The sequence below is a fragment of the Aliidiomarina sp. genome (assembly GCF_022565475.1).
Lineage (GTDB): Bacteria > Pseudomonadota > Gammaproteobacteria > Enterobacterales > Alteromonadaceae > Aliidiomarina.
The window spans coordinates 1-57,671 of the sequence record NZ_JAIUMR010000013.1 but is presented as its reverse complement, the minus strand read 5'-3'; the positions used below and the strand labels follow the sequence as shown (position 1 = coordinate 57,671).

The 57,671-nt window shown below is 49.4% G+C and carries 55 protein-coding genes and 1 rRNA gene (1 of these 56 running past the window's edge); 33 read left to right on the top strand and 23 right to left on the bottom strand.

From position 1 onward, the window contains the following. The 6 genes from metK to ruvX all read left to right on the top strand — a co-directional run. Window positions 1–805, top strand: partial view of a methionine adenosyltransferase gene (gene metK, locus LAT77_RS11005; RefSeq protein ID WP_290564613.1) — the 3' portion only. The gene continues 338 nt to the left of window position 1, outside the view; 805 of the gene's 1,143 nt are visible here — the last part of the coding sequence; its start codon lies beyond the left edge, outside the window; its stop codon occupies window positions 803–805. 151 nt (window positions 806–956) lie between these two features. Then, window positions 957–1,409, top strand: a complete 453-nt coding sequence (locus LAT77_RS11000; protein WP_290564612.1) for a hypothetical protein — start codon at window positions 957–959, stop codon at window positions 1,407–1,409. A gap of 125 nt (window positions 1,410–1,534) precedes the next feature. Further along, window positions 1,535–2,263: a 16S rRNA (uracil(1498)-N(3))-methyltransferase gene (locus LAT77_RS10995; RefSeq protein ID WP_290564611.1), complete on the top strand. Its 729-nt coding sequence runs from the start codon at window positions 1,535–1,537 to the stop codon at window positions 2,261–2,263. Window positions 2,264–2,272: 9 nt separating this feature from the next. Next, complete coding sequence (gene gshB / locus LAT77_RS10990; protein WP_290564610.1) at window positions 2,273–3,232, top strand: glutathione synthase; 960 nt, start codon at window positions 2,273–2,275, stop codon at window positions 3,230–3,232. A gap of 11 nt (window positions 3,233–3,243) precedes the next feature. Beyond that, window positions 3,244–3,828 carry a YqgE/AlgH family protein gene (locus LAT77_RS10985; RefSeq protein ID WP_290564609.1) on the top strand — a complete coding sequence of 195 codons (585 nt, stop codon included), beginning with the start codon at window positions 3,244–3,246 and terminating at the stop codon, window positions 3,826–3,828. Then, a complete protein-coding gene (gene ruvX / locus LAT77_RS10980; protein WP_290564608.1) occupies window positions 3,829–4,245 on the top strand; it encodes a Holliday junction resolvase RuvX in 417 nt (138 codons plus the stop codon). 4 nt (window positions 4,246–4,249) lie between these two features. Here the strand turns inward: ruvX and LAT77_RS10975 are convergent, their stop codons facing one another. Together LAT77_RS10975 and LAT77_RS10970 are read right to left on the bottom strand one after the other, a co-directional pair. Further along, window positions 4,250–5,647, bottom strand: a complete 1,398-nt coding sequence (locus LAT77_RS10975; RefSeq protein ID WP_290564607.1) for a PhoH family protein — start codon at window positions 5,645–5,647, stop codon at window positions 4,250–4,252. A gap of 206 nt (window positions 5,648–5,853) precedes the next feature. After that, complete coding sequence (locus LAT77_RS10970; RefSeq protein ID WP_290564606.1) at window positions 5,854–6,249, bottom strand: MerR family transcriptional regulator; 396 nt, start codon at window positions 6,247–6,249, stop codon at window positions 5,854–5,856. A gap of 127 nt (window positions 6,250–6,376) precedes the next feature. On the opposite strand from LAT77_RS10970, the gene LAT77_RS10965 reads away from it, so the two are divergent. Continuing rightward, window positions 6,377–8,362 carry a TonB-dependent siderophore receptor gene (locus tag LAT77_RS10965; protein ID WP_290564605.1) on the top strand — a complete coding sequence of 662 codons (1,986 nt, stop codon included), beginning with the start codon at window positions 6,377–6,379 and terminating at the stop codon, window positions 8,360–8,362. A 149-nt stretch (window positions 8,363–8,511) separates the two neighbouring features. Further along, complete coding sequence (locus LAT77_RS10960; RefSeq protein ID WP_290564604.1) at window positions 8,512–9,174, top strand: pseudouridine synthase; 663 nt, start codon at window positions 8,512–8,514, stop codon at window positions 9,172–9,174. On the opposite strand, the gene murU is transcribed toward LAT77_RS10960, so the two are convergent. Beyond that, complete coding sequence (murU, locus tag LAT77_RS10955) at window positions 9,171–9,872, bottom strand: N-acetylmuramate alpha-1-phosphate uridylyltransferase MurU (RefSeq protein ID WP_367118152.1); 702 nt, start codon at window positions 9,870–9,872, stop codon at window positions 9,171–9,173. The two genes, LAT77_RS10960 and murU, sit on opposite strands and share 4 nt — an antisense overlap. Before the next feature lie 35 nt (window positions 9,873–9,907). Continuing rightward, window positions 9,908–10,966, bottom strand: coding sequence for a phosphotransferase (locus tag LAT77_RS10950; RefSeq protein ID WP_290564602.1), 1,059 nt, complete (start codon window positions 10,964–10,966; stop codon window positions 9,908–9,910). A gap of 122 nt (window positions 10,967–11,088) precedes the next feature. Here LAT77_RS10950 and LAT77_RS10945 point away from each other — a divergent pair, with 122 nt between their 5' ends. The 6 genes from LAT77_RS10945 to LAT77_RS10920 are packed head-to-tail and all read left to right on the top strand — an operon-like array spanning window position 11,089 to window position 17,788. After that, a complete protein-coding gene (locus LAT77_RS10945) occupies window positions 11,089–13,470 on the top strand; it encodes an LPS assembly protein LptD (protein ID WP_290564601.1) in 2,382 nt (793 codons plus the stop codon). Window positions 13,471–13,480: 10 nt separating this feature from the next. After that, window positions 13,481–14,764, top strand: a complete 1,284-nt coding sequence (gene surA / locus LAT77_RS10940) for a peptidylprolyl isomerase SurA (RefSeq protein ID WP_290564600.1) — start codon at window positions 13,481–13,483, stop codon at window positions 14,762–14,764. A 6-nt stretch (window positions 14,765–14,770) separates the two neighbouring features. Next, a complete protein-coding gene (gene pdxA, locus LAT77_RS10935; protein ID WP_290564599.1) occupies window positions 14,771–15,787 on the top strand; it encodes a 4-hydroxythreonine-4-phosphate dehydrogenase PdxA in 1,017 nt (338 codons plus the stop codon). Continuing rightward, window positions 15,784–16,596 (top strand): 16S rRNA (adenine(1518)-N(6)/adenine(1519)-N(6))-dimethyltransferase RsmA, encoded by an 813-nt coding sequence (gene rsmA, locus LAT77_RS10930; RefSeq protein WP_290564598.1) that lies wholly within the window; start codon window positions 15,784–15,786, stop codon window positions 16,594–16,596. The genes pdxA and rsmA overlap by 4 nt, the downstream gene beginning before the upstream one ends. Continuing rightward, window positions 16,593–16,967, top strand: a complete 375-nt coding sequence (apaG, locus tag LAT77_RS10925) for a Co2+/Mg2+ efflux protein ApaG (protein ID WP_290564597.1) — start codon at window positions 16,593–16,595, stop codon at window positions 16,965–16,967. Before rsmA ends, apaG begins: the two co-directional genes overlap by 4 nt. 8 nt (window positions 16,968–16,975) lie before the next feature. Then, on the top strand, window positions 16,976–17,788 hold the full coding sequence (locus LAT77_RS10920; protein ID WP_290564596.1) for a symmetrical bis(5'-nucleosyl)-tetraphosphatase: 813 nt from the start codon (window positions 16,976–16,978) through the stop codon (window positions 17,786–17,788). 20 nt (window positions 17,789–17,808) lie between these two features. Here LAT77_RS10920 and tyrS read toward each other — a convergent pair whose 3' ends face one another. Continuing rightward, window positions 17,809–19,008 (bottom strand): tyrosine--tRNA ligase, encoded by a 1,200-nt coding sequence (gene tyrS / locus LAT77_RS10915; protein ID WP_290564595.1) that lies wholly within the window; start codon window positions 19,006–19,008, stop codon window positions 17,809–17,811. A gap of 158 nt (window positions 19,009–19,166) precedes the next feature. On the opposite strand from tyrS, the gene LAT77_RS10910 reads away from it, so the two are divergent. Both LAT77_RS10910 and LAT77_RS10905 read left to right on the top strand, forming a co-directional pair. Further along, window positions 19,167–20,471, top strand: coding sequence for a peptidoglycan DD-metalloendopeptidase family protein (locus tag LAT77_RS10910; protein WP_290564594.1), 1,305 nt, complete (start codon window positions 19,167–19,169; stop codon window positions 20,469–20,471). A gap of 12 nt (window positions 20,472–20,483) precedes the next feature. Next, on the top strand, window positions 20,484–21,617 hold the full coding sequence (locus tag LAT77_RS10905; protein WP_290564627.1) for an anhydro-N-acetylmuramic acid kinase: 1,134 nt from the start codon (window positions 20,484–20,486) through the stop codon (window positions 21,615–21,617). Between the two features lie 13 nt (window positions 21,618–21,630). On the opposite strand, the gene pepQ is transcribed toward LAT77_RS10905, so the two are convergent. The 4 genes from pepQ to LAT77_RS10885 form a co-directional block, all read right to left on the bottom strand. Continuing rightward, complete coding sequence (pepQ, locus tag LAT77_RS10900; protein WP_290564593.1) at window positions 21,631–22,932, bottom strand: Xaa-Pro dipeptidase; 1,302 nt, start codon at window positions 22,930–22,932, stop codon at window positions 21,631–21,633. Between the two features lie 99 nt (window positions 22,933–23,031). Next, window positions 23,032–23,436 carry a DUF3718 domain-containing protein gene (locus LAT77_RS10895; protein ID WP_290564592.1) on the bottom strand — a complete coding sequence of 135 codons (405 nt, stop codon included), beginning with the start codon at window positions 23,434–23,436 and terminating at the stop codon, window positions 23,032–23,034. A 293-nt stretch (window positions 23,437–23,729) separates the two neighbouring features. Next, window positions 23,730–24,077, bottom strand: a complete 348-nt coding sequence (gene erpA, locus LAT77_RS10890) for an iron-sulfur cluster insertion protein ErpA (RefSeq protein ID WP_290564591.1) — start codon at window positions 24,075–24,077, stop codon at window positions 23,730–23,732. A gap of 69 nt (window positions 24,078–24,146) precedes the next feature. Beyond that, a complete protein-coding gene (locus tag LAT77_RS10885; RefSeq protein ID WP_290564590.1) occupies window positions 24,147–24,860 on the bottom strand; it encodes a DUF6776 family protein in 714 nt (237 codons plus the stop codon). A gap of 86 nt (window positions 24,861–24,946) precedes the next feature. On the opposite strand from LAT77_RS10885, the gene hemJ reads away from it, so the two are divergent. The 4 genes from hemJ to LAT77_RS10865 all read left to right on the top strand — a co-directional run bounded on the left by hemJ (window position 24,947) and on the right by LAT77_RS10865 (window position 29,577). Then, on the top strand, window positions 24,947–25,384 hold the full coding sequence (hemJ, locus tag LAT77_RS10880) for a protoporphyrinogen oxidase HemJ (RefSeq protein WP_290564589.1): 438 nt from the start codon (window positions 24,947–24,949) through the stop codon (window positions 25,382–25,384). A 72-nt stretch (window positions 25,385–25,456) separates the two neighbouring features. After that, the gene (locus tag LAT77_RS10875) at window positions 25,457–26,470 is read left to right on the top strand and encodes an aspartate carbamoyltransferase (protein WP_290564626.1); all 1,014 of its coding nucleotides are present in this window, start codon (window positions 25,457–25,459) and stop codon (window positions 26,468–26,470) included. Window positions 26,471–26,484: 14 nt separating this feature from the next. Then, window positions 26,485–27,768 carry a glutamate-1-semialdehyde 2,1-aminomutase gene (gene hemL / locus LAT77_RS10870; protein ID WP_290564588.1) on the top strand — a complete coding sequence of 428 codons (1,284 nt, stop codon included), beginning with the start codon at window positions 26,485–26,487 and terminating at the stop codon, window positions 27,766–27,768. Between the two features lie 114 nt (window positions 27,769–27,882). Beyond that, on the top strand, window positions 27,883–29,577 hold the full coding sequence (locus LAT77_RS10865) for an NAD-dependent malic enzyme (protein ID WP_290564587.1): 1,695 nt from the start codon (window positions 27,883–27,885) through the stop codon (window positions 29,575–29,577). 70 nt (window positions 29,578–29,647) lie between these two features. Here LAT77_RS10865 and mrcB read toward each other — a convergent pair whose 3' ends face one another. Genes mrcB through pepB form a run of 3 tightly spaced genes read right to left on the bottom strand, consistent with a single transcriptional unit; the run spans window position 29,648 to window position 35,751 of the window. Beyond that, the gene (mrcB, locus tag LAT77_RS10860) at window positions 29,648–31,939 is read right to left on the bottom strand and encodes a penicillin-binding protein 1B (protein ID WP_290564586.1); all 2,292 of its coding nucleotides are present in this window, start codon (window positions 31,937–31,939) and stop codon (window positions 29,648–29,650) included. A 10-nt stretch (window positions 31,940–31,949) separates the two neighbouring features. Further along, a complete protein-coding gene (gene hrpB / locus LAT77_RS10855; protein ID WP_290564585.1) occupies window positions 31,950–34,448 on the bottom strand; it encodes an ATP-dependent helicase HrpB in 2,499 nt (832 codons plus the stop codon). Between the two features lie 13 nt (window positions 34,449–34,461). Continuing rightward, window positions 34,462–35,751, bottom strand: a complete 1,290-nt coding sequence (gene pepB, locus LAT77_RS10850; protein WP_290564584.1) for an aminopeptidase PepB — start codon at window positions 35,749–35,751, stop codon at window positions 34,462–34,464. A 72-nt stretch (window positions 35,752–35,823) separates the two neighbouring features. Between pepB and sfsA the strand changes: the two genes are divergently transcribed. From sfsA to panC, 7 genes are all read left to right on the top strand, one after another. Further along, on the top strand, window positions 35,824–36,534 hold the full coding sequence (gene sfsA, locus LAT77_RS10845; protein ID WP_290564583.1) for a DNA/RNA nuclease SfsA: 711 nt from the start codon (window positions 35,824–35,826) through the stop codon (window positions 36,532–36,534). A 190-nt stretch (window positions 36,535–36,724) separates the two neighbouring features. Next, the gene (gene dksA / locus LAT77_RS10840; RefSeq protein WP_126792541.1) at window positions 36,725–37,180 is read left to right on the top strand and encodes an RNA polymerase-binding protein DksA; all 456 of its coding nucleotides are present in this window, start codon (window positions 36,725–36,727) and stop codon (window positions 37,178–37,180) included. Between the two features lie 6 nt (window positions 37,181–37,186). Continuing rightward, complete coding sequence (gene gluQRS / locus LAT77_RS10835; protein WP_290564582.1) at window positions 37,187–38,065, top strand: tRNA glutamyl-Q(34) synthetase GluQRS; 879 nt, start codon at window positions 37,187–37,189, stop codon at window positions 38,063–38,065. 263 nt (window positions 38,066–38,328) lie between these two features. Continuing rightward, window positions 38,329–39,636, top strand: a complete 1,308-nt coding sequence (gene pcnB, locus LAT77_RS10830) for a polynucleotide adenylyltransferase PcnB (protein WP_290564625.1) — start codon at window positions 38,329–38,331, stop codon at window positions 39,634–39,636. A 5-nt stretch (window positions 39,637–39,641) separates the two neighbouring features. Then, the gene (gene folK, locus LAT77_RS10825) at window positions 39,642–40,124 is read left to right on the top strand and encodes a 2-amino-4-hydroxy-6-hydroxymethyldihydropteridine diphosphokinase (RefSeq protein WP_290564581.1); all 483 of its coding nucleotides are present in this window, start codon (window positions 39,642–39,644) and stop codon (window positions 40,122–40,124) included. Between the two features lie 67 nt (window positions 40,125–40,191). Beyond that, window positions 40,192–40,989, top strand: a complete 798-nt coding sequence (panB, locus tag LAT77_RS10820; RefSeq protein ID WP_290564580.1) for a 3-methyl-2-oxobutanoate hydroxymethyltransferase — start codon at window positions 40,192–40,194, stop codon at window positions 40,987–40,989. 40 nt (window positions 40,990–41,029) lie between these two features. Next, window positions 41,030–41,878 carry a pantoate--beta-alanine ligase gene (panC, locus tag LAT77_RS10815; RefSeq protein WP_290564579.1) on the top strand — a complete coding sequence of 283 codons (849 nt, stop codon included), beginning with the start codon at window positions 41,030–41,032 and terminating at the stop codon, window positions 41,876–41,878. Here the strand turns inward: panC and panP are convergent. The 6 genes from panP to mpl are packed head-to-tail and all read right to left on the bottom strand — an operon-like array spanning window position 41,875 to window position 48,119. Beyond that, window positions 41,875–43,536: a pyridoxal-dependent aspartate 1-decarboxylase PanP gene (gene panP / locus LAT77_RS10810; protein ID WP_290564578.1), complete on the bottom strand. Its 1,662-nt coding sequence runs from the start codon at window positions 43,534–43,536 to the stop codon at window positions 41,875–41,877. The two genes, panC and panP, sit on opposite strands and share 4 nt — an antisense overlap. A 21-nt stretch (window positions 43,537–43,557) precedes the next feature. Further along, on the bottom strand, window positions 43,558–44,310 hold the full coding sequence (locus LAT77_RS10805; protein ID WP_290564577.1) for an SAM-dependent methyltransferase: 753 nt from the start codon (window positions 44,308–44,310) through the stop codon (window positions 43,558–43,560). A 3-nt stretch (window positions 44,311–44,313) separates the two neighbouring features. After that, complete coding sequence (locus LAT77_RS10800) at window positions 44,314–45,087, bottom strand: ABC transporter permease (RefSeq protein ID WP_290564576.1); 774 nt, start codon at window positions 45,085–45,087, stop codon at window positions 44,314–44,316. 1 nt (window position 45,088) lies between these two features. Continuing rightward, complete coding sequence (locus LAT77_RS10795; RefSeq protein ID WP_290564575.1) at window positions 45,089–46,021, bottom strand: ABC transporter ATP-binding protein; 933 nt, start codon at window positions 46,019–46,021, stop codon at window positions 45,089–45,091. An 18-nt stretch (window positions 46,022–46,039) separates the two neighbouring features. Continuing rightward, on the bottom strand, window positions 46,040–46,678 hold the full coding sequence (locus LAT77_RS10790) for a flavin prenyltransferase UbiX (protein ID WP_290564574.1): 639 nt from the start codon (window positions 46,676–46,678) through the stop codon (window positions 46,040–46,042). Window positions 46,679–46,721: 43 nt separating this feature from the next. Continuing rightward, window positions 46,722–48,119, bottom strand: a complete 1,398-nt coding sequence (gene mpl, locus LAT77_RS10785) for a UDP-N-acetylmuramate:L-alanyl-gamma-D-glutamyl-meso-diaminopimelate ligase (RefSeq protein ID WP_290564573.1) — start codon at window positions 48,117–48,119, stop codon at window positions 46,722–46,724. A gap of 176 nt (window positions 48,120–48,295) precedes the next feature. Here mpl and LAT77_RS10780 point away from each other — a divergent pair, with 176 nt between their 5' ends. From LAT77_RS10780 to LAT77_RS10760, 5 genes are all read left to right on the top strand, one after another. Continuing rightward, the gene (locus LAT77_RS10780; RefSeq protein ID WP_290564572.1) at window positions 48,296–49,297 is read left to right on the top strand and encodes a class 1 fructose-bisphosphatase; all 1,002 of its coding nucleotides are present in this window, start codon (window positions 48,296–48,298) and stop codon (window positions 49,295–49,297) included. Window positions 49,298–49,479: 182 nt separating this feature from the next. Next, window positions 49,480–50,013: an inorganic diphosphatase gene (ppa, locus tag LAT77_RS10775; RefSeq protein ID WP_290564571.1), complete on the top strand. Its 534-nt coding sequence runs from the start codon at window positions 49,480–49,482 to the stop codon at window positions 50,011–50,013. 8 nt (window positions 50,014–50,021) lie between these two features. Then, window positions 50,022–50,726, top strand: coding sequence for an ABC transporter ATP-binding protein (locus tag LAT77_RS10770; RefSeq protein WP_290564570.1), 705 nt, complete (start codon window positions 50,022–50,024; stop codon window positions 50,724–50,726). Further along, window positions 50,723–52,102: an FtsX-like permease family protein gene (locus LAT77_RS10765; RefSeq protein ID WP_290564569.1), complete on the top strand. Its 1,380-nt coding sequence runs from the start codon at window positions 50,723–50,725 to the stop codon at window positions 52,100–52,102. Before LAT77_RS10770 ends, LAT77_RS10765 begins: the two co-directional genes overlap by 4 nt. 1 nt (window position 52,103) lies before the next feature. Next, on the top strand, window positions 52,104–52,586 hold the full coding sequence (locus tag LAT77_RS10760; RefSeq protein WP_290564568.1) for a DUF3299 domain-containing protein: 483 nt from the start codon (window positions 52,104–52,106) through the stop codon (window positions 52,584–52,586). Window positions 52,587–52,660: 74 nt separating this feature from the next. On the opposite strand, the gene LAT77_RS10755 is transcribed toward LAT77_RS10760, so the two are convergent. The 4 genes from LAT77_RS10755 to LAT77_RS10740 form a co-directional block, all read right to left on the bottom strand. Beyond that, complete coding sequence (locus LAT77_RS10755; RefSeq protein ID WP_290564567.1) at window positions 52,661–53,368, bottom strand: TIGR04219 family outer membrane beta-barrel protein; 708 nt, start codon at window positions 53,366–53,368, stop codon at window positions 52,661–52,663. A 27-nt stretch (window positions 53,369–53,395) separates the two neighbouring features. Continuing rightward, window positions 53,396–53,860, bottom strand: coding sequence for a copper chaperone PCu(A)C (locus tag LAT77_RS10750; RefSeq protein ID WP_290564566.1), 465 nt, complete (start codon window positions 53,858–53,860; stop codon window positions 53,396–53,398). A 56-nt stretch (window positions 53,861–53,916) separates the two neighbouring features. Beyond that, entirely contained in the window at window positions 53,917–54,210 is a 294-nt protein-coding gene (locus tag LAT77_RS10745; protein WP_290564565.1) for a hypothetical protein, read from the bottom strand. Between the two features lie 195 nt (window positions 54,211–54,405). Beyond that, window positions 54,406–56,808, bottom strand: a complete 2,403-nt coding sequence (locus LAT77_RS10740; RefSeq protein WP_290564564.1) for a TonB-dependent receptor — start codon at window positions 56,806–56,808, stop codon at window positions 54,406–54,408. Window positions 56,809–57,045: 237 nt separating this feature from the next. On the opposite strand from LAT77_RS10740, the gene LAT77_RS10735 reads away from it, so the two are divergent. Then, a complete protein-coding gene (locus tag LAT77_RS10735; protein WP_290564563.1) occupies window positions 57,046–57,495 on the top strand; it encodes a nucleoside deaminase in 450 nt (149 codons plus the stop codon). A gap of 72 nt (window positions 57,496–57,567) precedes the next feature. On the opposite strand, the gene rrf is transcribed toward LAT77_RS10735, so the two are convergent. Then, window positions 57,568–57,671 (bottom strand): 5S ribosomal RNA (gene rrf, locus LAT77_RS10730); the annotation flags it as partial.

The window sequence follows — 57,671 nt, the reverse complement described above, 5'->3', positions numbered from 1 at the left end:
AGATCAAGGCGCCGGTGACCAGGGCTTAATGTTCGGCTACGCAACCAATGAAACCGCTGAGTTTATGCCAGCTCCGATTATGTTTTCGCATCGCTTAGTACAAAAACAAGCGGAAGTGCGTAAAGCGGGTCTTGATTGGCTGCGTCCTGACGCAAAAAGCCAGCTCACGTTTATTTATGACAATGGCAAGCCAGTTGGTATCGATGCCATCGTGCTGTCTACCCAACATGCTCCGGAAGTCAGCTTGCAAGAATTACGTGACGGCGTGCTTGAGCACATCATTCAGCCGGTATTACCGGCTGAGTGGCTGACCAAAGAAACCAAAATCCATATCAACCCAACCGGTCGTTTTGTTATCGGTGGACCAATGGGTGACTGTGGTTTAACGGGTCGTAAGATTATCGTCGATACCTACGGCGGAATGGCTCGTCACGGCGGTGGTGCGTTTTCGGGCAAGGATCCATCGAAAGTTGACCGCAGTGCCGCTTATGCAGCGCGTTATGTTGCCAAGAACTTGGTTGCCGCTGGTTTAGCTGACCGCTTGGAACTGCAAGTTTCGTACGCAATCGGTGTTGCCGAGCCAACCTCAATTAGTATCGAAACCTTCGGCACCAGCAAGTACGACGAAGAAACCTTGATTCGCTTAGTGCGTGAACACTTTGATCTGCGTCCGTTTGGTATTTTGAAGATGCTCGACCTTGAGCGTCCTATTTACCTACCAACCGCGGCTTACGGTCACTTCGGTCGTGAGGAGTTCCCATGGGAGCGCACGGACAAGGTCGATGCAATTCTAGCGTCACTCTAACTGCCAGTTTAACCCCGAATAGAAGCCGCCAGAGCACTGCTCTCGCGGCTTTTTTCTTGTCGCGGTAACATTGCCAACATGGCGAATCTGAACTAAGCTGAAATCAACAAAAATAACGATTTGTCAGTAAGTTAAACTCACGAGGCAGGCTATGAGCGACGATAAAAATATGATTCCCGGTATTAGCGTGAAGCAACGACTTGGCCCAGCACTGATTCAAGCGCTGATTTTAGTCATTTTGCGCTTATTCACGATTCCATTGCGCATTTGGTTAGGAGCAATGGCTCGACTTGCAGAACTTCACGAAGAAACCCGCAACGAGTCGGACTCGACAAAGACCACTGAATTCCCAGTACTCGATTGGTTTCGCCGCGCGTGGGACGGCGTCATTCTGTTGTGGTGGGTCGGCGGTGGCATAGCCGTTATCTTTGGCTTTCTCGGTGGTATTTTCATTTATGGCTTTATGGAGTCATTAGGTACAGCGTTAATGTCCACAGTCGTACTTTATTTCTCGGTCATTTTCATTTCACTCATGAAAGAATCAATGATCCTGTTGCTTTCTATCGCGACTAACGTTGAGAGCATTCGCCGCAAGCGCAGCTGAGTACTTGGGCGACTCAACGTCGCGATTAACCCCAGATTCCTTGCCGCATATTCGCCTGAGCGGTAACATGGCGTTATAACGAATGTTTTCACCAACGTGGTGGTATTCAAGCGGCAAGGATCTGTATGCGAATTCCTCGGTTTTTTCAGTCTCAAACCTTTAGCCTCAATGGCCTGTTTCAATTGAGCGATGAAGTTGCTCATCACGCTAGCCGCGTCTTGCGCTTGCCGGTTGGTGCGACGATCGAGCTATTCAATGGCGACAATCATACGTACACTGCCGAAATCATCTCCGTCGGTAAAAAAAGTGTCGAAGTGAAGGTCACCGCTATCCTCGAAGCTTCGGTGGAGTCCGACTTAAAAATCCATCTTGCTCAAGGCATCAGCAAAGGCGACCGCATGGACTTTGTTCTGCAAAAGTCTGTTGAACTTGGCGTGCACGCCATTACTCCGTTGTTTACCGAGCGTTGTAATGTAAAACTCAGTGGTGAACGTTTAGAAAAAAAACAGGAACAATGGCAGAAAATCGTCATCTCGGCCTGCGAACAATCAGGGCGAAACTTTGTTCCGAAAGTACTCCCAGCGATGAAGCTTTCCGACTGGCTTGCTGCTGAGCGTAACGGTATCACCGTCACCCTCGACCCGCACGTCACCACACCATTTTCAGGCTTAGCGGAAGCGAATGAATATCATCTACTGATTGGCCCCGAGGGCGGTTTTTCGGAGCAAGAGGTGTTAGCCACTGCCGCGGCAGGTTGCCACCCGGTTCAGCTTGGACCGCGGATATTACGTACCGAAACTGCAGCACTTGCAGCCATAACTGCGTTACAATGCCATTTTGGCGATTTAGGTTAGGAGTCATTCATGATCCGTGTTGCTATTGTCATGGACCCCATTGCGTCCATTACCACCTACAAAGACACAAGTTTCCGTATCGCATTGGAAGCCCAAGCCCGTGGATATGAATTGTTGTACCTCGAGCTTGCCGACATGTTTATCGAACAAGGCACCGCCAAAGCACGGGTACGTCCCTTACAAGTTTGGGATCGAAGCGACAACTATTACCAGCTCGGAGCCGACGAAATCGTCAACATGGGCGATCTTGACGTGATTTTCATGCGCAAAGATCCGCCTTTCGATATCGAGTTTGTTTACGCCACTCATATACTCGACTTGGCTGCGCGCGACGGTGCATTGGTAGTCAATCGTCCGCAAAGCTTGCGTGATTGCAGCGAAAAATTATTCACCGCGTGGTTCCCTGACTTGATCCCGGCGACACTTGTCTCGCGCAGCGCGAAACAAATTCGCGAGTTCCACCAACAGCACAAAGACATTATCGTGAAGCCGCTCGACGGCATGGGCGGCGCTTCGATATTTCGCGTCGATGAACAAGGCAGCAACCTAGGCGTTATAATTGAAACCCTGACCAACCATGGCAAGCGCTTCGCTATGGTACAAGAGTACTTGCCCGCGATTAAAGATGGCGATAAACGCATCTTAATTATCAACGGCGAACCAGTGCCGTATTCGCTAGCTCGCATCCCGTCCGCAGGTGAAACCCGCGGCAACTTGGCAGCGGGTGGCAGTGGCCGCCCACAACCACTAAGTAACAGTGATCTTGCGCTCGCGAACAAGATTGGGCCGGTTTTAAAAGAGAAAGGACTGTACTTGGTGGGTTTAGATGTCATTGGTGACCGTATCACTGAAATCAATGTCACCAGCCCGACCTGTATGCGCGAAATTGAAAATGCATACCAAATTAATATAGCGGGTCAATTATTCGACGCCGTCATTGCTGATTTGCCGTCAGCATCACGTTCTTAAAAGGAGGGGGAATGTCCGATACCCCAGAGAAGACAGAGTTTCAAAGCTTACAGAATCACTTTCTAATTGCTATGCCGGGTTTAAACGATCCGTTTTTTCATCATACCGTGACCTATGTCTGCGAACACAATGAAGAAGGTGCGATGGGGCTTGTGATCAACCAGCCGATCGGTTTGACCGTCGCCAGTTTACTCGAGCAAATCGATGTCGAGGTGACCACAACGCGGACATTGGAAGACTTACATGTACTGACCGGCGGTCCGGTCGCGACCGACCGCGGATTTGTATTGCATCCTCCACAAGAAGGTTGGCGTAGCAGTTTACAACTTAGTAATGAGATAATGATCACCACATCGCGCGATATTCTCGAAGCCTTGGGTTCTGATCGTGCGCCCCGGCACTTCCTGCTCACATTAGGGTATGCCGGCTGGGAAGCAGGCCAGTTAGAAGAAGAAATTGCCGATAATTCTTGGTTAACTATTCCGGCAGACGCGGATTTACTCTTCCACACACCGACTGGTCAACGCTGGGAAAAAGCCGCAGAGCGTTTAGGGTTCGATATTAGCCAGTTATCGAGTGAAGCAGGACATGCCTAGGTGAGCATTCTTGGTTTTGATTATGGCACAAAGAGTATCGGCGTTGCCGTGGGTACCGCGCTCACGGGTACTGCGTCACCACTGCCCGCGTTGAAAGCAAATGAAGGCGTACCACAGTGGGATCACGTCGAAAAACTCATTCAAGAGTGGCAACCAGAACTCTGCGTGATCGGTTTACCACTGAATATGGACGGCACCGAGCAGCCGCTGACTGCTCGTGCGAAAAAATTTGCCAACCGACTTCATGGTCGATTTGGTGTGCAGATTTTCCTCCAAGACGAGCGCTTAACGACGGTCAGTGTCCGTGAAGAGCTGTTTGCCCGAGGTGGCTTCCGGGAACTACAAAAAGGCCGCGTCGATAGTGCCGCGGCCTGTGTGATTTTAGAGGATTACTTTGCCCATCACGCGGCTGTTTAACGCGTTATAGATTCTCTTCCGCATACTGCGCCAAACTCGAACGCACCACGCCGTTGAGGTTCATCGTCGAACTGCCGTAGTAATTTTTAAAGCGCTCTACAATAAAGGTTAAGCCTGAGGTAACGGCCGTTAAGTAGTAACTGTCGATTTGAGCCAAGTTACCCGAACAGATAATTTTCGTGCCAGCACCGCACCGCGTAATAATCGTTTTTAACTGGCTTGCGGTTAAGTTCTGCGCCTCGTCGAGAATGACCACAGCGTTTTGAATACTCCGACCACGCATAAAATTCAGCGATTTAAACTGAATATTCGCTTTCTTCATCGTGAACTCTAAACTCGCATCCATGTGCTCGTCGTGCTTGTGCAAAACTTCCAGTGAATCGGTAATCGCAGCCAGCCAAGGCGCCATTTTCTCCTCTTCCGTACCCGGCAAAAAGCCGATAGATTCGGCAATTTCCGGCGTATTGCGGGTGACGATAATTTTCTCGTACATGCCCTTTTCCACCACCTGTTCAAGGGCTGTGGCAAGCGCGAGTAAGGTTTTCCCGCATCCGGCCGGACCGGTCAAAATGACTAAGTCTTGGCTAGGATCCAGCAAAGCATGCATGCCCATCGCTTGATAGATATTCTTGGGGCTAATCCCCCACGCGCGAATCCCCATCAAGCGCTCGCGGCCTAAATCCAGAATTTTCACATGACTGTCGGTGAAGCTTTCGACCCGGGCACAAAAATGTTCGGTTTCGTCGATCAAGTATTCATTTGGATAAACCGTTGGAAACAAATCGCGGGCAATAAAATGATAGATATCACGGCCGTCTTGTTCTGTTTTGACGTCGCCAACACTATCCCAAAAATTCCCTTCGAATTGGTAAAAACCCTTAGCGAGCAGGCGGATATCATCGATTAATTGGTCGGTACGATAATCTTCAACGCACTTCACCCCCGCACCTTTGGCTTTCAAGCGCATGTTAATGTCTTTCGTAACTAATACCACTTTCGCCGGTGCTTTGTCTTTTTGTAGTTGCAATGCCGTTTGAATAATCCGATGGTCATTTTCGTTCAGCGCCAGCGCCGACTCTGCCTGACGTAACTGAAAGTCAGGAAAAATCGATAAGTGGCCCACGGCTTGGTGTTCACCGGAAATTCGGGTCAGCGGCACGCCGTCGATAATTTGTTCGGGAGTTGCGTCATGCAGTGCTTCTTCGAGCGAACGAATCGCCACTCGAGCATCGCGGCTTACGTCCTTTTGGCGGTCTTTAATGTGGTCGAGCTCTTCTAGGACGACCATGGGAATGACAACGTTATGTTCTTGAAAGTTTAAAAAGGCAAGCGGTTCGTGTAAGAGGATGTTGGTGTCGAGAATATAGAACTTGGGGTCTTCATTCTGAATCGATTCAGGCATAGCCCACCTCTGATTTTTTGTTGTTGTCTTTTGAGCATAGCGCAAGAAAATGACGCTGTGATGAATTCCACAAAAAAAAATTCAAAAGGTAGTGATTTCTGGCGAGATTTCCCCGAAGGGAATTGCTGTTGTTGTTTCCGGCTGCATCATTAGGTGCATAACCTAGTGGGCTTCCATTTCAGCTTCTAACGCCCGCTTTGCCCACGTTAAACCGATATGATTTTGAGTTTATTCAAAATGCTGCAATCCTGTATTTGCTCGCTGCTACAGGAAGTAGCCAGTGTTGACAATGTTTGTTCAAGTTCTGCAAGTTCTTTTTGGGTTTCGCGCACTTTTCGTAACTGCCCCGCTATCAGCTCATCCACCATGCCGCATGAAGCCTTGGGGTGTCGCTGTGCTTCTACTAAGCACTTAATGTCACTTAGGGACATGTTCAATTCTTTACATCGGCGAATGAAGATTAGCGTCTCCACAGCTTCAGTGCTGTAATTCCGGTATCCATTAGGGTCGCGGCTTGGCGACGATAGTAAACCGATACTTTCGTAATATCGAATTGTTTTCGGTGCAATCTGGCTTGCGTATGATAGTTCGCTAATTTTCATGTTGACCTTCCTGTTACTGGAACCTTTAGTATAGGCGTTACTACAACGAAGGCTCCAACGTATCGCGTTGAAATTTTCATAGCTAGATACTCTGCTAGAACAGGTTTCTTTATTAAAAGGTGTTCCAATGTTGGCATTCCGTTCCGCATTCATAGTGTCTTTATCAATACCGTTCCTCCTTATTAACCAAGCAAGCGCATCTGACAAAGAACACGACGATGAACACGAGCATGAGCACGACCATATTGAGCGCGTGGTTGTTCAGGCTACACGGTCAGGACGTATCGCCGATGAACAACCGATTCGAGTTGAACTGATTAACCGCGAAGATATCGAAGAAAAAGCAGCAATGCGGCCGGGTAATATCTCGATGTTGGTCGCGGAAACCGGAGGCGTTCGCGTGCAAACAACCTCGCCCGCGCTCGGAAGTGCAAACATAAGGCTGCAAGGGCTCTTTGGTCGTTACACACAGCTACTTGCCGATGGCCTACCGCTTTATGGTAACCAAGCCGGTTCTATTGGTCTATTGCAAATTCCACCAACAGACTTAGCTCGCGTAGAAATTATTAAAGGCTCGGCGTCATCGCTGTACGGTGGCTCTGCCATGGGTGGTGTTATTAATTTAATCTCGAGAAAACCGGACGATAAGGCAAGTGGTGAAGTGTTGGTTAATGCCACCACACGACATGGACAAGATATTACGAGCTACTTTGAAACACCACTTAGCGTTAATGCGCAGGGCTCAATAACCGCAGGTGTCCATCACCAAAGTCGCACTGATATCAGTAACGACGGTTGGATTGATTTACCGGGCTATGAGCGCTATACCGCGCGGCCACGACTATACTGGCAGGGAGATCGGGGGCAAACACTATATACCACAGTAGGTATCATGTCGGAAAATCGCACGGGTGGTACCATGCCTGGCGGAACGGTTGCTGATGGAAGTGCATTTCAACAAACCCAAGATTCAGAACGTTTAGATGCGGGTATGATCTTTACCATGCCTGTATTCGATACATTAGCATTGAACTCACGCGCTTCCGCGATGCAGCGAAAGCACGAGCACACCTACGGTAGCTTGGTAGAAAATGATGAACATGAAAGCTATCTGCTTGAATCAAGCCTTGCGGGTTATACCGATAATAGTGATTGGGTAATTGGGGTCGCGTATCAGAACGATCGCTTTAATTCAGCTACATACCCGAGTTTCAACTATAACTATCAAGTGCCCGGTGTCTTCTCGCAAATTGATTACATGTTCAGCCCGTTAATAACTGCCTCACTAAGTACGCGTTTCGACGACCACAGCGAATTCGGTTCTCAATTTAGCCCGAGGTTATCATTATTGTATCGCCTTGGTGAGCTAACCATTCGCGGTTCAGTCGGCAAAGGTTATTTTGCACCGACACCCTTTGTCGACGAAATTGAAGCAGCTGGATTAGCGAGACTAGAACCGATTCAAGACATTAGCGCTGAAACAGCAGACACAGCTTCTATCGATTTTACCTACACCTATGAAAGTATCGAAACGAGTCTCACCCTATTTGCCGCAAATATTGATAATGTAGTGAGCTTAGCCGCGTTCGATTCAAATGCCGACGGCATCAACGATAGAGTACGTTTAGTTAACAGTGCGGAGGAAAGTCGAATACGCGGCTCTGAGTTTTTACTCAGGTATTACTGGAACGATTTAAAGTTAACAGCGAGTTACCTCTACCTTGATTCTTCAGAATCTTCACCTGTGGGCATCAGAAAGCGTTCAATTGCTTTGACACCAATGCACTCAGCCGGGTTTGTTGCAATGTGGGAACAACATGGCAAATTCAGAGCCGGATTTGAGGCATATTACACTGGCACGCAGCGCCTCAACGATAATCCATATATTAATGAATCAAAACCTTATTGGCATCTCGGCTTCCTCGCAGAAGTTACTAGGGGCCGATTCAGTTGGTTCATTAACCTTGAAAATCTCCTCGACGTAAAGCAAAGCGATGAGCATCCTTTATTGTTACCGAGCAGAGCTCCCAGCGGTTTATGGACAACCGATATCTGGTCACGTAATGACGGATTCATCGTCAACGGCGGTGTAAGAATTAAATTTGGTACATAAGATCGATCCGCACTGGCTTTCTTTTTAAGCGTTTGATTGGTGATGTGAAGCCGATAACAAATGCGAATTTTTTTAAGCGAAAGAGCAAGCTGATCCCGTTTTATTTCTGATAAACTACATCATCGTTACGAAACTCTTATTAGGCTTTTATGTTTGTTTATAACCCGCCGCAAACCCCTTGGTTATCGATTGTGTATCGTGACGAACACCTTGTTGTTTTGAATAAGCCAGCAGGTCTACTCACCGTTCCTGGCAAAGCACCGGAACACAAAGACAGCTTGGAAAAACGCGTGCAAGCGGTATTGCCGACGTCTTTAATTGTACACCGCCTAGATATGGCGACATCTGGCTTAATTATTATGGCGCTAGATAAGTTTAGTCAGGGGCAATTAGGGCGTCAGTTTCAAGAGCGGCAAGTGAAGAAGCGTTATCGAGCGCGTCTGCATGGTCAGTTAGAGTCCGTTGCGGGCACCGTGGAATTGCCGTTGCGCTGTGATTGGCCGAACCGGCCGAAGCAAATGGTCTGTTATGAACACGGTAAATCGGCATTGACCGAGTATCAGCGTGTTAAACTAGGTGACAATTGCACTGAGGTTTTGCTATTCCCAGTAACCGGTCGTTCGCACCAATTACGAGTGCACATGCAACAACTCGGGCATGCGATCATTGGCGATCGTCTCTACGGCTGTGAGGATTGCAAACAGCAGCCGCGCCTATTGCTACACGCCGAATGGATCGCCTTTCGTCACCCGCGTACAGGTGCGGCACTCGAATTCGAATTACCTGCCAACTTTAGGTTATCGGGGGATTAGTCTTGCGGCGCACGTTGCATTAATTGCGCATTCAGCATTTCCAAACGCTCCGGGGTACCGACGTCGGTCCATTGACCCGGATGGTATTCTGCCGAAATCAAACCTTGCTCGAGTGCTGGCGCGAACACGTCGCGCAGGGCTAGACGCTCACCCGTGGCATGTAGCCATGGTGCAAATAACTCTGCGCTAAGAACACTGATACCACTAAAGGTCAGCCCGGTTTCGGCCTCTGAGCGACACACCAATAGTCCTTGTTCTGTTAACTTAAAATCACCGAGCGGATGATGCTCGGGATTATCAACAAGCACTAAATGAGCAAGCAATTCTGGTTGTTGAGTCAGTGCACACTGCTCCAGCTTGGCGAGATCATAGTCGCACCAAACATCGCCGTTGATCACATAGAAGGGTCCATCACTTAACCAAGGTAAGGCCTTCAGCACCCCACCTGCGGTCTCTAATCCGCCCGCAGGTTCATGACTCCAATGCACCTGCACACCCCATTGACTGCCAGTACCGATTGCCGCGACTAATGCGTGACTCAACCAAGCTGTGTTGATCACAATCTCGCTGACACCGAGTTTCGCTAGCTTTTCGATGTGCCATACAATCAAGGCTTTATTCGCCACTTGCAGCAACGGCTTGGGCGTGTGATCGGTAAGCGGCCGCATCCGCTCGCCACGCCCAGCGGCAAGGATCATGGCCTTTTTCGGTTGGCGACTATGATATTCCGCCACTATGACACTCCAATCGAGTCACGTTGTTGAGCTTTTTCAGCTAATGCCGGTTGCACCCGCTCTTGCAGCCATTGACAGTAATCGTGCAGTTCCGGATATTGCCGCGAAACCGTCACCAAGTATTCAACCGTGCGTGGAATATCATGTAAATATCCTGCCTTGCCATCTCGGTGATAGAGACGCGCAAAAATACCACTTGCTTTGGTATGTCGTTGCAGACCCATCCAGTCAAACCAGCGTTGCCACTGCGAAAAGTCAACATCAGTCAGCAGACCGGCTGCGGTGAAACGTTGATAAGCGTAGTGCAGTTGCTCTTGAACAAAATCGTCCGGCCAGACCACATAACAATCACGCAAAAGCGACACTAGGTCGTACGTAATTGCGCCTTGTACTGCATCTTGAAAATCGATCACCCCTAACTCACCAGCTTCCGCTGCTCCATCGAGTAGCATCAAATTGCGTGAATGATAATCACGATGAACACCCACTTGCGGTTGCACACGCGCATTGTCAATTAAAAGCTGATTTACCCGTTGCCATAATTTTGATTCTGCTGGCGATAATTCCATGCCAAGGTGCGTCTTTAACAGCCAGTCATGAAAAAGGCTATTCTCGCGCGTGAGCAGTGCGACGTCGTAATCGGGCACGCTTCCTTCTGTATGTTCGGTCACCTGCATAATTTGTGGTAGCAGATCAATCGCGGCGCGATAGCGCGACGACGCAACCGTCTTATTCAAACCGCTCGCAAACAAGGTATCGCCAAAATCTTCCAAAAGCATCACGCCCAAGGATTCGTCAAACGCTAACACCTCTGGTGTTCGCACTCCGCGCTGCTGATACGCATGGGCTAACGCAATGAATGGTTGTAACGACTCAGGGGGTGGCGCATCGACCAAGACCATCGTTTGTCGCGCGCCCGCACTACTGACAACAACCCGAAAATAGCGCCTAAAACTGGCATCGCCGGCCAATGACTCAACGTCAAACGTGGATTGTGGCAACAAGCGTTGAAGCTGTTGTTGCAGCCAAGGCTGGAGAAATTGCAGTCGTTGATCCACGGAAACCTCATAAAATTCTGATTTTTTAACCTGACTGGGCATATTAGCAAATAGCCCCGAAAACGAAATTGCTTTATCATAACGCTTACCATGTCGAATCAAACAAGAATAGTTAACTTTTCATGAGTGAACAGCAGGAATTCATGCTGAAGTCGCGTCGTAGCCTATCAAAGAAATATGCTGCGCGTTTTCTTGTGCCTAGTGTCGTAATCACCAATTTGTTACTTTCACCATCGGTATTGGCACAGCAAACAAGTCCGCGCCCCGTGCTTGCCGTCAACGACGCACCCCCCATGCATCTGCGCAGCTGTGCGATTAACCCTGCATGGCTCGACGATATTCCCTCGCTCGCGTCGCTCCAGCGCGATGGCGACATTGATGATGAGGATTTACTGGTACTTTCCGAATACAGCCAACTCGACGCCAACCGTTTTGCTCGGTTTCGCGGTCATGTTGTGGTTTTGCAGGGGCATCAGCGACTGGTGACCCGCAATGCAACCTTTGACAATGTCACCGGGGTTTTACAAGCGGATGGTGGACTGTTATTCAGTGATGACTACATTGCCGTTCGTGCGGCTGACATTCAGGCGGATAGTTTGGGTCAAAGCGCATCGATTATTGATAGTGAGTACTTGCTTATTCCGCGCTCTGCTCATGGTCGAGCGGGTCAGATTGATTTAGCCATGGCTGAAGGACAGCGTCAGGTCGTGCTCCACGATGGTACCTTTACGACCTGTCCAGGTGATCGCCCTGCTTGGCAAATTGCCGCGCGCAATATTGAAATGAACGAGAATGAAAGCTGGGGCACCGCCCATCATGCTCAATTTCGCTTGTTTAACGTACCCGTGCTGTATATTCCTCGGTTTAGCTTCCCACTCACGGACGAGCGTAAATCCGGCCTGCTTTACCCGACGATTCGGAGCTCTGCTCGCAACGGTGTGGAACTGGAAGTACCTTACTATTTTAATCTAGCGCCAAACTACGACGTTACTCTGACGCCTCGGCTGATGACCGATCGCGGTGTTATGGGTATGGTCGAAACACGCTATTTAACTGAGCAGCATCGCGGCGTCGTTGAAGTCAACTACCTCCACAGTGATCGGCGCAGCAGCCTCGACAATAGTCGCTCGCTCTGGCGTGTGGAACAAAATTCACGTCTCTCGGAGCGTTGGTCAGGTTACGTCGACTTTGCCCAAGTGAGTGACACAGCTTATATCAACGATTTCGGCAGTACCTTTGTCAATCGTGCCGATCCGCATTTATACCGGCGCGGCCAATTTGACTACCACAGCGGTCAGTCGCACTTGCAGATCCAATTTGAAGACTTCCAAATGTTAGGGCCATATCAGGCGCCTTATCGAACACTCCCGCGCGTTTCAGGCTGGCATCAAGAGAGCCTTGCCAATCATCTCGATTTACGTGTTTTTTCGGAAGTGACCCAGTTTCGCAATCCTCTCGATGCCAATGACTCTGCGACCCGTGTCCATGTCGAACCAACACTTCGCTATCAACTTGTGCGCCCAGCGTGGGACTGGCAAGCAGATGTGAGCTATTTAGTCACACATTACAACCAAAGCGGACGAGACGATCGGGATTCATCTGTCACACGACATTTGCCGCAGTTGCGTTGGCATGGTCGTATTCACCTCGAACGACCATTTGCCAATAGCAACGGCTTTCAAACGTTAACGCCGCAGCTGCAATATTTGTATGTGCCGCATCGAGAGCAATCGCGAATTGGCATTTATGATACAATTTTAATGCAAGACGATTACAACAGTCTGTTCCGTCCGCGTCGCTTTACCGGCCTCGATCGGATTGCCGATGCCCATCAAGTAACGGTGGGAGCAACCACGAGTTTCTATAACAATACTGCTGATGAGTTAATGCGTTTGAGTCTAGGCCAAATTCTTTATTTAGACGAAAGTCAGACGCAGCTATTTGACGAAACCAGTCGAATTACGGCAAGTAACTCCGAAGTAGCGGCAGAGCTTGATTTGCGGGTTTCACAACGTTGGTTTGCAAGCTCAGCAATTCAATACGATACCGACTTGAGTCTGGTCCGCAAAAGCCGTGTTGCACTCGAATATCGCAAAGATGAAAGTAACTTGATACAGTTGAACCATCGTCGGGTTCGCGGACTCGTGGGCACCACGGAAGAAGTTGAACAAGTGGGGATTGTCACCTCATGGCGGATCCATCAAGACTGGGCATTAGCGAGTCATTGGTATCAAGATTTGCGAACAAATCGAACTATGGACGCATTATTTGGTCTGCAATATGACAGTTGCTGCTGGTCCATACAAGTAAGCGCTTATCGGCGTGTAAACCGCAACTATGATTTAAATTTCGGTGAGGGGCCTTTACCACTTGCCGACTTTGACAATGGCGTCAGTTTGCAATTTTCGCTAACTGGTTTAAGTAATCGCGCTGGCGCTGGCATTATGAATTTATTACAACAGGGTATCTTTGGATATCGTCGACCATTTTATTTAAGTAATTAACGGAAGTTTTATGAGAAAAATAACAGCCTTGGTTTTCGGTGTCGTTGCCATGCTGGCGAGTGCCGCCGCAACCGCAGAAACGTTGCTGGACCGCGTCGCCATTATTGTTGACGAGCAAGTCGTACTGGAAAGTGAGTTAGAGAGCCTGATTGCTTCGGCGCGTCGCGAGATTCAGCAGAACAACACACCGATGCCGTCAGAGACCGCTTTGCGTACTCAGGCTTCAGAACGTTTGATTCTGCAAAAACTGCAAATGCAAATGGCTGAACGAATGGGTATTCAAATTAACGATGCATATCTTGACCAAGCCATTGCCGGTATCGCTGCGGAAAATAACGTTCCGGTCGACGCCATGCGTCAACAAATCGAAATGAGTGGCGCGTCATGGGCTGAGTACCGTGAAGAGATTCGTAATCAAATTCTGATGAGTGAAGTACAAGGTGCCGCCATTCAGCGTCGTATCTATATTAGTCCGCAAGAAGTTGACTTAGTAACCGACCTGATTAAACAACAAGGCACCCAGAGCACTGAGTATCGCGTTGCTCACATTCTAATTGGCATGCAAGACGAGCAAGGTAACGACGACGAAGCGGGTGCTCGCTCACGTGCCGACCGCGTAGTCGAGCTTGCCCAGCAAGGTGACGACTTTGCCCAGTTGGCCATTACCAGTTCAAGCGCGGCGAACGCACTTGAAGGGGGCGATATGGGTTGGAGCTCATTAAACGCAATGCCAACCTTATTCGCGAACGCGCTGCAAGGTACGACGACCGGTGATATCGTAGGCCCACTGCGCAGTGGCATTGGCTTCCATGTTCTCAAAGTGACCGACATGCGCGGTGTTGAGCAAGCGACAATGGAAGAAGTTCGCGCCCGTCATATTCTTATTCGCCCGTCAGTGATTCTTTCTGATAATCGTGCCCAACAAATGCTCAACCAATTCCGCGAGCAAATTTTGGCCGGTGAGAAGTCATTTGGCGAGTTAGCTGCCGAGAATTCAGCCGACACCGGCTCTGCACAGCGTAATGGTGAGCTGGAATGGGCTGTTCCTGATGTTTATGTACCAGAATTTCGTGACCGTGTTCGTCGCTTACCAGTAAATGAAATTTCTGAGCCGTTCCGTACCACGCATGGCTGGCATATTGTTGAGGTCCTTGAACGTCGTCAACAAGACATCACCGAACAACGCTTTGTCGAACAAGCGCAACAATTACTCTATCGTCGTAAATTTGCCGAAGAGCTCGACGTCTGGTTGCAAGAAATCCGCGCCAATGCGTTTGTTGAGTTTCGTGATTAAACACCGATGACCTTACGCATTGCCGTAACACCGGGAGAGCCGGCCGGGATTGGACCCGATTTGTTGCTCCAGATTGCTCAGCAGGATTGGCCTGCTGAGCTTGTCGTTTGTGCCAGTAAAACATTATTACTGGAACGAGCCGAACAACTGGGTCTGACCATTCAATGTCGTGACTATGATGCAAATCAGGCGCCACAGCCTCATCAAGCAGGTGTGGTAACCGTCTGCGACGTCCCCTTAGCCTGCCCCGTTACTCCTGGTCAACTGGACGAACGCAATGGTGCTTATGTCGTTGAAACTCTGCATCGCGCCAGCGTCGGTAACCTTTCTGGCGAATTTTCCGCGATTGTCACTGGGCCGGTACATAAAGGGATTATCAATCAGTCCGGTGTTGCTTTCAGTGGCCACACTGAATATTTCGCTCAACAAGCGAATCGCAAAGACGTGGTCATGATGTTAGCCACAGAAGGGCTGCGCGTCGCTTTGGTCACCACCCATATTCCGCTCGCGTATGTTTCAAAAGCGATCACCGCCGAGCGATTAAGCCAAGTGATTCATATTTTACATACGGACTTAGTGGAAAAGTTTGCCATCGCTCAGCCTCGTATTTTGGTCTGTGGCTTAAATCCTCACGCCGGTGAAGGCGGGCATTTGGGCTTCGAAGAAATCGACGTCATAGCACCGACCTTAGCGGCATTGCGCAAAGAGTTTGGCTATAACCTGTCGGAACCTCTGCCCGCTGATACCATTTTCCAGCCTAAATACCTTGAAAATGCGGATGTGGTGTTGGCCATGTATCACGATCAGGGGCTGCCCGTGTTAAAATACAAGGGCTTCGGTGCGGCGGTGAACATTACCCTAGGTTTGCCTTTCGTGCGTACATCGGTTGATCACGGTACCGCCCTTGACCTCGCTGGCAGCGGCCAAGGTGACACCGGCAGCTTTCGAATTGCATTGACACAAGCGATACAGATGGCCAATAAACATCAGCTCCAGAAACAAAGGATACCTGCTGACACATGAGTAAAGCACTCGACGGTCACCGCGCTCGCAAGCGCTTTGGTCAGAACTTTTTACAGGACGAAATGGTCATCGACGCTATCGTCGACGCGATCGCCCCAGAACCTGGCCAACCTATTCTAGAAATTGGGCCGGGGTTAGCCGCCTTGACTCGTCCGGTTGTCCAGCGCAGTGGCCATCTTCATGTGGTCGAGTTAGACCGTGACTTAGCCTCGCGACTCGAGAAGTCACCTGAGTTTGCCGGAAAATTAACGGTCCATCGCGCCGATGCGTTGAAGTTTAACTTTGCGGATTTAGCGAAGGAGCTCGGCACACCGTTACGCGTCTTTGGTAACTTACCGTACAATATTTCAACACCACTAATCTTCCACTTGCTGAGTCAAGTGAACACCATCAGCGACATGCATTTCATGTTACAAAAAGAAGTGATTGAGCGCATGGCCGCAGCACCGGGAAGTAAAGCGTTTGGGCGCCTGACCGTCATGATTCAACAGGCGTGCGAAGTGGTTCCCGTGCTTGAGGTTCCACCAGAAGCGTTTGACCCGGCACCGAAGGTCGACTCTGCTGTGGTCCGGCTGCTCCCTTATTCTGAATCGCCATGGCCGGTACTCGATCGAGCGACACTTAATCACGTCTGCCATATGGCCTTTCATCAACGCCGGAAAACTCTGCGCAACAACATGAAAAAGTTAATGAGTGCGGATGAATTAGAAACACTAGGTATCGATCCGGCAGCGCGTCCTGAAACTCTATCCGTCGCTGACTTTGTAGCGATGGCGAACTGGATTACAGAGCATAACCGAACTATATGAAGTCATATTCCATTGATGTCACTATCGCCACTGAATATTTGCCCGACCAATCTGAGCCGGAGCAGAATCAGTTTGTCTTTGCCTATACCATTACCATTGCCAATCATGGTGAAGAAACGGTGCAGTTGGTCAGCCGCAAATGGGAGATTACTGACGCGGACGGCAAAACCACAGAAGTTATTGGTGACGGTGTCGTTGGTAAACAACCGAAAATTGATCCCGGCAAACGATTCACGTACACCAGTGGTACGGTTTTAAAGACGCCCGTTGGGCACATGCAAGGCAGCTATGGCATGGTTGATCAAGACGGTCAACGTTGGAGCTTACCGATTCCCATGTTCACCTTAGCGAAGCCAAATATTCTCCATTAGGAGCAAACATGGCGCGATATATAGTCGGTGACATCCACGGTTGTTTACAACCTTTGCAAGCACTCCTTCAACGCGTCGATTTTGATCCCAAGGCCGACGAACTTTGGGCTGTGGGCGATCTTATCGGCCGTGGTCCGCAAGCCCAAGCAACCCTCGAGTTTTTGGCTGAGTTAGGCTCATCATTTCGCTGCGTTTTAGGCAATCACGACCTCCATGCCCTCGCGGTATTCACCGAGGTCAAACGCATCAATGCAAAAGATAATACTGCGGATATCGTGCATTCCCGCGATCGCGATTTTTGGGTGGATTGGCTACGTAAACAGCCACTTTTGGTCGCCGACGGCAGCCAAGCCATCGCCATGGTTCATGCAGGCATTCATCCCGATTGGCGCATCGATGACGCTGCCGCCTATGCCAGCGAAGTCGAACTGTATTTACGCAGTCGCCAGTTTGTGACTTTATTGGAACACATGTACGGTAACGAAACTCAGCAATGGCACGACGACCTTAGCGGCATCGATCGACTACGTTTCTTTATTAATGTATTTACGCGAATGCGCTATCTAACAGCCGACTATGGTGTCGAACTGACCTGTAAAGCACCACCCGCTCAAGCTTTGGATATGGGGCTCAGACCTTGGTTTGAACAGCTCAAGATTGCACCGTGGCAGCTTGCTTTTGGCCATTGGGCAAGCCTCGAGGGCAAAGCGAACCATGACAGTGTGCTCGCGTTAGATACCGGTTGCGTGTGGGGCGAGCAGTTAACCCTTTGGGATTGTGAGCGAAAAACACGTGTCAGCGTGCCGGGGTGGCAACGCTGACTGCGTTCGTTACAATCAGCTTAACTGAGTATAATACGGGCAAATTTGCGTTTACCGACCTGATACACAGCGGTACCTGTTGCACAAACCATACGGGCATCGTCGACACGCTCACCGTCAATACGCACGGCCTTCTGTTTCACCATGCGCATGGCTTCCGAGGTTGATGCAACCAAGCCAGCTTCCTTCAACACATTAGCTAAACCACGTTGTTCCTCACCTAACTGCAACGTTAGCTCTGGCATATCGTCTGGAATTGCATTCTTCTGAAAGCGTTGAATGAAGTCAAGCTCCGCCGCATCTGCATCGGCAGCACTGTGAAAACGAGCAATCAACTCTTTGGCTAACTGCACTTTCGCGTCGCGCGGATTTGCACCGGCCGCCACTTCGGCTTTCAATGCTGTCAACTCTTCGGTTGGGCGGAAGCTTAATAGGTCGAAGTACTTCCACATCAATTCATCAGAAACCGACATCAGCTTACCGAACATGTCGTTCGGTGCGTCGGTAATGCCGACATAGTTACCCAACGATTTCGACATCTTTTGCACACCATCGAGGCCTTCGAGTAACGGCACGGTAATCACGGTCTGCGGGCGTTGCCCTTCTTCTTTTTGTAGTTCACGACCCATCAACAAGTTAAAACGTTGGTCGGTTCCACCCATTTCTACATCGGCTCGCAACTCAACCGAGTCCCAGCCTTGCACAAGCGGATAGATAAATTCATGAATCGCGATCGGCTGACCACCTTGATAGCGCTTTTTAAAGTCATCACGTTCGAGCATCCGCGCAACCGTTTGCCGCGACGCCAATTTAATCATGCCTGCAGCGCCTAAATTATTCATCCATTCGCTGTTGAAGCGAACTTCAGTTTTGGCTGGGTCAAGAATTTTGAAGACTTGTTCTTTATAGGTTTCAGCATTGGCGAGCACATCCTCGCGACTCAACGGTTTTCGCGTGACATTTTTGCCGGTTGGGTCACCAATCATGCCGGTAAAATCACCGATGAGAAAAACAACCTTGTGACCGAGATCCTGGAAAATCCGCAGTTTGTTGATCAGCACAGTGTGACCCAAATGTAAATCAGGTGCGGTCGGATCAAAGCCAGCTTTAATGACCAGCTGCCTACCTTCTTTTAATTTGTCGATAAGCTCTTGTTCGACAAGAACTTCTTCCACCCCTCGAGTGATTAGCTCGAATGCTTCTTGAACAGATGTGGTCATTTTTACTCCAAGCGCTGAAACTTTTTTGCGTTTCTGCATTCTACTTGATTCGTAGGATGCTTTTAAGCGTTGAGTAAAGGTTTGTGCGGAAAAATGTGCAAGCTGGGAAAAAATGCTAAGATAATGTGGTAAATGCAGTTCAGGGGTTCAAAATTAAAATGGTCAAGCCGGTTACACAACTATTAGAAAAATTACCGAGGCGTCACCAGTTTATTATTCTTTGCGTCGGGATTCTTCTCCTCGTTCTGATGGTGTGGCCGTCGGAAAAGGCCAGCGCATCTCGCGATATGGCGATTGCAGAACCGCTTGAGCCGGGCGTTCGCTACAGCCTTGACTTGCATCTTGGCGAGTCGGCATTACCCGAAGATGACGAGCAAGGTTTAGTGTGGGTTGACTATGAAGTTCGCTCAGGCGACAGCATGGCCATTATCTTCCAACGTCTGGGTTTTTCCGCGCGTCAGCTCCACCAATTAACCCAAACCTCAGGGGCGACTAATCTTCGTCGCATCCACCCCGGACAAACCTTACGTTTCGCACGTTCAGAGGACCATGAGCTGATCGCGCTACACTACCGACTCAATGAATTAGAAACGCTAGTGATTGAGCGTAACGATGACGGTCAATACGAAAGCTCCATTGAAACCCAAACGACCGACATTCGCCTCGCCTTTGCCCATGCTGAGATCACCAGCAATTTCTGGAATGCGGGCGTCCAAGCTGGTCTGACTCAAGGTCAAATTATGAGCCTTGCCGAGTTATTCGGTTGGGATGTGGATTTCGCTCTCGATATTCGCCGCGGTGATCAATTTAGCGTGCTGTTTGAACAACGATTTGTTGACGGACATTATGTTGGTACTGGGCAAATTGTTGCCGCCGAATTTGTTAACCAAGGCGAGCGATTCACAGCAGTTCTGCATGAAAATGGCAGTTACTACACAGAAGCCGGTCGCAGCCTGCGTAAATCCTTCTTGCGCGCTCCGGTTGCATTCAACCGAGTCAGCTCTGAATTCAACCCACGTCGCTTACATCCGGTCACCGGTCGTGTCGCGCCGCACCGCGGGATTGATTACGCCGCCCCAGTTGGAACGCCGGTTATGGCCTCCGGTGATGGTCGCGTTGTTGAGAGTGCCTATAACAACTTGAACGGACACTATATTTTCATTCAACACGGCGAGCGTTACATGACCAAGTACTTGCACCTTCATCGTCGCTCGGTGCAAAAAGGTGACCGTGTTCGTCAAGGCCAAGTCATTGGCCAAGTCGGTGCAACCGGGCGAGTCACCGGCCCACATTTACATTATGAATTCCTTGTTGACGGTACCCACCGTAATCCACGAACGGTGAACTTACCCGAAGCACCATCGTTACCAAGAGAAGAAATGCCGGTCTTTAACCTGCTCGTCGAAGAACGTATGGCGATGATAGAAGGGCGTAAACGCTTCTACCTCGCTTATGCTGAATAAAGCCGTGTGACGATGAAACAGGACGAGCTCTATCTTGGCATTCTTTCTGGCACGAGCCTAGATGCTCTCGATATCGTCCTCGTCGCCATCAACACCGATGGTGATGTGCATCATCGTGCAGCAATCAATTGGCCGCTGCCGCTGCCACTGCGGAAGCTCTGCCAGCAACTGTGCACCCCCGGAACCAATGAACTGGTGCGTTACGGTACTGCAGATCGTCTATTTGCGCAGACGGCTGCTGAGGGTGTACTGCATCTACTGAAACAAGAACAAATCAGTACCGACGCGGTCACTGCTATTGGTAGTCATGGCCAGACCGTGCGCCATCATCCAGATTTATCGCCCGGTTTTACCTTGCAACTCGGCTGCCCGCATACACTTGCGGCATTAACCGGAATTGATGTGATTGCTCAGTTCCGCCAGAAGGATATTGCCCTCGGTGGTCAAGGCGCCCCTCTCGCGCCAGCCTTCCACGAAACCGTGTTTCGTTCACCGCAAAGCAATCGAGTCATTGTTAATATCGGCGGCATCACCAACCTGACCTTGTTACCTGCCGACCTCAGTGGCGCTGTCATTGGCTTTGATAGCGGCCCCGGGAACACCTTAATGGATGACTGGATTTATCGTCATCATCAACAACATTACGATGTTAATGGCCATTGGGCGGCAAGTGGGCAAGTGCATCCACAATTATTGCAATTACTCCTCAGCGACTCTTATTTTGCCAAAGCAGCACCGAAAAGTACCGGTCGCGAGTATTTTACCCCGCAGTGGTTACATCGTGCCTTGGAGCATTTCTCCGCGATTCAACCTGAGGATGTGCAAGCGACGTTGGCTGAGCTTACAGCACAATCATTATGCTCCGCGATCGCAGTAACGGCGGAGCAACACCAACTCACCATCGACGACGTCTATGTATGCGGCGGCGGTGTGCATAATCAACATTTGCTCAGCCGCTGTGCGGCACTCTTGCCAACCCCTACATGGCAAAGCACAGCAAGCCTTGGGGTTGATCCTGACTGGGTTGAAGGTGCACTGTTCGCTTGGTTGGCTTGGTGTCATCGCCACAAAAAAGCACCAGACCTAAGCAAGGTAACTGGTGCTTCTAAAGCGTCAATTCTCGGTGCCCACTTCCCAGCAGGCTAGTCCTTAGCAACCATTAGAGACTGGCAAAGGCGTCCCGAGTGATGTTTTCGTATCCATCCGCTGTGACTACAACACTGTCTTCAATGCGAACACCGCCGTAAGGCCGTAGTTCAGCAATGCGATTCCAATTAAATTCTTCATTGCCATCGAATGCTTCCAGCAATTGATCTATCACGTAAATACCCGGTTCAATTGTGAAGACTTGCCCCTCGGCCAGCTCTCGACGTAACCGCAGGAACGGATGAGATGCGTCCCGTTCGAACGTATCGCCATTTTCCGATTTCAAGTAGCCACCAACATCGTGCACTTGCAAGCCAATAAAATGACCTAAGCCGTGAGGGAAAAATGGACGGGTGTAGCCGCGTTGATAAATGGTCTCTGCGTCGACTTTGAAGAAGCCAAAATCAGCAAGAATTTGCGCAATCATCCGATGCGTCTCAACGTGCAAATCGTAATAAGATACGCCAGGTTTAATCTGCTTAATGATCGCTTGCTCAGCAGCGTCGACTGCCGCTACTAGCTCCGCGTAGAAACCGTCTTTACCCGCATAGCTGCGCGTAATATCGGCACAATAACCGTTGTAATATGCACCAGCGTCAATCAGAAACGACCGATGTTCTGCTGGGGCGTCATTGTCATACACGTCATAATGCAGCGTTGCGCCGTTTTGGTTGAGGGCGACAATACTATTATAAGGTGTCTCGGTTTCCCGGCACTTCATCGCAGCTAAGTAGGCCGCATGAATTTCAAGCTCAGATTTACCAGCGAAAAACGCGTCTCGTGCCGCATTATGGCCACGAGCGGCGAGGACGTTGGCCTTGCGCATATTCTGCAGTTCCCATTCCGTTTTCACCGCCCGGTGGTAGTGAATAAAGTCGATCAACGACTCCGGGTTATACGCCGAGAGACCCCAACTATCGGCTGGAGCGTGTACCTCGCCAATAAATGCCGTTGTCTTTACTGCATTACCCAGTGATAACACCACGGTTTCAACGTTATCAATAATGGTGATATCGAAATTATCTTGCCACTCACCTGGCGGCAGTTTGGGTGTGGAATGCCAGAAGTCGCGCGCCTGATAAAGAAATAACTTTGGCGTTTCACCGGACTTATAGTAGATGAAGCTTTTCGGACTAGCCGTGATCGGCAACCAGTACTTAAACAGCGGGTTCACGCGATAGGGATAGGCATTGTCGTCTAGAAATGCGTACGCTGGTTGGCCGGCGGCAATTAAAACTGCATCAAATCCGTTTGCTGCTAATGCACGATCGAATTGATGCTTCACATAGTCTAAATGTTGCGAGTAATGGCTCATACACCCTCTCATGATGACCGCATTTTTCAGCGAGGAATAACGTCAGCCGCCGCGCGGCTGAGCACGTTCGGTGACAGTGTAGCAAAGCAGGAGCGAAGGTTAAATGCTAGGGAGTCTTTGGCGTAACGCTTGAATAATCTGCGAACTGTCGTAGCCGGTGGTTTCTGCCCACTGAAAGATAGTGCGGCCGTTGTGATCTGGTTCCATAATCATTCGCGAAGGTAAACTACGAGCAAGTAAGGACCCCACTTCTAGCGCTTCTGCAGTAACGGCAAACTGAAGCAGCGTGTAACCATTGCAACGCACAGAGTTAAAAAGATTATTCAAGCGCAGATTACTACGGTTGATTAACGCTTGGAATTCTCGGCGATCGTCAGCGCTAATGAGAAAGCAAATTTGGCGAGCAAGTTCTTCACCCTGCAACGTCGTTTGTTTCGCGACTGGAGCTGTCACCCCATTCACCGCAAACCAACCTGCACTCGCTAAAACTAACCAACGGTTCATAGTATGCCTTTGAAAAGAATTCTTGAACTGAAGTCATCGCGCATTCGGAAGTTCAGCGCATGCTTCAAGAAATCGTTGGTCATTTTTTCGTTTCGACGATGGAATGGCAAGTCTTTTTGTGTATTAAAATTGTTAAAATCAAGGGGTTTTCTATGCGGATTTATAGCAAAACGAATAAAAAAAAGCCCTGAGCTTGGATCAGGGCTATACGTTTGAAGGACTTATCAGTTGTACGTTTTTACAACAACTCTATGCAAGCTGTCTGATTCTTTCGAGTGCGCGTATGCGCTAGATCAAACAGAGAATGAGGAGCCACAGCCGCAGGTTGTCGTCGCATTTGGGTTGTTAACGAAAAATCGAGCGCCTTGTAGGCCTTCTTCATAATCAACGACGCCACCAACCAGATATTGCAGGCTCATCGGATCAACCACCAAGGTGACACCTTCTTTGGGAATTTCCATGTCACCTGGATTTACTTTCTCATCGAAGGTGAACCCATATTGAAAACCTGAACAACCACCACCAGTCACAAAGACGCGCAGCTTCAGGTTCGGATTTTCTTCATCAGCAATTAACGTCCGCACGCGGATTGCAGCTGCTTCTGAGAATTCAATTGGCATGGCCTGTTCTACAGCACTCATCGCGGTCGCTCCACTTCTATCTTAAACTACAAATTCGGGGGCATATTGTCGCTGATGGCGACCTTCGAATCAACTCTCGTCGTCGATTTCTTCAGCACTACTCAGTAATTCACCCCACGGAAACTGGCGCTCAGTTTGCTGTCCTGCACTTGAGCGGACTCTGATCACGAACGATTCAGGGTTAAAATTGGCTGGAAAAGTCCAGGTCGCTTCTTGTAATGAAAAATAGCTCATAGCGAACTCAACACTTGAGCTTTCCGCTCCACTCAATTCGAGTACATTTAATTCCGTCCGCTGCCCGTCCTGCTGACCACGAACAATGACCTCCATGCGCCCGCGAACAAGTTGTTGCAAACGTTCGGTATGGAGCAAGATAACCCGGAAATAATAACTGTCTGTAGCCGGTATCGTGCGAACGAGCACGGAGTCAATGGTGATACCCTCGGCGTCAAGCTCTGGCGCCAGCACCCGTTGATAAAATGCTAACTCACGACGAGTCTGGTTGATCTCTTCTTGAGCCGTGCGCAGTTCTTGTAGCAATGAACGATTCGCCGCTCGCTCAACATCAAGTTCAACCGCAAGAATATTGTTCCGATATTCAAGTTGATAAATAGTCTGCTGTAAATTGACCTTTTGGTTATCCAAGAGACGCGTTTGCTGCTCAAGATAGAGTCCACGCGTATTACCGAGCATGAAACCCAGCACGATTAAACTAACAAGTAACCCGAGCGTAACCGCAGTACGACGTTTATTAGAAACTAAAAACCTAAAATAGTATGGCAAACACCACCCCTTTTTGCTGACTGTCGAGCAGCTGCGCGGTATGCTACATTGTTACCGATTCACTAGGCACAGCTTTGAGGATAAACATGAACGAATTACTTTGGGTACAATGGTTTAAAGCCCTACACCTGATTTTCATGGTGGCTTGGTTTGCTGGCATCTTCTATTTGCCGCGGCTTTTTGTTTACCATGCTGAGTCCGTTGAACCCAAAGTACACGCGCAATTAAAAATCATGGAGCGTAGGTTACTTTATTTCGTCACGCCATTCATGGTCTTAACGATTATTTTTGGCACTGGCCTGATTGTACTCTATGGCAGCGCATGGTTGCAGTTTAGTACATGGATGCATTGGAAGTTACTTTTAGTCGCAGTGCTCGTTATCTATCATTTATATTGCTTTCGCCTACTCAAGCAATTTCGTGATGACCAAGTGACGCGTTCTGGACGATGGTTCCGTTGGTTCAACGAAATGCCGGTTATTCTCTTGTTCGCGATCATTATTTTAGCTGTTTTAAAACCCTAGAGGCTGTGCCATGCCGCTCTTTCTGGTATGCTTTGCGGCCATCAGCCACTTACGTCGGAAACGCCACTGATGATGAAATTTACCGGAGCTAACATTCTCTCGGTTGACCAATTTGACCGCGATGCAATTGAACACATTTTTCGTATTGCGGACCAAATGGAACCGTATGCCCACCGCCGTAAACGCACGCGCGTGCTCGACGGCGCGATTCTTGGCAACCTCTTTTTTGAGCCTTCCACGCGAACCCGGATTAGTTTCGGTACGGCGTTCAATTTGCTCGGTGGCGAAGTGCGTGAAACGACCGGCATGGAAAGCTCAGCATTAGCCAAAGGTGAGTCGCTCTATGACACTGCGCGCGTACTTTCAAGTTATAGCGACATCATTGCCATGCGCCATCCAAAAGCTGGCTCAGTCACTGAATTTGCTGAAGGCAGTCGCGTCCCGGTGATTAACGGTGGCGATGGTGCCAATGAACACCCCACTCAAGCGCTACTTGATTTGTACACCATCGAGAAAGAGCTTGCCCATCACGGTGGCAGCATCGATGGAATGCATATTTGCATGCTCGGTGATCTCAAATACGGCCGTACCGTACATTCTCTTTCGAAGCTATTGTGTATGTTTAAGAACGTGCGCTTAACCCTGATTTCACCGCCCGAGTTGGCGATGCCACAGTCAATCTGTGATGCCCTTACCAATGCCGGCCATCAGGTGATCAACACATCAGAATTAAGCGGCTCTCTGGATGCGGACATTGTCTATCAAACCCGCATTCAGCAAGAACGTTTCAATAGCCTCGAAGAAGCGGAACAATATCGTGGCCGCTTCCGTTTGAACAGCGAAATATATACCCGTCATTACAAGCCTAACACGGTAATTATGCACCCGTTACCACGTGATTCGCGCGCTGAGGCAAACGAACTTGATAATGACTTAAACCAAAACCCGAATTTAGCTATTTTCCGTCAAGCGGATAATGGTGTTCTCATTCGTATGGCCCTCTTCGCCGCAACACTCGGCGTTGAACACCTAGTTAGCCGCTACGATACCGATGTGATTTGGTATAGCGACAAAGCCATTAATTAAAGAGGTTGTGACGCATGTCTCGTTCTGAAGATCTATTTAAAAGAGCCCAAGACTATATTCCTGGTGGGGTGAACTCGCCCGTTCGCGCATTTAAAGGCGTCGGTGGTACACCGCTGTTTATCGAGCGGGCGCAAGGCGCTTATTTATTTGACGTTGATGGTAATCGTTATATCGACTACATCGGCTCTTGGGGGCCGATGATTTTGGGCCATAACCACCCGGAAATTCGTGATGCGGCCATCGAAGCAGCGGAGCGCGGGTTGAGTTTCGGTACGCCAACAGCGATCGAGATCACGATGGCGGAGAAAGTTATTTCCATGGTGCCGTCGATTGAGAAAGTACGCATGGTGAACTCGGGGACGGAAGCAACCATGAGCGCTATTCGTCTTGCTCGTGGTTATACTGGCCGGGACAAAATCCTTAAGTTTGAAGGCTGTTACCACGGCCATGCTGATGCGTTACTGGTGAAAGCCGGGTCTGGCGCTTTAACCCTCGGCGTGCCGAATTCACCAGGTATTCCGGAAGACTTTGCTAAACATACGCTCACCGTCAGTTACAATAATCTCGATGAAGTTCGGCAGATCTTTGCCGAAGTGGGCGACCAAATTGCTTGTATTATTGTTGAGCCGGTTGCCGGCAACATGAACTGCATTTTGCCAGAGCCTGGTTTTCTCGAAGGTCTGCGTGCTGTCTGTGACGAATACAATAGTGTCCTGATTTTTGACGAAGTCATGACCGGTTTCCGCGTTAGTCGCGGTGGTGCTCAAGAGTTTTTTGGTGTCAAACCTGATTTAACCTGCTTAGGTAAAGTTATTGGTGGTGGTATGCCGGTGGGAGCCTTCGGTGGCAAGCGCGAGATTATGGACTTTATCGCCCCTGTCGGCCCGGTTTACCAAGCAGGTACCTTGTCCGGCAACCCGGTCGCCATGGCCGCAGGTCTGGCGGCATTGAACTTATTGCACGACAGTAGTATTTACGCGCAACTCAAGACCTTAGTGACTGAACTTACTTCAGGACTACAAGAAATCGCTGATGCTAAAGGCGTTCCGTTTACAACCAGTCAAGCGGGCGGCATGTTTGGGTTCTTTTTTACTGATGTAGAGAAAGTGACCACATACGAGCAAGCCACGCATTGTAATATGGAGCACTTCCGTACCTTCTATCATGAGATGTTACATCGTGGTGTGTACTTAGCCCCAAGTGCCTATGAGGCTGGCTTTATGTCACTCGCACACACCGCAACCGACATCGAAGAAACATTGCAAGCCGCTGAGCGAGCCTTCAGTTTGTTAAAGTGAGCAAACGGAAGAATTTTCGCGGTCTAATCACTGCCAGCGACGGAAAGTGCTACACTATCCGGCTGGCAGTTTTATTTTGTCGCACATGTATTTTATTCAGTTGTTGGAGTACGCATGAGTCAAAACGTTGAGAAAGGTCCTCTTTATATCCCTCACGCTGGACCGTCGCTATTAGAAACACCTCTTTTAAATAAAGGCAGTGCCTTTACTCGTGACGAGCGTATCGCCTTTAATCTCACTGGCTTACTGCCACCGCGCTATGAAACCATCGAAGAGCAAGTCAGCCGTGCGTACATGCAGTACCAAAGCTTCGATACACCACTGAATAAGCATATTTATTTGCGCGCCATTCAAGACAATAACGAAACCATGTTTCATCGCTTAGTGTCGTCACATCTTGAAGAAATGATGCCGATTATTTACACCCCGACAGTTGGTGACGCGTGCGAGAAGTTTTCCGATATTTACCGCAGTTCCCGAGGCCTATTCATTTCTTATGCCGAACGCGAGCAAATGGACGATATCCTTCGCAATGCGACCAAACGCAACGTCAAGGTGATCGTGGTCACTGATGGCGAGCGCATTTTGGGCTTAGGTGACCAAGGTATCGGTGGTATGGGTATTCCTATCGGCAAACTGTCACTTTACACCGCGTGTGGTGGTATCAGTCCAGCCTATACCCTGCCGGTCATGCTTGACGTCGGTACCAATAATGAGAAGTTGCTCAATGATCCCATGTATATGGGAGCGCGACACAAGCGCATTACCGGTGACGAGTACGACGCCTTTATCGACAAGTTTATTCATGCCGTCAAACGCCGTTGGCCCAATGTGATGATTCAATTTGAGGATTTCGCCCAACAAACGGCGATGCCCATTTTGAAACGTTATCAAGATCAAGTGTGCTGCTTTAATGACGATATTCAGGGAACTGCAGCAGTCACCGCCGGATCGTTGCTTGCGGCCTGTCAGAGCAAAGGTGAAAAGCTTTCGGAGCAGAAAGTTGTCTTTGTCGGCTCTGGCTCCGCTGGTTGCGGTATCGCCGAGCACATTATTTCGCACATGTGCGCTGAAGGCTTGAGTCGTGAAGAAGCGAAAGCGCGTATTTTCATGGTCGACCGCTTTGGCCTCTTATGCGAAGGAATGGCTGATTTGCGCGACTTCCAAGAAGCTTTAGTGCAGCCTCAATCCGTGGTTCAACACTGGCAGTTTAGTGGTGATTATCCGTCGCTACTGGATGTCATGCATTGCGCTCAACCGACGGTCCTCATTGGTGTTTCTGGGCAACCGGGTTTATTCACCGAGCAGGTGGTCAATGCCATGCAGCAATATACGCCCGAGCCCATTATTTTCCCGCTTTCGAATCCGTCGCGACGCGTTGAAGCCGATCCGAATGACGTGGTTCGTTGGACCCAAGGAAAAGCTATTATTGCGACTGGAAGTCCATTTGCGCCGGTTCATTATGAGGGCAAGACTTACCCAATCGCGCAATGCAATAACAGTTACATTTTCCCCGGTATTGGGCTTGGTGTCTTGGCGGTAAAAGCGAATCGAATTACCGAAGAAATGCTGATGGCTGCGAGCAGAACATTGGCTGAACATTCGCCGCAAGTTCGCGGCTTATCCAGTCACCTATTGCCGGCAATCACAGAAATTGCCGCACTCAGTAAAGAAATAGCCTTCGCTGTCGGCAAAGTCGCTCAACAACAAGGTCATGCGCTAGAGCTTGAGGACGACACGTTCCGCCAGCGAATCGACAACAATTTCTGGCAGGCAGAATATCGTCAATACAAACGAGTCAGTATTTAACGCTAAAAGATCCGGTTACAGGTCACGCTTGGCGTTTGCTGAGCGTGACCCTTGGTTTCAAAATACGAGCCTAGTCATTGGAGCCACGGCCAAACAAGCGCCGCCAGAAACCGCGTTGCTCTGCGTCTTCCTCACGCTCTTCCGCCAAGCGTTCATCGTCAACGACACAGCCCTGCACGTCAATGCCGTTGGCAATTCCTGGTAATGCCCTTGAGCCGGGGCAACCACTAGCGATAGCCATTCCTGTTTCGGCGTCCCAATGGCGCATAGCCACGCCTGGTGGTGGCGTCAAGTTCAATGGAAACACCTCTTGCTGCTGCCAGAAATTCTGCGCGACAGGCAAGGCACCACGACTGCCGGTCAAGCCTATCGGTTGGTTATCATCACGCCCTAACCACACTGTGAGCAAATAGCGATTATCAAAAGAGACAAACCAACTGTCGCGAAGATCGTTGGTCGATCCGGTTTTACCACCGATCGGTTGGCGAATGTGCTGGCCCAAACTGCGCCCGGTACCAAATTCAATGACACCATGCGAAGCATAGCGCGCTAAGTAAGCTGCTTCCGGACGAAAACCTTGATTTACTCGGCGCTCTTGCACATAGAGCACGTCGCCGCGATGGGTACTGACACCATGAATGGAGGTTAACCGATAGCCTTCACCATAATTGGCGAGATAACCATACAGTTCGTTGACCGCGAGCGGACTGGTTTCTAATGTACCCAGTGCGAGGGCAGGATAAGGCCGGATATCAGCGCGCACACCCAATTCCAGCAAACGTTGGCGAAGTCTTGCTGGGGTGAGCTTCTGCCCCACTTCAATAGCCGGAATATTGCGCGAGTCGAGCCAACTTTGATAAAGAGAAACAGGACCGCGAAATTCCCCGTCAAAGTTACGCGGTTGCCAAGTGACACCGCGCTCATTGGTGATGCTGAGCGGCTCATCATGCAGAATGGTTGCCAAGGAAAACTGCGTGTCGTCTTCGAGAGCCAAGGTATACAGCAACGGCTTCATAAGTGAGCCAATTTGCCGCCGTGATTGGAACGCGCGATTAAAGCCACCGAATACCGGTGTCCGACCGCCAACTAAAGCGCGCACTGTGCCTGTATGATAATCGGTTACGACAGCTGCCGCTTGTATTTCATGATCCGGCAGCTGTTCCATACGGTTATACACTGCCTGCTCTAATTCGGCTTGCAGCCAAGGATCAAAATAAGTGAATACTTTTAGTCCTGTCTGTTGCCATTGTCTTCCCGGTATCAATTGACGCAATTCTGTTTGCACCAAATCGATATAGTCCGCACGTTGCCGTGCAATTAGGCGCGCACTCGCACGCGTGACAATCGGTGACTCAAGTCCGGCAATCAATTGCGGACGATTAATAAGGTCGTGCTCAAACATGAGATGCAACACAAAGTCACGGCGTTCCGCTGCACGCTCCTGATGGCGGTACGGGTTATAGAGCCCCGGACCACGGATCATACCGACCAGCATTGCGATTTCCGCTGGTGTCAGTTGCTCCGGTTGTTTACCGAAATAGAATTGCGTTGCCAAACCGATGCCATGAACTGCATGACCGCGATCTTGGCCAAAATAAACCTCGTTAAAATAAGTTTCGAGTATTTCATCTTTGCTAAAACGAAAATCCAAAATCAACGCCATGAAAGCCTCGTTGATTTTTCGTACCATGCGCTTTTCATGGCTAAGAAACATATTCTTCACGAGTTGCTGGGTGATAGTGCTACCGCCCTGTACCGTCCTTCCAGCCGCCAAATTTGCCAAAGCAGCACGGATAATTGACGTCGGTTTGACACCCCAGTGATGATAAAAGTCGCGGTCTTCGATGAGTAGTAAGGTCTCTTGCAGTAAATTGGGTACCTGCTCCAAACCAACGAGCAGACGTTCTTCCTGATTGTCGGAAGCGAAACGACCTACCAGCTGCGGTTCAAGGCGCAAACCATTGATAAATTCCTGGCCTGGCCATGTCTCTATTTCGACCAAGTAATTATCCGCATCAAACCGCAGCCGAACACGAAGGTCTGGCTCGTATCCATCCGGAAAATCAAATCCGCGGCGATAAAGCAGCACTTCTTGTCCTTGGCGACGATATTCACCGACATTTCGTGCGTAACGCGTGGCGCGATAATCTAGTGCCTGCAATTCTCGCTCTAATTGCGCGAGTGTTACACCAAGCCCTGGTGCGAGTTCAAATGCACGGCTATAGAGCAGTGCGGGAGCCTGATAGCGAGCTTCGGTGAAACGTTTGGTCACGAGCGAGTCAAGATAAATCATATAGAAACCGACGCAAACCACAGCAATTAATGCCAGTTTCCAAATTAAATGACTGAGTTTCTTTAGCATTCCTTTTATCCTATTTGCTCGAACGTTCAGCAGCGTCAAGGGCCCGCTTAGTTAAGTGCGTCGCTTGTGCATCCCATGGGGCTTCCGGCCATGGGTGTTTCGGGTACCTACCACGCATCTCTTTGCGCACCTGCACATAGGCGTCACGCCAAAATGAAGCAAGATCGTGGGTCTTATGTAATGGCCTTGCCGCAGGCGACAGTAATTCAAAAACAGGCGTAATACGACCATTTGCAAAGCGAGGAGACGCCGTCAGGCCGAATACTTCCTGCAGCTTCAAAGCAATCGAAACGGTGCCATCGCTGTGATAATAAACCCGATGCTGACGCTCACTGGGCGCCAGCCAACGTTCAGGCAACAAGGTGTCAAGTTGTTGGCGCTGAGCATACGCCAATTGAGCTTGTAGTGCTGGCAAGGGCTCCCACTTTTCGGCTTCGCTGCGCGTTGAAATCAGTGAGACATAGGGCGCTGCCCAATGTTCAAGTTCATCGAGTAAATTTTCAGTAAGCCACTGCGCACTGTCACTGCCAAGCAAATCAGCGACTAGGCGGATGCGGGCTAACCATTGTTGGGTTGACTCGCTGGCAAATAAAGCATCGCCCCGGCCCTTAATCACAGCTAAAAGCGCTGCAGTTTGGCGCTCCCGGTCCGGTGCTCGTCCGGTCGGTCTAGAGCTCACCACCAACTGGCCGATACGCTGCTCTTCGAGCTCAACGAAGTGGCCTTGTTTGCCTTGCCATTCCCAACTGAATTTAGTTTTAGCATGTTGCTGCAGCCAACCTTGCATGAAATCCGCTGACAACGCCAAGGATTGCCAAATCAGAGCATCGCTGTCGTCTTCCTGCAACGTCATTTGGCTCGCAACAATCCACTCCGCCGCTCCCATGGTATCATCCTGCAATCGCGCTGCCGTGCCGCTGGCTATTAAATAACGTTGTCCTGACTGACGTTGAGCTAGGCGCAGAGGCAGTGCCGCAAGTAGGAGTTCACTGAGAATTTCTCGGTCGGGGACGGCATCGATTGTCGCTACCTGCAACTTTTTGCACCAGTACTGGTAGCGCTCATAAAGCCGACGATCACCTTGGCTTCCGCGGTTTTTTAAAATCTGCTCAAGCCGAGCCAACAAATCGGTGTGTTGTTCTTGGCCGGCTTCTTCAAGATATGCGGCCAGTAGGGCCGCTACTTGTCGCCATAACGGCGCTTCCTGTTGAGCAGCAAGTGCCAGTGCGGTAGCAGCACTGAGCTCAGTTCCCCATTGCTGAACTTGGCGACCGAGTGTCGTCAACTGATTGTGTTCGTCAAGCAATTCTGCTGCTTGTAATTTCTGTCGAGCGGCCGCTAAGGCCGTTTTCGCAGGTGGGGTGAACCAAAGCAAGTGTTCCGGCTGAGTGCCCCAAGCAATCACTTCGAGTAGCAACTCACTTAAGTCTTCCGTTTCAATTGCTGCCGTGGAATAAGCAGCTAGTCCGTGCTGCACCGATTCTGACCAAAGCCGAAAGCACTGGCCTGCGCGGACGCGTCCTGCGCGCCCTGCCCGTTGTTCCGCTGAAGCCTGCGAAATCAGCCGAGTGGTCAGTTGCGTCAGTCCATAACGCGGATGAAAGCTGGCTTGCCGTTCACGTCCGCTATCCACCACGACATCAATATCAGGGATGGTGACGCTGGTCTCAGCCAAGTTCGTCGCTAACACCACTTTGCGTAAACCTTGCTGCTGTTGCGCCGATGTCAGTGGCTGCAGTACTTGGCGCTGCTCCTTCAAAGGCAAGCCACCATGCAGTTGCATCAAGATAATGCCGCTGTGGCCCTGCAACTCAGATGCAAGTCGACGAATTTCGCGCTGTCCGGGCAAAAACACTAAAATACCGTATTCAGCGACATCAATCGCTTCACGGACAACCGCGGGCAATACTTGCTGCCATCGATGTAGTTGTGTGGGTGGACGATAATGGAGCTGGATCGGAAATTGACGACTCTCGGTGGTAAAGGTTGCGACCTGCTGGCCAGCCCTGCGAAGCCATTGACCGAGCGCCTCGGCTGGCAGCGTTGCCGACATAATCAGGAGCTGCAAATCAGGGCGTAGGTCACGACTTTCAAGCGCTAACGCTAAACCTAAATCGGCGTGCAGATTGCGCTCATGAAACTCATCGAAAATAACCGTACGCACGCCCTTCAATTCAGGATCGGATTGAATCAAGCGAGTAAACATGCCATCCGTGACTATCAGTAGCTGCGTTCGCGATGAGACTTTGCGTTCTTGCCGAACCCAATAGCCAACGCGTTCACCCACGCTTTCACCAAGTTGCTCAGCCAAATAGTAGGCAATGTTTAAGGCCGCAACCCGTCGCGGCTGCACAAGAATAATTTGTTCAGCTTGAGTTGCCTTAAAGGCTTGATTGTTCGCCAATAAATAGAGCGGCAATAGCGTCGACTTACCGGCACCGGGAGGTGCTTGTAAAACGACCACGGATTGCCGCAATGCGACGGATAGCTCAGCTAAAATCGTCCGCACAAGTTGCCGTCGATTATGCGTTGGTTAAGAGTTTCGCGATATTGCGAATACCTAAACCGGTCGCACCAGCCGCCCACAATGCATTAGCATTGCCGTGATAAGCAGCCGCTAAGTCGAAATGCAACCAACCTTGACCTTGGTTCGGGGCAAAACGCAACAAGAAGCCAGCAGCATTACTTGCACCACCCGCTCCGCCGCCTTTGATGGGTCGACTATTGGCAGTATCAGCAAACGCTGACGGGCAATTCTCTTGGTGCCAGCTTGCTAATGGCAAACGCCAAAGTGGTTCAGCAGTGTCAGCGGCAGCTTGCAACGCTTGCATCGCATAAGCCTCGTCGACACTAAATAAAGCGTTGTACTCGGTGCCAACGGCGACTTGAGCCGCGCCAGTAAGCGTCGCTGCATCGATGATTTTCTTCGCACCTAACTCACCAGCACGCAGGAGTCCGTCGGCGAGTACAACGCGACCTTCCGCATCGGTGTTAACAATTTCTACGCTCACACCATTCTTATAAGTGATGATATCGCCGTTTTTATAAGCTGTACCGTCAATCATATTCTCTGCACAGCACAACAATAAACTCACCCGTTTTTGCAAACCTTGAGCAATGGCAAGGAGCAGCGCACCAGCGACCGTTGCAGCGCCGCCCATATCGCACTTCATGGCCACCATACCTTCGTTACTCTTGATACTATAACCACCTGTATCAAACGTAATGCCTTTGCCAATGAGCGCAAATTCGACTGCTGCATCCGCGTTACCGGTCGGGTTATAGTCCAGTTCAAGTAACGCTGGTGCGCGCTGACTGGCGCGACCTACGGTGTGAATGCCAAACCGCTCTTCGGCCAGCAACTGATCACCGGCAACCACCCGCGCTGTCACATGCTCGCCAGCCACGTCTTTCAGTTTTGCAATCACTCGCTCACATAACGACTCAGGGTAAATTTCAGACGATGGCAAATTAATCAGCTCACGACTCCAGCGCACGACGTCACGAAGTTGTTCAAGCTCAGGCTTTGCGTCACCAACAAAGTTAACCTGATTGGAACTTTTAGTATCGGTAAAGCCTTGGCTTAAAGCCCACTGACGATCGCGTGTCCAACCTTCACCGGCAGGCTCAATTTCGGTCATACCCAGTTGATCGAGTTTGCGACCGGCTTTCTGAATACTGCGTAACAACAGCGCTTCCGACTCGAGCTGCACGATCTGCATGCCCTCCGCGGTTAAATAACAAGCGCTATTCCCTTTATAATTTGCAGGTGCTGGGGTTTGTGTTAATCGAACTTGTACTGCACTGGACATAAGCTTTATCTCCACGTATGTTGCCGGCTAAAGAGTTTTTCAACGGATACTGTAAAGGGAAACTGAACCACGATGCAATTTAATCCACCTTTACTGCGCGGCACCTTATTGCGCCGCTATAAACGCTTCTTAGCCGATGTTGAATTAGACAATGGTGATCATATCACAATTCATTGCCCAAACACCGGGGCAATGACGGGATGTGCCGAGCCCGGCAGCGAAGTGTGGATGAGTGTCAGTGATAACCCTAAACGCAAATATGCCTACACTTGGGAACTGACACACACGCAGGACGGTGCTTGGATTTGTGTCAACACCAACCGCGCCAATGCACTGGTTGCCGAAGCCATTGAGCAGGGTGTCATCACTTCACTTGCTGATTATGCTTCTGTACAACGCGAGGTGAAGTATGAAGAAAACAGTCGTGTTGACTTCTATCTCAGTCAACATCCGAAACGCCCGGATGCCTATGTGGAAGTGAAATCTGTTACATTGTTTGACCCAGAGCAATCGACTACGGCGAATGGTTTCTTCCCCGATGCAGTGTCAACGCGCGGTCATAAGCACCTCAACGCCTTGATGGCGGTCGCGCAACGCGGAAGCCGAGCCGCTTTGGTCTATGCGGTCTTACATTCACAGATCCAAAGTGTTGCGGCAGCAGTACATATTGATGCGAAATACGCAGAGCTCGTTGCACAAGCCCGAGCGGTTGGGGTTGAAGTCATTCCAGTCTTTTTTTCGATATCTGCTCTTGAAATTAAAGCGCGAGCGCCCCACCTCTAATCACGCTCAATGCAGCAACGGCATGGAAAATACTGCAAGTAATCAATCACTTTATAGCAGAAAACCTTCCGAAGAGCGGTTAAAATTGCGCCCGCTGGGGCAATCTGGTATACATACCCATCTTTTTTGTTAGGTAGGCTAATTGAACGCTGGTGAATTCAATAGAATTGCCTGCTGGAGGATAAAAAATATGACTGATGCGACTAAGGAAAGGAAAGCGCACGGAGTCCTAGCTATGGCTGAACTCGCGCCATATCAGGAAAAGGACGGCGAAGAATACATGAACGAAGAGCAACGCGCTCACTTTAAACGTATTCTTGAAGCTTGGCGCGCGCAATTGCGTGAAGAAGTGGACCGTACTGTGGGCCACTTAAAAGAAGAAGCATCAAACTATGCAGACCCGGTCGACCGCGCTGCACAAGAGGAAGAATTTGCAATCGAGTTGCGTACCCGCGACCGCGAACGCAAACTGATCAAGAAAATCGAGAAAACACTCGAGCTGATTGAGCGTAACGATTTTGGTTATTGTGAATCATGCGGTATCGAAATTGGCATTCGCCGTCTCGAAGCGCGACCTACAGCTGACTTATGCATTGACTGTAAAAGCCTTGCTGAAATTCGTGAAAAGCAAATGAAAGGCCATTAATGGGACATGGTGCAGCATGCCGAACGATATCGTGGGCGCTTTGCCCCTAGTCCTTCCGGCCCGCTGCACGCAGGCTCTTTGGTAGCTGCTTTAGGTAGCTACCTTGACGCCCGAGCTCACCAAGGTGAGTGGTTCGTCCGCATCGAAGACATAGACCCCCCGCGCGAAGTTCCTGGTGCTGCAGATACCATCCTGCGGCAATTAGAATCGCATGGTTTGCATTGGGACGGGGATGTCGTTTGGCAAAGCCAACAAACTCCGCGTTACCAACGTGCTATCGCAGAGTTAAGCACTGCGCAACGTTGCTATCATTGTGATTGTACCCGCGCTCAGATTAAACGCCGGGGGACTAATTACGATGGACACTGCCGCAATCGTCAACTCCAGGACCAGTACACCGCAATCCGTTTTTTGAATACTCACCCACTGCAACACTTTCACGACCGTTTTCATGGTCATATTCAGTGTCAACCCAGTGCGACAGAAGATTTCATTTTGCGTCGTCGTGATCAACTTTGGGCTTATCAATTGGCTGTTGTTTGTGACGACCGCGCTGCCGGTGTAACCGATATCGTCCGTGGCGAGGACTTGCTCCATGCGTCAACGTGGCAACTGACATTGTGGCAGGCTTTGAATGACATTCAGTTCGACGCCAAGACCGTACCTCTTCCTCGCTTAGCCCATTTACCCTTGGTCAGAGGTCGAGACGGACGTAAATTAAGTAAGCAGAACCATGCGCCAGCACTCGATGCTGAGACTGCTTTAGACAACCTGATGGCGGCAGGTCGTCAATTAGGATTGAGCCGGCCGGAAACAGAAGGCTTCATCCGCGTGGAAGAATATTTAACTTGGGCCATCGATACATGGCGAGCACTAAAAAAGTAGGTTAAAATTGCAGCCTTGATTCAATGAGGAGTTCGGTCATTATTAAACGTCTCGCTAGGATTGCGAAGAGAGTACTACCTTCCAAGTCACGTACATCTCGCAGTGAAACCACAGAAGTAACAGATAAACAGATTGTCTCGCAAAGTGACGTGCATGCTCCTGTCACGCAAGCGGCTGCACCTGCAGGCCAGAAAAAGAGATCAGCGACGAAGCCAGCGCCGGCGCGAAAATCGAAGCAAGCAAAGGTGCAAGGACCTCGACGGATTCCTCGGTCTGAGCATCCTATCTCGCGAAACGACATCTCCGATAACGCCTTAAAAGTACTCTATCGCCTGCATAATGCTGGTTTCGATGCTTATCTGGTCGGTGGCTGTGTACGCGACATACTGCTCGGATTACAACCGAAAGATTTTGATGTTGCCACAAACGCCAAACCCGAAGAAATCAAAGCGCTATTTAACAATTGTCGCCTGATTGGACGGCGTTTCCGCCTTGCGCATATCGTTTTTGGCCGTGACGTGATTGAAGTTGCAACCTTCCGCGGTCATCACAGCGACGACGAAGCACCTGCAAATAATCTCTCCAAGCAAAATGATGAGGGTATGTTGCTGCGTGACAATGTCTATGGCTCGATTGAAGAAGACGCTCAACGTCGCGACTTTACGGTCAACGCGCTGTATTACTCGATTGCCGACTTTGCCATCTATGATTACGCGAACGGGCTTGCTGACCTTGAGCAAGGCTTGTTGCGTCTGATTGGTGATCCTGAACAGCGCTACCGCGAGGATCCCGTGCGCATGTTACGAGCGGTACGGTTTGCGACAAAACTTGGTCTACGCATTGAAGATGAGACACGTAAACCGATTAAGCCATTGTCAGGCTTACTGGACAATATCCCTGCTGCGCGCTTATTCGAAGAGTTTCTTAAACTATTTTTGCACCGTCGCGCGGAAGCAAATTTTGAGTTGTTATTGGAGCTGAACCTCTTCCAGTACTTATTCCCCGTCTTAAAGAGCGCACTGAAGAACCCAGACAGCCTCGAGTACCGAATGGTCCGTCAGGCCTTTGTTGATACCGACGTTCGATTAAATGAAGACAAAGGTGTCAATCCAGCTTATTTGTTTGCTGCCATTTTGTGGTATCCGGTCGCTGCTCGTGCCGACGAAATCATTCTCGAAAGCGGTCTTTCCGAATTTGATGCCTATCAGGTTGCTGCTGCTGACGCACTAAGCCGACAATCACGCAGTATTTCAATTCCCAAACGCTTTAGTTTGCCGATGCGCGATATTTGGTTATTGCAATTGCGTCTGCGGCAAACGCACCCGAAACGAGCGATTCGGTCATTGTCGCATCCGAAGTTTCGGGCTGGTTATGACTTCCTCTTGCTCCGCGCACGGGTCGAAGAAGACGAAGAGTTGGCGGCGCTAGGCAAGTTTTGGACCGATTTCCAACAACAATCACCACCTGTGCCAACAGCAAACAGTGACGCCCCAGCTCGGCCTCGAGCGAGTCGTCCTCGACGTGGGCGCAATCCGCGCCGGCGCAAACCCAAAGCCAAACAAGGCGAATAACGCAAATGGTTCATCGCTGTTTTATTGGCTTAGGCGCCAACCTTGAGCAGCCGTTAATAACCGTGCAACGCGCTGCTGAGGTGCTCGCTCGGCACCCAGCATTGCACAACTGGCGCTGTTCTTCCTTGTATCAGAGCAAGCCAATGGGCCCTCAAGATCAGCCCGACTATGTAAATGCCGTCGCTTGCTTTGACACTGAGCTCCAGCCGCTCGACCTGTTGGATACATTGCAGTCGATCGAACAACAATTTGGTCGCTTACGCGGCCGTCGCTGGGGTCCGCGTACACTCGATTTAGATCTCCTTTTCTACGCGAACGAAAACATCAATCACGAACGTCTGACTGTGCCCCATCCCGGTATTCTCGAGCGAGAGTTTGTCCTTATCCCATTAGCCGAACTCGCTCCTGACCTTTTGCTACCGACGGGACAAACCGCCGCAGTTGCAGCACAGCAAATTCCCTTAAACGACTTATGCAAAGTTGTCTGAACTGCTATGATGAGCGATTAACAGGCACATTAACATCGCGCTTTCACGATCAATGCAGGAGTCCATCATGAGTCGAATTCGTACCGCTGGATTATTAAAAAAGAAGCAACGCGGGGAAAAAATTACCGCTTTAACTGCCTACGATTCGAGTTTCACAAAGCTTTTCCACGACTGTGGTGTCGACGTTCTCCTTGTCGGTGATTCGTTAGGCATGGTTCTGCAGGGGCTTGATTCGACTATTCCGGTCACGCTGGATGAAGTGGCCTATCACACCCGCTGTGTTCGTGCTGGCAGCAGTGATGCCTTTGTGATTGCCGACATGCCATTTATGACCTACCCAGATCCCTTGATTGCCTGTGAAAATGCAGCGGAATTAATGCGAGCGGGAGCCAACATGGTCAAGCTTGAAGGTGGCGATTGGCTGGTCGACACCGTCCACGATTTGACGCGTCACGGCATTCCCGTGTGCGCACACATCGGTTTACTGCCACAATCAGTCAATGTTATTGGTGGTTACAAAGTTCAAGGCCGCGACGAAGAAAGTGCACGTGAGTTAGTGCGTCACGCTCAAGCTCTCGAAGCCGCAGGTGCTCAACTGTTAGTTGTCGAATGTATTCCAACGCATGTTGGCCAGCAAATTTCGACAGCTTTAACAATCCCAGTCATTGGCATTGGTGCCGGCAAAGAAACTGACGGACAAATTCTAGTCATGCACGATATGCTGGGCATGAACGCGGACTACCTACCCAAGTTTACGAAAGACTTTCTTGCCCAAGGCGGAAGTTTACAAGGCGCGGTCGAAGCCTTTGTGCAAGAGGTGCGTGACGGCAAATTCCCTGCACCTGAGCATTGTTTCGATGCCTAAGTCGTCTCTAACTTGACTATCAACTTACACGGAAAGCGCTATGCTGCATCTCGAATCCCTTGAACAATTGCGTAAAACTCGTCGCCAGTGGTCACAGCAAGGTTCTGTTGTGGCGTTTGTGCCGACGATGGGGAACCTACATGAAGGTCATCTTCAGCTCGTCGATGCCGCAAAGAAGCTAGCAGATAAAGTCATTGTCAGTATCTACGTCAATCCGCTGCAGTTCGGGGCGAACGAGGATCTCGACAAATATCCGCGAACACTAGCCGCAGATATGCAAGCGCTAACTGCGCGAGGTGCCGACGCGGTGTTTACGCCCGACACCGGTCTGATTTACCCGCGTGGTTTAAGTGAACAAACGTACGTCGAAGTGCCTCATCTAAGTGATATTTTGTGCGGAGCCTCGCGACCCGGTCATTTTCGTGGCGTCGCGACGATTGTTTGTAAGTTATTTAACATGGTGCAGCCGGATCATGCAGTATTCGGCAAAAAAGACTACCAACAGTTGATGGTCATTCGCCTCATGGCCGAAGATCTCTCGTTGCCAGTTTCCATACACGGTATTGAGACTATACGTGCCAACGATGGTCTCGCACTAAGCTCGCGCAATGGCTACTTGAGTGATCATGAACACAAGCAAGCCACAAGCGTGTATCGTGCGATGCAACAGATTGCTGAAGCACTTCAATCAGGTCGCAAGGACTTCAGCACACTCGAGAATGACGCGAAACTCCTCCTCAAAGCAAATGGCTTTACACCGGATTATGTCAGTATCCGACGCCAGCACGACTTGGCGCCCGCCGCAGACCACGATCATCAGCTCGTCATCTTGGTCGCGGCGTACTTAGGAAAAACGCGTTTGATTGATAATTTAGAAGTGTCCTGTTAGGACGCTGAATCGACCACTAACAGGCCGCAATGCTCCGCTGCGGCCTTGATTTGTGGCATCAAGTTTTTTGCCGTCGCAGCAATGTCACGTTGCTCTGCAATAATTTCCTGCAGCATACTCTCCGTCGTTAATGGATTCGCCAAGACTGAACGAAAGACGACGCTCCCTTCGTGATTATATTGTGCAGGTGTCAATTTAGTTCGAGAAACAAACGAACGGCCATTCTCGCGCTGCGTTTTTTGAATAAAGCGCGTCAGCGTATTCAATAATGGCGTGATCACTTTCAGCTGATCGTCACTCGCGTTTTTTAAGCTCTCTTTTAAACCAAACGGCACATAACGGTAGGTTAAAATACACAGTTCCGGATAGGTGATAACTTCAAAGTCATCCTGAGATTCAATAAGATCAGCGAAATATTTGGCTTTTTGAATACTGGTATCAATCAACAACTCATAGCCGGTGCGGCCCATGACATGTAATGCTGAGTAAACCAGCATTGCCATTCCTGGCCGCGAGCCTTCCATCGTATGACTCCCTAAGTCTTTCGAACCACGGCGAATAATATATTCAGCGTGATGTTCAATCGCATTGACCAAGCCTGGATCTTTGAAAAGTACCATGCCAGCGCCCATCGGCACATACATTTGCTTATGAGCGTCAATGGTCACGCTATCCGCAAGCTCAATCCCAGCCAATAGCGGACGATAGTGACTCGACATGAGGGTCGCGCCACCCCACGCTGCATCAACATGGAAATGCGTTCGATATTCTTGGGCAATCTTCGCCATCTCTTGCAGTGGATCGATATGACCGGTTTCCGTCGTACCCGCAATACCGACGATTGCGAGAACACGGCCACCTTCAGCGGTAACCTTCGCGGCTGTTTCACGCAGTGCATCGATACGAATGCGATTATTCTCGTCCGTGGCAACCGTGACAATATTCTGCCGGCCAATACCGAGAACATCGGCTGCTTTACCGAGCGAATAATGGCCACGCTCAGAGACTAAAATGACCAGTCGGTTATAGCCACAATGCATCAGACCGGCGGCAAGTCCTTCAGCACCGACACCTGCGAAGCCTTTTCTGGGTGCCAGAAGATTGTTGCGGGCTACCCACAAAGCAGAAATATTGGCGATCGTACCACCCGAGCAAAAGGCACCGAGCGAGTATTCTGCATTATGCATCCAACGATGGTAAAAGGCTTCCGACTCGCCGTAAACGAGGTGATGCAGCATCCCCAGCACATTTCGCTCAAGCGGGGTAAATGCCTTTGATGTTTCGATCTTCACCAAGTTCTGATTCAAACCAACCATCAGTTTTGCCAACGGCAGCAAGAAATACGGCAGCGCTGACGTCATATGGCCGATAAATCGGGGCGATGCAGTATGGACTGACTGCGAAACGAGTTTTTTTAACAAGGTTTCGGTATGGGTGGAGACAAACTCAGGCTGTTCCGGAATTGTGCTCGCTGCGAACTCTTGCTCAATTTCATGCAGGGGGCGTTCTTGCGCAACAATATGAGACGACAGAAAATCTTCAAGATTCTCTGACAAGTGTTGCTCGATTTTACCCAACGTAGAATCAGGCGCTTCCGGCACCGTAAAGATGCGGAACAACGATTCCATGCTGACTTCAGCGGTTGTTTTCGGCGCCACACAATTCTCCTGACTAAAATTTTAAGCCGGCAACTCTAGCACATTTCCACCGTCACTCGCTACTTCCTGTAAAGCAGCTCTTCGCGACTGAGATAACAGTGACGGCGTTTGTAAAGTCGCCGACAGTTGCCAAAGCGGCTGGCCACTGGCTTGGTATTTACGTTCAAACGGGGTCATTGGTTCGATATCTTGTGCAAGTTCTTTTACCTTAGCTGGAATTTGTAAACATGCCAGCGCGAGCGCAAACTCGCGAAGGTAGATCGGCCAATTACTGCGCATTTCCAGTTCACCACCAAGTTGCACTAACGCTGGGAAAACTGGCGCACCATGCCACCTGCGGCCAAGATGCTTCTTCTTCGGCCACGGGTTGGGGTAAAGCAAGAAATGCCGCTGCACAGGCCATTGTGCCGTAACCGCCAAACGCCAGAAGTCATTGAGGTCTGCTCGAACTAGCGCGTATTCGCCTTGCTGCTCAGGTCGGCGATGCGCGACATGCTTACCGAGTCGATGAGCCGACTTATCTACACCGACCACTAAAGCATCAGGATATCGAGCAGCAAGATGTGCTGTGCTTTCACCGACGCCACAACAGGAGTCCAAAATCAGCGGCTTGCTATTGTTTGTGAGCAAGGCATCGATTTCACGAAAAGCGGCTAAACTGTGCTCCGCGACTGGCTTTTGAAATTCGCTGTGCCAATAGCGAGCAACTGCCGCAGCGACGTCAGGGTGAACACCCTCTTGATTGCTTTCAATCGCTCTTGATTCCTGTTTCATGACCTAAGTCCGAGTTCCTGTGCCGCGCTTTAACAAGTACCAAGCGAGGGTAAAGAAAACAGCATTAAAGATCAGAAGCACGGCAATTGCTGTCATCGGCTGAATATCGGAAACGCCGATAAAGCCATAGCGAAAACCGTTGACCATGTAAATAATTGGATTGAACTGCGATACGTTTTGCCAAAATTGCGGCAATAACGAAATCGAATAGAAGACACCGCCTAAATAGGTCAGTGGCGTGAGGATAAACGTCGGGATAATCGAAATGTCGTCAAAGGATTTGGCAAACATGGCGTTTAATAGACCGCCCAAGGCAAACAGCGTCGCGGTTAACAGCACCGTAATCACGATCATGCCGTAACTCTGGATATTGAGCGGCACAAAGAAGCCAGACACAAGCGTCACAATAACAGCGACAAGCAAGGCGCGTGCGACACCACCACCAATATAGCCAAGAATAATCGTAATGTTGGACACTGGCGCAACTAACATTTCTTCCAAGTTACGCTGGAACTTAGCGCTAAAAAACGATGAGGCTACATTCGAGTACGCATTGGTAATGACCGACATCATAATCAGCCCAGGTACAATGAATTCCATATAGCTGACGCCACCCATTTCACCAATTCGCGAACCAATGAGGCTGCCGAAAATAATAAAATAGAGTGTCATGGTAATTGCCGGCGGAACTAATGTTTGCACCCAAATGCGCAAAAATCGGGTGCATTCTTTGATCCAAATTGTTTTTAATGCGGTGAAGTAAATTGGATTACGCATGTTACACCGACTCCTTTGCTTCACGACCTTGTTCAACCAGATTCACGAAAAGTTCTTCGAGGCGGTTCGCCTTATTGCGCATTGACAAGACCTTAATATTTTGGGCGCTCAGCTCAGCAAAAACGGAGTTTAAACCGGCTGACTTTGCGACATCGACTTCAATGGTGTGATCGTCAACAATACGCATCGTCGCCGAAGACACGTGTGGGCGTTGCTCATTTTGCTCTAAATCCAATACAAAGGTTTCAACGTTTAATTTATTCAACAACGCTTTCATCGTTGTGTTCTCGATGATCTGGCCTTTATCGATAATGCCAATGTTGCGACACAACATTTCCGCTTCTTCGAGATAATGTGTCGTTAATATAATCGTCACACCTTCTTTATTAATGCGGGTTAAGAAGTCCCACATCGAACGACGTAACTCGATATCGACGCCTGCTGTCGGTTCATCAAGAATTAATAGTTTTGGTTCGTGCAATAACGCTCGCGCAATCATCAAACGGCGTTTCATACCGCCCGACAAGTTTCTTGCCCGCTCATTGCGTTTATCCCATAAGCCGAGTTGCTTTAAATACTTTTCCGCACGCTCTTTCGCCAGCGTACGTGACACACCATAGTAACCAGCTTGATTCACGACGATTTGCATCAAGGTTTCAAATTGGTTGAAATTGAACTCTTGTGGCACTAACCCAATATGCTGTTTAACTTCATTAATTTGGCTATCAAGGTCATAGCCGAACACTTTAACGGAACCGGCAGACTTATTGACCAGCGATGAAATAATGCCAATCGTGGTCGACTTACCGGCACCATTCGGCCCAAGTAGCGCGTAAAAATCGCCCTCTTTAACGGTCAGATTAAGCCCTTTTAGCGCTTCAAATCCGCCACGGTAAGTTTTCCGCAAATCACTGATTTCCAGTGCGTAGGTCATACAATTCTCCGAATGCTATTAAGAGGAGCGCGAGTCGTAGCCCCAACGAGGCATGATGTCTTGCCCTAATTCGAGATGATCAAGGATTCGCGCAACAACAAAGTCGACCAAATCACGAATTGATGTTGGTTGATGATAAAAGCCCGGTGCCGCCGGCATGATGGTTGCTCCCATATTCGCGAGCGTCAGCATGTGTTGCAGGTGGATGCTATGCAAGGGCATTTCACGTGGCACTAAAATCAACTGTCCACGTTCTTTCAAGACCACATCAGCAGCCCGTTCAATTAAGTTATCACTAGCGCCTGTTGCGATTGCCGAAAGGCTGCCGGTTGAGCACGGGATAACGACCATACGTTTAGGCGCTGCTGAACCGGAAGCAACCGGTGAAAACCATTCTTCCTTGCCAAACACTTGTAGCTGCTCAGCATTCACATTAAAACGCTGACACAGCTCTGCCTGCATAGCTGACGGCGAGCCCGATAATTTAAGGTTCTCTTCCGTTGCCAGTACCACACGCGCAGCACTCGAAATGAGGAGATACACCTGTTGGCCTTGCGCCAGCAAGCATTCTAGTAAACGCAAGGCGTAAGGCATGCCCGACGCACCCGTCAATGCCACGGTGATCCGCTGCTGATTTGGTGTGTTTTTCTCTTGCATCGTCACCTCCTGAGCTTACCTTCCAACGATAAATCTCGTTTGCTTATGCTTCTGCTTCACTGCGAGCGTGCAGCCCATCGAGCAATAGCTGATGGATACCACCAAAACCGCCATTACTCATCACCACCCAATGCTCGTCAGCCGCAGGTCGTTGCAACACACTGTTCGCAAGGTCAGTCACCGTTTGTCGGACAACGGCATGAGAATGTCCTTGACTCAGTTGTCCTTGTAAATCCCATTGTTGCGATGCATTCAACGCATACACAGCGTCAGCTTCGGCAAATGCCGCGGCTAATGTGTGCTCATGCACGCCCGCTTTCATGGTATTCGAGCGCGGCTCAAAAACTGCGATAATTCGGGCGTTGTCACCAAATCGAGCCCGCATCGCTTGCAATGTTGTGGCAATCGCTGTCGGGTGATGCGCAAAATCGTCATACACTGAAACACCAGCAACAATGCCTTTAAGCTGCAACCGTCGCGCTGGTGCTGTGAACGAATTTAACGCCGATAAGGCATCACGTGCGGGCACACCAATCTGCACCGCGGCCAACATTGCCATCGTCGCGTTGGCGACATTGTGCGTGCCAATTAGCTCCCAATCCACCGAGCCTTGCAAAACCCCGTCATGATACACGCTAAACCGCTGACCTGCGGCATCTTCAAGAGCAACTTCCCAGCCCTTGTTCTGCCGAGCTTGATTTGGCTTTAAGATAGACTCCAACGCCACTTGCTGCGACCAACAGCCGCCCGCAAGCACCTCAGTTAAAGCTTGCTCTGTGCGCGGCGTGATCACTGTGCCGTCACGCGGAACTGTGCGCAACAAAAAACCAAACTGTTTTTGAATGGCGGCAAGGTCAGCAAAAATATCCGCATGGTCAAATTCAAGGTTATTGAGTACGAGGGTATCGGCAAAATAGTGCAAAAACTTGGAGCGTTTATCAAAAAAAGCAGTATCATATTCATCAGCTTCAACGACAAAATAATCGCTCTCGGTGAGTCTTGCGGTCTGTGCAAATGGCTGTACCACCCCGCCGACTAAAAAGCTCGGCGATTTATGCGCTTGCTCGAGAATCCAAACCAACATCGATGCTGTCGTTGTTTTGCCATGTGTTCCAGCGACAGCGAGCACATGCTTATGCCGAAGAATTTGTTCGCCAAGCCATTGCGGACCGGAAATGTAAGGCAGCCGACGAGCCAAAACTTCTTCAACTAAGGCGTGACCGCGGCTCAGCGCATTACCAATAATCACGAGGTCAGGTGCGGGTTCTAGCTGACTTAAATCGTCATCGTTGGACAACTCAATACCTAACGCTTCAAGCTGTGTGCTCATGGGCGGATAAACATTCCGGTCAGACCCCGTTACTCGGTGGCCTAATTGTTGAGCAAGCGCTGCTATTCCACCCATAAAGGTGCCACAAATTCCAAGCACATGAATGTGCATAAGCCCTTTCCCCTGACTCCTTTTGACCAAGCCCAACATTGTAACACCTCCATGCCAAACGATCATTAGCGTGAGTCTTCGCTTGGTGATCAAAAAGGAAGCATCGAAGAAGATTTTACGGTACACTACAGAGCGTTTCCGGCAACGACCTAAACGCACTTTAACAGAGGCTAATCATGCAACGCCTGATTCCCGTTCTGAACAATGATCACGTCCCTTTACATCTTATTTCCGTGATCAATACCCTGCTCACCGCAGCAAAAGAAATCTCACACCGTTTACATCAAGGCAGCTTGGCCGGCACCCTCGGCTCAACACTCGATGAAAATATTCAAGGTGAAACGCAAAAGAAACTCGACGTCGTCTCTAATCAGCTCATTAAGAATATGCTGCTGGAGACCAATCTTGTGCATGCTGTTGCGTCCGAAGAAGAAGATGACGTGGTCATGGGTAACCCAGACGCCAAGTATCTGGTCGCATATGATCCACTGGACGGTAGCTCGAATATCGATATCAATGGTTCCGTTGGAACCATTTTTTCAATCCTTGAGAAACCAAAACACGCCGCGGAAGGAAAAGAGCTCTTTTTGCAAACTGGCGACGAACAAATCGCCGCCGGTTATATCCTCTATGGACCGTCGTCATTACTGGTGATGACCACCGGACAGGGTGTCCGTGTATTCACACTCGACCACCGTGTCGGTGAGTTTCTGTTGACCGTCGATAAACTAACGGTCCCAAGCGATACCCACGAATTTGCAGTGAACATGTCCAATCAACGCCATTGGACCAAGCCGATGCAGACCTATATTGCCGATTTATTAACCGGTGAACTCGGTCCCCGCGGTAAGAACTTCAACATGCGTTGGAACGCGGCTATGGTCTCTGACGTGCATCGCATTTTGACTCGAGGCGGAATCTTCACCTACCCAGCTGACTGCAAACATCCAGATAAACCATGTAAGCTGCGGTTGCTCTACGAAGCGAATCCCATGAGCTTCCTCGTTGAGCAAGCCGGTGGTCGCGCAAGCACGGGTTACGAACGAATTATGTCGTTACAACCGACGGAAATTCATCAACGCGTGTCTGTCATTATGGGTTCGCGCAACGAAGTCGATACCTGTCTCGATTACTACAAACGTATTCCATGCGATCGTCCAGACGCGCCGACGGTGTAATTTGGACACGGAAACATGAGAAAAACTGTCAGTTAACGCTGAATTTAAGATAAAACTAACAGTTTTCACGCTAATTGCTTTGAGTTTAACCGAAAAGCTTCGTTATACTTGAGCGATCTAAAATTTATCCGACTTTGCATGCGCAAAGCACAAATCAAGCTTAGCAAGATAAAGGAACTGACATGAGTTTAAACGCTGTACCAGCAGGCAAGAACTTGCCTGAAGAAATCAATGTGATCATCGAGATCCCTGCCAATGCAGACCCTATCAAATATGAAGTGGACAAAGACACTGGCACCGTTTGGGTTGATCGTTTCATGTCGGCACCTATGTTCTACCCGTGCAACTACGGTTACGTGAATGATACTTTGTCACTTGACGGTGACCCTGTTGATATCCTTGTACCAACGCCTTACCCATTGCTGCCGGGTTCAGTGATTCGCTGCCGCCCTGTTGGTGTTTTAAAGATGAGCGATGAATCTGGTGAAGACGCAAAAGTTGTTGCTGTACCGATCAGTAAATTGAGCAAAGAGTACGATCACATTCAAGACGTGAATGACCTTCCAGAGCTGCTTCGTGCCCAAATTACGCACTTCTTCGAGCGTTACAAAGAGCTTGAAAAAGGCAAATGGGTAAAAGTCGAAGGCTGGGATGACGCAGCTGCCGCGAAAGAAGAAATCGCGTCTTCTTACGCCCGCGCTCAAGAAAGCAAATAAGGTCAGCTATGGCTGAACTTTGCATTACCGGCCAGCAGATTAAATTCTGCTGGCCAAAGCAATCCCAACCCACGTTATTTATACCGGCACTTGCCGTTGCCAAAGGTGAACGTATTTTGCTACGTGGACCGAGTGGTTCGGGAAAATCCACGCTATTGTCGTTACTAGCCGGCATCAATCAACCCAGCTCGGGTACACTTAGTATTCTTGGCACCGACTTGCATCGCTTAAGCCAACGTCAACGCGACAAATTCCGTGCGGATCATATCGGCTACATTTTTCAGCAATTCAATCTTTTGCCGTATTTAAGTGTCTATCGCAATGTTTTGCTTGCCTGTGATTTTTCTACCGCTCGAAAAAAGAAACTTGCTGCGCTAAATATTAAGCCTGAAAGCGAATGTGAACGCTTACTAACTCACTTAGGGATTGATGCTAAATTATGGCATCAACAAGCCTCGCAACTGAGTGTCGGTCAACAACAACGTGTCGCCGTTGCTCGCGCTCTGATTGGCAAACCAGAACTAATTATTGCCGATGAGCCCACCTCAGCTCTCGACACAGACGCCCGCGACAACTTTCTCGACTTGCTACAACAAGAATGTACCTCGGCTGCAATTACTTTAGTGTTCGTCACCCATGACGCATCACTCGGTCATCATTTTGACCGTATCATTGAACTCTCTGAAATCAACCAAGTGGAGGGCAAAAAATGAAGCTATTCCGCCTTTCACTGGCCAGTTTACTCAGCCGCAAATCAAATGCATTACTCACGATTTTCGCCATCGCGATCAGTGTCATGTTGCTGCTCGGCGTCGAGCGCGTCAGCCAACAGACCCGAGCTGGTTTTGCCAATACGATCTCTGGAACTGATCTGATTGTGGGCGCCCGTAGTGGCTCAGTCAATCTGCTGCTGTATTCTGTTTTCCACATCGGTAATCCAACCGCCAACGTAAGCTGGCAGACTTACGAACATTTTGCCAACCATCCGCAGGTCGAATGGTCCGTACCCATAGCACTTGGCGATAGTGTTCGCGGGTTTCCGGTGGTCGCGACCGAACCACATTATTTCGATTATTTCCGCTATGCTCGCCAGCAATCTCTGGCATTCGCTGAAGGTCAAGCATTTGGCCGCGAAGAGGCCGTGCTCGGAGCGCAAGTTGCTCGACAACTTGGTTTAACCGTCGGTTCAGAGCTGGTTGTCGCTCACGGGACAGGTAGTGTCAGTTTCCATGAGCACGACGATCATCCATTGATCATTAGCGGTGTTCTAGAGCGAACCGGTACGCCGGTCGATCAGGCAATTTTCATTGGCTTACGCGATCTCGATATTATGCATGGCGGTCATGGCCATGATCATGAAAATGACCACGATCATGAGCATCATGAACACAGTCATGACCACGATCACGATCATGAGCATCACGAACACAGTCATGACCACGATCACGATCACGATCATGAGCATCACGAGCACAGTCATGACCACGAACACAACCATGTGCATGAGGCTGAAAGCGCTAGCGTGCAGCCACCAATTCCTGGAATCAGTGCATTTTTAGTCGGTTTGCAGAGTCGACCACGGGCAGTTTTTATGCAGCGAGAAATTAATACCTATCGTGACGAGCCTCTTACTGCCATTATGCCGGGATCGACGCTACAAGAACTGTGGCGCACATTAAGTGGATTCGAAACCGCGCTATCGATTGTCTCTGGGTTTGTGCTGCTTACTGGGCTGATCGGTATGCTTGCCACGTTACTCGCTAGCTTAAGGGAACGACGTCGAGAAATGGCGGTCTTAAGAGCAATCGGCGCTGGACCAAAAACGATCTTTAGTTTGTTGGTCAGTGAGGCCGTTTTCTTAACAGCGATTGGTATTGCTGTCGGTGTTGGCCTACTTTATGGTCTCATCCTAGCGTTAGCACCATGGATCCAAACGAGCTTCGGTATCGTTGTTGAACTAGGCACAATTTCACCAGAAGAATGGCAGCGCATGGGTATTGTTCTTGCTGCCAGCTTTGTAATTAGTTGTATTCCAGCTTGGCGAGCGTACCGTAATTCACTCGCAGATGGCTTATCGATGAGGTTTTAAAATGAAGTTATTGGCAGGTCTTTGCGCTGTGGCACTTATTGCCATTGCCCCTTTAGCGCAAGCCGATGTACGTACGTTAAATTGGAACGAACTGAAGCCTGACGATTGGAAAGCACCACCGGTGCGCGATCCTATGTTCTATGAACAAAACCCGGAAGCACAAATTCAGCAAAGTTTGGACGCGCCTGTCGTTCCTGAGCTGAATGGTCAGCACGTCAAGTTACCAGGTTATGTTGTTCAACTTGAGGGTGACGATCGACGCGTAACCGAGTTTCTACTTGTTCCCTACTTTGGGGCTTGCATCCATGTGCCACCCCCGCCACCCAATCAGATCGTTCACGTCACCTTCCCTGAGGGTGTGCCTTACCCAGTGACTTACGATGCAGTTTGGGTGACAGGTACGATTAAAGTTGAACATAAGGACTCAGACCTAGCTTTGGTTGGCTATCAACTTGAAGCGACCGCCGTTGAACCTTATTTCTAAAGTTCTAAGTACACCCGTTCATTACAAAAAAACCGGCGACTCAGCCGGTTTTTGTATACTTTAATTGCGAAAATTTAGAAACGCAAAGACAAGCTCAAAAATGGTCCTTTAAAACGATAGTCCGTCGCAAATTGGTCGCCATTTGCCAGCTGTATTTGCGCCTGGCGATAACCAAGACTCACATGACCATCAAGCACACTATCCATGAAGCGATAACGAACAGCAGCTTCAAGATCGCTAATCTCATGGTCACTGCCTATCGAAAATTGCCCTTGACCAACCACTGAGAAACCCGTAAATGGCAAGCCAAATGATGCACGTAGGTAACCTAGCCCAATGTCTTCTGAAACACTTTCGCTCGGTGAGCGACTACCAGAGCCAAATTCGTGGATGGAGCCACTAATGCGCATATAACTCGCACCAAAGTGCACCGTGGTTAAGTCATTATTCAGCGGCGCATAATATAAGGTAAATAAATCATGGCTGAGATCAATACGTGAGCTCAAAACTTGATCACGCTTACCGTCAAATTCCAAGGTTTGACTTGCTACTTTAATATTGGGTAGCAATGGCAGAAAGTGTTCAAAGGACGCACTCAGGCGCGTTTGTCCTTCCGTGTCCCAATCATTTCCTGAAAACCGCAAATCACCGAAGGTGTGATCTCCGGAAGCATTGGCTGACCAATATTGTACGTCCCCTTCAATATTAATGAGGTCAGCATGTGCCGACCCAATCGTCATCAAGCCTGCGAATGCGATGCCTGTTGCGAGATACTTTCGCATAAAGATATCCTTGTTGATTAAATTGTCTTAATGTCTGTGACCATGCCCGCGTGACGAGCTATCAACAAGTGATTTTACCGGAACTTTAACTTCGATAGTGGTGCCATCGCTAAAAATAAGCACCAAATCATGCTCTTCGCCCACGACCAAAGGACGCTGGAGCTGCATCAACATCAAGTGGTAACCGCCCGGTTGCAGAACGACCTCTTCGCCAGCAGGAATGACCAACGCATCCATCGCCTCCATCCGCATTTGCTCGCCATCGCGCACATGCCGATGAATTTCCACGTCCTCTGCGATCGTGCTGCTTGCACCAACTAAAACGCGATCATCACTACCTGAGTTAACAAACTTACCAAATCCCGCGCCGTTAGGCTGTCCCGGAATACTCTCACGCAACCAGAAGTTTTCTACTTCAACGGACGCGAGCGCTGGCTGTAGTGCGAAAACAGTAAGCAGCCCCGCACCACATAAGGTTAGAAAACGTGCCATAAGTGTCTCCATGTTTCATTATCGTTATTAGAATTATGGCAACACTTTAACCAATTTTAAGTCGTTTGGGTACGGCTGCGACTAAATAACCAAAAGATAAATAGTAGTAATAGAACTGGCCAGAAAATGCTGAAGCCGAGCACTGCAATAACGAGAGCAGCGATACCGAAGGCAAGTATAGTACTACCGAAAACCAGCGTGCCGACCAAAAAGCCAGCTCCAGCGACCGCAACGACGACTAGAATTGGGACAATGAGTAACAACGCGCCTTCAATAATAAAGGTTAATAACGCAGGACCAAACCATACCAAGGCAACGACGATTGCTAAAGCGATGAGTAGATTTTTCATGAGACGTACTCCTAAATAATTTTTTCTTCATTAACTATCTAGAAGCAATTATGATGCCAACTATGCAACTGCATGTTTTACTTATATTTATGTCTGAACTTTCGAGTTGCTTATGTGTTAATTTCGCCACTAATTAGCGAAAACGCTCTTACCGTCAACACGGTAAGAGCGTTTTTTCAACACGTAGCAAAACCACTAAAAGCGATACGTGACCTCACCATAGTAGTAGCCGCCATTAAATCCAAACGGTGCGTTGGTGTTCGGATAAATGAAGATACCATTAAATTGGTTCTCAGGACGTTGCTGATCTGGATATGTATCAAACAAGTTCTGAACACCAAATTTGAATGCCAAATTGTCCGTAAACTGATAGCGAGTTGACAGATCAGCAATCCATTTACCACTGAATTTGGTCTGCACACCAGCATTGTTTTCTAGTATGTAGTCGCCAAAATAACTTAAGGCTAAGTGATTTGTCCATTTCTCGTAACCATGCGTCAGCGAGAACGTTGCACTATTGCGCGGAACTGAACGTGTCATTCTCGTACGTTCAACATTATCGAACAATTTGTCATCAAGCCCATCAAGGATACTCGGCAGATTTACGCCATCGACCTTGGTCTCGTTGTAACCATAGGCAGCTTGAGCTCGAAGACTACCAAACTCACCTAAGTCAAAGCGTTGCGCTACAACAATATCAAGGCCCCGCGTCGTAGTATCCACAGCGTTGATAAAGAACCGAGCATTATCGGCACCCGCCGCCGCAAGTGCATCCGCTACAGCTTGGGAGTCACTCGGAATCAATGAGCTTGAGAGTATAATGCGATCATCAATTTCAATCTGATAGGCGTCGATTGTGATTGAAAGACCGTTGTCGCCATTCCAAACTGCTCCGAAGCTATAGCTTTGTGATTCTTCAGGACGGAGGTTGCCAATTTCAAGTTCACGTGCAACTGAACTAATGTTGTTAAAGGTTCCTGATTGTTCTGGTACTAGCTCACCGTCACGGTTAACAAACAAGGTCGAAATGTTCGTGAAGTATAACTGTTGCACACTCGGCGCACGGAAACCCGTGTTCGTTGCACCGCGAATAGCAAAATTAGGCGAGAATTCGTAGCGACCTGATAGTTTCCAACTGGTATTGCTGCCGAAATCCGAATAGTCTTCGTAACGAAGTGCCGCACCCCATTGGAAGTTTTCGGTCAGCATATTCTCCAGTTCAACGTATAAGCCCGTGTTGTCACGCGACTCATTCACTTCAGAGTCCGGACGGAAGCCGGTAAAGCCTTGGCTACCGGCAGGCCGGTTGTCGAATCCGCCATTCTCATAAGACCCCGGTTCACCCGCCTTCACTTGATAACCGTTTTCTCGGTAGCTCACGCCAAGGGCGAGGGCTAAATCAGAATAGTTGTAAAACGGTATTAAACGACTCACTTCGAAGTTAACGTTGAGTTCGTCATGCACCAAGGTGCCAGCATCAAATTCTGTGGGTGTGCTTGGACCAAGAGAAGCGTTCAGAGAGTTCTCAAGGCGATAGTTGAATTCAGATTCGCCATAAATCACCGATAAGTCTGCATCCCAATCACTGACAACAAATCGATAACCTGCCGCGAGTGAAATATCATTAGTATCTGGACTCAAGAGCGGCAAGAAACCGTCTGGGTAAACTTCGATGAGGTTTCTATTATCAATCGCTCGGCGGTAAAATGCACCAGATTTTGTTCGTCTATCGCTGAAACCGCCAAACGCGTAAAGACTGCCGTTATCGACTTGATAGTCCGCATTAAAGAAGATTGCGATGTTCTCGAATTCCGCATCACCGACATGATGGCTTTTACGATTGAAGGTTTGTTCGCGTGGATCTGGCTGACCATCAATCAATGGATATTGCTGACGCGGATCCAAGCCAGCGCGGTTGGTCCGTGCCTTGTCATGATATTCGGCTGCGATGACAAAAGCGCCGCGGTCATTCAAATTGAAACCGGCGCTGCCGTGCAGTTTAAACTGCTCACCATCACCTTGATACGTTTGACCTGCGCTGAAGCTGAGGTCTCCGCCTTCCGAGTTGTCCTTGAGGACAATATTGATCACACCGGCTATCGCGTCAGAACCGTATTGAGCAGCGGCACCGTCACGTAGGACTTCAATGCGTTTGATCGCCGAAATTGGAATGGCGTTTAAATCAACGTTGGAACTACCACGCCCGGTGGTACCGTTTAAATGCACCAATGCACTGGCGTGACGACGTTTACCGTTGATTAAGACCAAGGTGTGGTCCGGCGATAAACCGCGCAAGGAAGCTGGGCGCACCGCATCGGAACCATCGGTAATCGATGAGGACGGAAAGTTAAAACTCGGCACAGCATATTGCAGTGCTTTTGCTGTTTCCGTGAAACCAGCGGCAATCAGATCTTCGCCGGTAATAATATCGACGGGCGCGGTGCCTTCTGTTGCTGTTCGTACGCTTAAGCGTGAACCAATGACTTGAATCCGTTCCGCTGCCGCATCAACCGCTTGACCACTATCCTGCGCCCACGCAACCGCAGTGGGAAGCGCCAATGCACTGGCAATGGCCGTACTGATTAATCGTGCCTTCATAGTGTTTTCCCTCGTGATGGACATTATCTATTAGAATTACAACTTACCAAATAGACGTCTAGACATGCAATACCAAACTGATCTTACATAGACTAAAGTTATATATCGCCCGAACATTCGCCGCTTTGGCTGACTGTAGAATTTCCTCAGAGTATGCAATTCTGAAGATGCTGTTTGTCTATTTCGACTTAAGTGCTACTTTATTTCCTACGCATACGTTTTCGAAAAGGATTGAATATGAACTATGAAGCACTTTTAAGTGTCGCCCGTAAGCAAGCTGAAATTGGTGCAGAAGAGGGAGGAGTGCCAGTCGGGGCTGCATTGTTTGATGCTCAAGGGAATCTTTTGAGCGAAGGGCGTAATCGTCGTGTGCAAGAGGACGATCCGTCGATTCACGGTGAAACCGACGCGTTTCGAAAAGCAGGACGGCAAACCAACTATCGCGACAAGATTCTAGTAACGACCCTTGCACCGTGTTGGTATTGTTCCGGATTAATTCGGCAGTTCAATATCGGTACGGTCGTCGTCGGTGAGTCAGTTAACTTTGCTGGCCATCTCGACTGGCTAAGAGATGCAGGCGTCAATGTAATCGAGTTGCGCGATCCACAGTGTATCGAACTCATGGGGCGCTTTATCGAACAACGCCCTGATATCTGGAATGAAGATATTGGCGAGTGTGATCACTAGCCAATAAGTTGTTGTGAAGCGCCAACGAAAAAAGCCCTTCGCATAATAACGAAGGGCTTTTCCGTATTAGGTGCCTGGCGGTGTCCTACTCTCACATGGGGAGACCCCACACTACCATCGGCGCTGACATGTTTCACTTCTGAGTTCGGAATGGATTCAGGTGGTTCCACGTCGCT

What these genes read in the sequence shown, in the direction of transcription:
- LAT77_RS11000 (WP_290564612.1), top strand. Translation starts at nt 957, where the DNA reads ATGAGCGACGATAAAAATATGATTCCCGGTATTAGCGTGAAGCAACGA.
- LAT77_RS10995 (WP_290564611.1), top strand. Translation starts at nt 1,535, where the DNA reads ATGCGAATTCCTCGGTTTTTTCAGTCTCAAACCTTTAGCCTCAATGGC.
- gshB (WP_290564610.1), top strand. Translation starts at nt 2,273, where the DNA reads ATGATCCGTGTTGCTATTGTCATGGACCCCATTGCGTCCATTACCACC.
- LAT77_RS10985 (WP_290564609.1), top strand. Translation starts at nt 3,244, where the DNA reads ATGTCCGATACCCCAGAGAAGACAGAGTTTCAAAGCTTACAGAATCAC.
- LAT77_RS10975 (WP_290564607.1), bottom strand. Translation starts at nt 5,647, where the DNA reads ATGCCTGAATCGATTCAGAATGAAGACCCCAAGTTCTATATTCTCGAC.
- LAT77_RS10970 (WP_290564606.1), bottom strand. Translation starts at nt 6,249, where the DNA reads ATGAAAATTAGCGAACTATCATACGCAAGCCAGATTGCACCGAAAACA.
- LAT77_RS10965 (WP_290564605.1), top strand. Translation starts at nt 6,377, where the DNA reads ATGTTGGCATTCCGTTCCGCATTCATAGTGTCTTTATCAATACCGTTC.
- LAT77_RS10960 (WP_290564604.1), top strand. Translation starts at nt 8,512, where the DNA reads ATGTTTGTTTATAACCCGCCGCAAACCCCTTGGTTATCGATTGTGTAT.
- murU (WP_367118152.1), bottom strand. Translation starts at nt 9,872, where the DNA reads ATGATCCTTGCCGCTGGGCGTGGCGAGCGGATGCGGCCGCTTACCGAT.
- LAT77_RS10945 (WP_290564601.1), top strand. Translation starts at nt 11,089, where the DNA reads ATGAGTGAACAGCAGGAATTCATGCTGAAGTCGCGTCGTAGCCTATCA.
- surA (WP_290564600.1), top strand. Translation starts at nt 13,481, where the DNA reads ATGAGAAAAATAACAGCCTTGGTTTTCGGTGTCGTTGCCATGCTGGCG.
- pdxA (WP_290564599.1), top strand. Translation starts at nt 14,771, where the DNA reads ATGACCTTACGCATTGCCGTAACACCGGGAGAGCCGGCCGGGATTGGA.
- rsmA (WP_290564598.1), top strand. Translation starts at nt 15,784, where the DNA reads ATGAGTAAAGCACTCGACGGTCACCGCGCTCGCAAGCGCTTTGGTCAG.
- apaG (WP_290564597.1), top strand. Translation starts at nt 16,593, where the DNA reads ATGAAGTCATATTCCATTGATGTCACTATCGCCACTGAATATTTGCCC.
- LAT77_RS10920 (WP_290564596.1), top strand. Translation starts at nt 16,976, where the DNA reads ATGGCGCGATATATAGTCGGTGACATCCACGGTTGTTTACAACCTTTG.
- tyrS (WP_290564595.1), bottom strand. Translation starts at nt 19,008, where the DNA reads ATGACCACATCTGTTCAAGAAGCATTCGAGCTAATCACTCGAGGGGTG.
- LAT77_RS10910 (WP_290564594.1), top strand. Translation starts at nt 19,167, where the DNA reads ATGGTCAAGCCGGTTACACAACTATTAGAAAAATTACCGAGGCGTCAC.
- LAT77_RS10905 (WP_290564627.1), top strand. Translation starts at nt 20,484, where the DNA reads ATGAAACAGGACGAGCTCTATCTTGGCATTCTTTCTGGCACGAGCCTA.
- pepQ (WP_290564593.1), bottom strand. Translation starts at nt 22,932, where the DNA reads ATGAGCCATTACTCGCAACATTTAGACTATGTGAAGCATCAATTCGAT.
- LAT77_RS10895 (WP_290564592.1), bottom strand. Translation starts at nt 23,436, where the DNA reads ATGAACCGTTGGTTAGTTTTAGCGAGTGCAGGTTGGTTTGCGGTGAAT.
- erpA (WP_290564591.1), bottom strand. Translation starts at nt 24,077, where the DNA reads ATGAGTGCTGTAGAACAGGCCATGCCAATTGAATTCTCAGAAGCAGCT.
- hemJ (WP_290564589.1), top strand. Translation starts at nt 24,947, where the DNA reads ATGAACGAATTACTTTGGGTACAATGGTTTAAAGCCCTACACCTGATT.
- LAT77_RS10875 (WP_290564626.1), top strand. Translation starts at nt 25,457, where the DNA reads ATGAAATTTACCGGAGCTAACATTCTCTCGGTTGACCAATTTGACCGC.
- hemL (WP_290564588.1), top strand. Translation starts at nt 26,485, where the DNA reads ATGTCTCGTTCTGAAGATCTATTTAAAAGAGCCCAAGACTATATTCCT.
- LAT77_RS10865 (WP_290564587.1), top strand. Translation starts at nt 27,883, where the DNA reads ATGAGTCAAAACGTTGAGAAAGGTCCTCTTTATATCCCTCACGCTGGA.
- mrcB (WP_290564586.1), bottom strand. Translation starts at nt 31,939, where the DNA reads ATGCTAAAGAAACTCAGTCATTTAATTTGGAAACTGGCATTAATTGCT.
- pepB (WP_290564584.1), bottom strand. Translation starts at nt 35,751, where the DNA reads ATGTCCAGTGCAGTACAAGTTCGATTAACACAAACCCCAGCACCTGCA.
- sfsA (WP_290564583.1), top strand. Translation starts at nt 35,824, where the DNA reads ATGCAATTTAATCCACCTTTACTGCGCGGCACCTTATTGCGCCGCTAT.
- dksA (WP_126792541.1), top strand. Translation starts at nt 36,725, where the DNA reads ATGACTGATGCGACTAAGGAAAGGAAAGCGCACGGAGTCCTAGCTATG.
- gluQRS (WP_290564582.1), top strand. Translation starts at nt 37,187, where the DNA reads ATGGTGCAGCATGCCGAACGATATCGTGGGCGCTTTGCCCCTAGTCCT.
- folK (WP_290564581.1), top strand. Translation starts at nt 39,642, where the DNA reads ATGGTTCATCGCTGTTTTATTGGCTTAGGCGCCAACCTTGAGCAGCCG.
- panB (WP_290564580.1), top strand. Translation starts at nt 40,192, where the DNA reads ATGAGTCGAATTCGTACCGCTGGATTATTAAAAAAGAAGCAACGCGGG.
- panC (WP_290564579.1), top strand. Translation starts at nt 41,030, where the DNA reads ATGCTGCATCTCGAATCCCTTGAACAATTGCGTAAAACTCGTCGCCAG.
- LAT77_RS10805 (WP_290564577.1), bottom strand. Translation starts at nt 44,310, where the DNA reads ATGAAACAGGAATCAAGAGCGATTGAAAGCAATCAAGAGGGTGTTCAC.
- LAT77_RS10800 (WP_290564576.1), bottom strand. Translation starts at nt 45,087, where the DNA reads ATGCGTAATCCAATTTACTTCACCGCATTAAAAACAATTTGGATCAAA.
- LAT77_RS10795 (WP_290564575.1), bottom strand. Translation starts at nt 46,021, where the DNA reads ATGACCTACGCACTGGAAATCAGTGATTTGCGGAAAACTTACCGTGGC.
- LAT77_RS10790 (WP_290564574.1), bottom strand. Translation starts at nt 46,678, where the DNA reads ATGCAAGAGAAAAACACACCAAATCAGCAGCGGATCACCGTGGCATTG.
- mpl (WP_290564573.1), bottom strand. Translation starts at nt 48,119, where the DNA reads ATGCACATTCATGTGCTTGGAATTTGTGGCACCTTTATGGGTGGAATA.
- LAT77_RS10780 (WP_290564572.1), top strand. Translation starts at nt 48,296, where the DNA reads ATGCAACGCCTGATTCCCGTTCTGAACAATGATCACGTCCCTTTACAT.
- ppa (WP_290564571.1), top strand. Translation starts at nt 49,480, where the DNA reads ATGAGTTTAAACGCTGTACCAGCAGGCAAGAACTTGCCTGAAGAAATC.
- LAT77_RS10770 (WP_290564570.1), top strand. Translation starts at nt 50,022, where the DNA reads ATGGCTGAACTTTGCATTACCGGCCAGCAGATTAAATTCTGCTGGCCA.
- LAT77_RS10765 (WP_290564569.1), top strand. Translation starts at nt 50,723, where the DNA reads ATGAAGCTATTCCGCCTTTCACTGGCCAGTTTACTCAGCCGCAAATCA.
- LAT77_RS10760 (WP_290564568.1), top strand. Translation starts at nt 52,104, where the DNA reads ATGAAGTTATTGGCAGGTCTTTGCGCTGTGGCACTTATTGCCATTGCC.
- LAT77_RS10755 (WP_290564567.1), bottom strand. Translation starts at nt 53,368, where the DNA reads ATGCGAAAGTATCTCGCAACAGGCATCGCATTCGCAGGCTTGATGACG.
- LAT77_RS10750 (WP_290564566.1), bottom strand. Translation starts at nt 53,860, where the DNA reads ATGGCACGTTTTCTAACCTTATGTGGTGCGGGGCTGCTTACTGTTTTC.
- LAT77_RS10745 (WP_290564565.1), bottom strand. Translation starts at nt 54,210, where the DNA reads ATGAAAAATCTACTCATCGCTTTAGCAATCGTCGTTGCCTTGGTATGG.
- LAT77_RS10740 (WP_290564564.1), bottom strand. Translation starts at nt 56,808, where the DNA reads ATGAAGGCACGATTAATCAGTACGGCCATTGCCAGTGCATTGGCGCTT.
- LAT77_RS10735 (WP_290564563.1), top strand. Translation starts at nt 57,046, where the DNA reads ATGAACTATGAAGCACTTTTAAGTGTCGCCCGTAAGCAAGCTGAAATT.